Genomic DNA, 57671 nt, shown 5'->3' with positions numbered 1-57671 from the left:
ACGATGCCCGTGCCGTGGTCGATGCTGCAGCTGCGGCCGATGCGGGCGCCGGGGTGAATGTCGATGCCGGTGCGCTGGTGGGCGTATTCGCTGAGCAGGCGCGGCAACAGCGGTACCTGGCGCTGGTAGAGGGCATGGGCGAGGCGGTGCAGGCCGAGGGCGTAGAAGCCGGGGTAGGTGCAGATGACTTCGGCCAGATCCTGGGCGGCGGGGTCGGCGGCCATGATGGCGCGGGCGTCGAGCAGCAGCAGCTCGTGGAGCACCGGCAGCCGGTCGAAGAGGTCGGCGGCGAGGGCGGCGGGCGGCACCGGCAGGCCCGATACGGTGGTCAGCAGGCCTTCGAGCTGCTGCTGCCGGGCCTGCAGGCGGGCGGCCACGGCGGCGGGCTCGGGCAGGCGCTGCCCGGTGCGCTCGGGAAAGAGCAGGTCGAGCAGGTCTTCGGCCAGCTGGCAGAGCGCGGGGCCGGGCAGGGGCGGCGGGGCCGTGCGGTGAGCATCGGCCAGGGAGCGGAAAAATGCGTCGGTCATGGCGGGCGGCGGTGGGCGGGGCGCCCGGTGAGCGGAATTCAACCGGCAGCGGGGCCGAAATGTTGGCCCCAGCGGGGCACAACCGCCGCGAGGCTGGCTGCGTTAGGGCAAGGTACATCCGCAGTATTTACCTCCCAAAACACCCGTCCCATGGCCGACACGACCATCACCAAAGTAGACTCGCGCTTTTCGCCGCACGGCCCGGAAGGCCAGAAATACCTCGCCTCGGGCACGCAGGTGGCCATGCGCCTCTGGGAAAACGAGCAGCCCGGCGAGCAAAAGGAAGCCGTCAGCCGCGCCTACGAAACGGTGGGCTTCGTCATCAGCGGCCGGGCCGAGCTGCACCTGGAAGGCCAGATGGTGCTGCTGGAGCCCGGCAACTCCTGGGTGGTGCCCAAGGGCGCCAGCCACCGCTACCGGGTGCTGGAGCCCTTCACGGCCGTCGAAGCCACCACGCCCCCGGCCCACGCCCACCAGCGCGACGAATAGCAAGTCCAGTCGTTCCCATTAAGAAGCTGCCCGTCGAAAAAACAGGCAGCTTTTTCTTTGTTTATTAAAATCTGTAACTATATTAATATCAACTTATTAGAAATAAATTTTTAAAGCTTGGCCGCGCAAAAACGCCCTTTGCTGGACGCAGGGGCAACATCGGCGCGCCGGCCGCGGCGGCGGTCCGTTCCGGCACCAACCCGGAAATAGGCAGTTACGTTTTGGGAGGGCAAAACCTGACTTTTTCCCGCTATGAAACCAACCATACTTGCCTTGGGAACGGCGCTGCTGGCGGGCCTGACATCGACCAGCACGGTAGCCCAATCTTCGCTTTACGTCAACGACGCGGCCACCACCGGCGACGTGTATACCTCCGCCCCCGGCAGCGACGCTACCGGCACCGGCTCGGCGTCGGCACCGTTTGCCACCGTCAACCGGGCCGTGGCGGCGGCGGCCCCCGGCGCCACCATTTTCGTGGATGCGGGCCGCTACCAGCAGCTGGTCATCATCGATAAGCCGGTGAGCCTGCAGGGCGCGGGCGACTCGCTCCGCAGCCCGGCCTCGGCCACCATCTTCAGCGACGGGCCGCGCACAGCCGACAACGTGTACGACGTGGTGCCGGCCATTTCGGTAGCGGCCAGCGGCACTGCGGCCCAGCCCATCCGCATCAGCCGCCTAAGTTTGCGCCGCTACGATTACGGCATCTACGGCAGCCTGCCCGGCAGCCAGATCAGCAACGTGGTGTTTGAGGACCTGGACGTGTTCAAGTGCTACCGCCAGGGCATCGAGCTGGGCGGCAACGTGAGCAACCTGACCTTCCGGCGGGTGAGCATCCGGTTTACGCGCATTCAGAGCGCGACGGCCGGGGGCGGGGCACCCTCCGTCAGCGGCAATAACTACGGCCGGGGCCTGTTCTTCAACGGCGCCGACGCCGGAGCCGATAAGAACAACCTGCTCATCGAAAACTCGGCCTTCGAGCAGAACCGCCGCGCCGGCATCGACGTGAACGAGCGCGCCACTTCCGGCCTGATCGTGCGCGGCTGCCGCTTCTACGGCAACCTGGGCCCCGCCCTGGCCTTGCTGAAAGTGGCCGGCCAGCGCGACGCGGGCGGTACCTACACCAGCATCGGGGCGCTGATCGAGGACAACGTCATCGAGGACAACGCCGACAACGGGCTGGAGCTGAAATCGTGCACGGGAACCGGGCTGGACAGCGGCCCGGGCAGCTTCGTGGTGCGCCGCAACCGCATCACGCGGGGCCTGGCGCAGCCCACCAACCTGGTGGCCGACAACGCCGCCATTGCCGTGGTCGACCGGGACCGGCTGATTGCCGGGCGCCCCAGCTACAACGACGATCTGACCACCAGCGGCCTCTGGATTGAAAGCAACACCATTCGCGGCTACCGCTCCACGGCGTTTGCGCTGCTCAACCGCAGCGGCTTCGGCATCGTGCTGGAGGGCAGCAACCACCAGGTGCGCCACAACGTGGTGACGCGCTGTCAGCTGGGCATTCAGGTGCAGGACCGCCCCGCTACCACCTCCGAGCAGGCCACGCCCTACTTCGACATTCCGCGCAACCAGCTGCTGGTATCGAGCGGGGTGATGGTGCAGGAAAACCTGGTGGATACCTGCGACGTGGTCAGCATTCGGGCCATCAACCTGACCAACCCGGCCAACGCGGCCCTGAACTGGCTGGGCAGCAACGTGCTGGCCGATATCCGCGGCGCCAGCGGCACCGGCGGACTGGTGCGCACGCTCACCGGCAGCTTCACGGAAGTATCGTCGTTGGCCCCGACGGGCCGGCTGCAGTTCAGCCCCTTCCTGAACAGCAAAACCGACGTGTCGGTGGAAACGGGCTTTCAGCCGGACCTGAGCTACCTGCGCGTGGCCGCCAACGTGCCCGATGCCCTGCCCGCCGGCAACCTGCAGGAGGCCGCCGTGGCCATCCTCGACGGGGGCACCATTGAGGCCGAGGGCGGCACCTACAACGAATCGGTGGTGGTGACCAAGAACATTACGCTGCTGCAAACCAACGCCGCCCTGACCCTGCGCGACCTGACGCTGAACGGCAGCGGTAAGGCCCTCACGCTGGGCGCTCCGCTCACGCTCAGCGGCAGCCTCACGCTCACGGCCGGCTTCATCAACAGCTCGGCCACAAGCCTGCTCACCCTAGCCGCCGGCAGCAGCAGCACCGAGGGCAACGCGGGCAGCTACGTGCAAGGGCCGGTGAGCAAGGTGGGCAGCACGGCCTTCGTGTTTCCGCTGGGTCGCAACGGCGTGTGGGCCCGCCTGGGCATTTCGGCGCCCACGGCTAGCAGCACCTTCACGGCCGAGTACTTCGCACAGGCTTACGCTTCGCAGGCGGCCGAGCCGGGCTTGGCCACCATCAGCCGGGTGGAATACTGGAACCTGGAGCGCCCCGCCGGCAGCGGCGCGGTGGCCGTGCGCCTGTACTGGGAAGACGGCGGCCGCAGCGGCATCAATTCCTTGCCCGAGCTGCGCGTGGCCCGCTTCGACGGCAGCCAGTGGCTCAGCGAGGGCAACGGCGGCACCACGGGCAGCGCCGGCGCGGGCTCCGTGGCCTCGGCCGGCCCGGTAGGCGGCTTCGGGCCGTTCACCTTCGGCTCCACCTCCCCCATCAACCCCTTGCCGGTGGAGCTGACCTCGTTCCGGGCCGAAGCCGCCGGCGAAGGCCGCGCCCGCCTGTACTGGACCACCGCCCAAGAGAAGGACAACCGCGGCTTCGACGTGGAGCGCGCCCTCAACGGCCGCGAATGGCAGCGGGTGGGCTTCGTGGCCGGGCACGGCACCACCACCAGCGCCCAGCAGTACAGCTTCCTCGACGCCTCGGGCCTGAGCGAGGTGGTGTACTACCGCCTGCGCCAGGTCGACTTCGACGGCCAGGCAAAATACTCGTCGGTGGTGGCCGTGCAGCTGACCGGCGGCAAGGGCCAACTGGCCCTGTACCCGAACCCGACGCGCAACGAGCTGACCATTCAGCTGCCCGCTACCAGCGCCACGCAGGCCACGGTACAAGTGCTCGATGCCGTGGGCCGCACGGTGTGGACGACCACGGCGCCTGTCGTGGGCCAGCGCCTGGAGCTGCAGCTGGCCGGCCACGTGAAGCCCGGCCTGTACGTGGTGCGCGTGAGCGGCCGAGGCCTGCTGAGCAGCGCCCGGCAATTGCGGGTAGAATAGTCGCCGGACTCCCCAACAACGCCCAACGGCCCGCCGAAACGTGTTTCGGCGGGCCGTTGGCATTTACTGCTGGCCGCACTATCGGACGCCGGCGGCCGTGGGCAGCAGCTCCACCTTGTCGATTCGGTCCCCGATGTCGAGGCGGTGCACCACGTCCATGCCGCTTTCCACGACGGCGAAAATGGTGTAGCGGCCGTCGAGGTGGGGCGTGGGGCTGTGGGTGATAAACCACTGGCAGCTCTCGGTGTCCTTGCCGGCCGAGGCTAGGCCCACGGCGCCCGTGAGGTAGCCCCGGTCCGCAAATTCGGAGCGCAGGGTGTAGTCGGTGCCGCCCCACCCGTCGCCGCGGGGGCAGCCGCCCTGGGCCACGAAGTTGGGCACCACGCGGTGGAAGTTCTTGCCGTCGTAGAAGCCCTGGCGGATGAGCTGCACGAAGCTGGCCACCGAGCCGGGCGCCTCTTCCACCAGCAGGCGCAGCACCACCGGCCCGCGGGCCGTGCTCACGCGCACGCGCTGCCCGGCCGGAATCGTCTCCACCAGCGCCCAGTCGATGGGATGCTGGGCGGCGGCGCTGGGCGTGGGCGTCGGGGTGGTTTTGCCTTCGAGGTAATCGAGGGCCTGCTGCAGGGCCTGCCAGGCTTCCACGTCGCGGGGCAGGCGGATGCGCTGCTGGGCCGTGCGCAGCAGCGCCAGGTTGCGGAAGTCGCGGCGCAGGTTCAGCTTTTCCTCCTTCAGCGCCCCGGCCGCCGTCCCGATCAGGGCCACGTCGTCGCTGCTGATGGCGCGCTCCAGCGTCCGCACGAACAGCGGCTGCTGGCCCTCGGGAAAGTCGGGGCGGCTGCGCAGGGCCACCAGCGCCTCGATGCCGTAGGTGCTGACCACCGGCGGCTGGTTCGGGGCAAACGTGGCCTGCTCGACGAAGGCAAACGCGGCCGGATCTTCGCCGAGGGCTTTCAGCAGAAAGGCCCGCTCGTAGGCATCGGTGGCGGCGGTGTAGCGCTGCTGAATGGCGGTGCGGATGCCCTCCTTCTCGGCGGCCGAAGCATGGTGCAGCGCGGCGGCCAGTACCACGACGCGGGGCCGCCAGGCCGTCATGCGGGCGGCTTTGTCGAGGAACAGGCGGCCGGTTTCGCCGGTGGCATGGGCAAGGAAGAACTCGGCGGCGGTGACGGCCACCTGGTTCTGCGCATCGTCGAGGGCGGCCCAGGCGGCTTCCTTCACCGGGGCGTACATGGCGGCGTTCAGGGCGCGCAGGGCGGCCACGCGCACGCGGTAGTCGGCGTCGCGGCGCAGGATGCCGGCCAGCACGGGCGCCAGCGTCGCGGCCTTCACCTTGCCCAGGGCGCTGGTGGCAGCCGAGCGCACGGCGTAGCTCGGGTCGGTGGTGGCGGCGGCCGTAATGGGTTCCTGGTAGGCCGTCAGGTCGAGGCGCGGGGTGCGGGCCAGGGTGTGGGCGGCGGCCAGCCGAGCCGAAAACGGCTGCTGGCGGCTCAGCAAGCTGACAGTGCGGCGCACGGCGGCCTCGGAGGTCAGCCCGCGCAGACCGGCGCGGTACAGCCCCCAGGCCTGCCCGATGGTGAGCAGGGTATCAGCGGGCGTGGCGGTTCGGGGCAGCTGGAGCAGCAAGGGCAGCCCGCCCCGACCCACGCAGCGGCCCAGGGCTTCCAGCTCGTAGCGGCGGGCGCGGGCATCGGTTTCGGTGCCGAGCTGGCTGGCCAGGGGCGCGGCGGCGGCGCTGTCGGCCGCTTGGCCCAGGGCGAAGGCCGCAGCCTGGCGCACCTCCACGTTGGCATCGGAAAGGGCGCCGAGCAGGTCGGGCAGTGCGGCGCGGTCCTGCACCGAGGCAAAGGCCAGGGCCGCGGCCTGCCGGTAGCGGGCCTTGGGGTGGTGCAGGAAGGGGCGCAGCGCCTGGGTCTGGCGCTGGTCCTGGGCCGTGGCGATGCGGCGCAGGGTGCTGTCGGCGGCGAATTGGTTGAGCGGGGCGGCGGCTTGCGGGGTGCGGCCGGTGGAACAGGCCGCGAGCAGCAGGCCGAGGGCCGCGAGGGCGGTGGCGGGGCGAAGCGTCATCAAGCCGGAAATTAGGCAAACCGGGCGGGATGAAAGGCGCACTAGTGACTTCTTCTACCTTTTCGCTTTCAATCCTTGTGCCTGACAAGATTATCTATGCGCCAGTCAATCATCAATCGTATGATACTTTATTACTTAGTTTAAAAAATTTTAGACCTAGTAAACCCAGCACCACCAGAGCAAAACCAATAACCATAAAAGCACCATACAATCCAACCTCTGATGTATTGTATATTATTGATTCGGTCGGATCATGAGGATTGTAAACAACTTTAACCTTTCTCCCTACTTGGTTAGTATCACTCTTTATCAAAACTTTATTGCTTACTTGATACAAATTTCCGGCAACCTCGTACTCAGCAGTATATATAGTAGAAGATTCGTCCACCGTATTATTTTCAGATATAATATTTATTACACCATCAACTACAGTACCTGACTTCACCAATCTATTAATCATCAATTGAGCATCTATCGATGCTTTACAAAGCAGCAATCCTACCACTATCGGCACCACACATACTATTTTGAATAGCCAGTAATTAAATTTAGCTGCGTCCATCACAATCGAATTTTAACAAAAACAGCTTCTGATCATTGTCAACATACTGACTTGCCCTGCTACCACCCTAGTGGTCCGACATTACCCGCACCAACTCCGCATTCAGCGCCCGGAACAGCTCCTCATTTCCCTCCTGCCGGTACTCACCCAGCGCCTGCTCAAACGGCGCGAGGTCGTACAAAAACGCCTTCAGGTTGTCCGGAGTTAGCGCCGGGAAGTGGCGGCCGTAGCCCAGCCGCTCGATTTCGGCCGCGTTCAGCCACTGCTCGAACTGCGCCGGAATCGGAATGGCGCAGACGGGCTTGTGCAGGTACACGGCCTCGGAAATCAGCGAGAAGCCGCCGTTGGTCACCACGGCGCGGGCCGAGGCCAGGTCGTCGATAAAGCCCGCTTCGGAGAAGGAGCGCAGCTGCACGTTGCCGTGCTCCTCGTCGCGGTTGAAGCCGTAGACGCGGAACTGCTGCCCGGGCAGCTGCTGCAGCAGGCTCACCAGGTCGCGCTGGTTGGTGCTCGACTGGTACACCAGCACGTGCTGCCCGCGCGTAGGCTGCTGGGCCACGATTTCGGGGCGAATGATGGGCGGCACCAGCGTGGTGTCGGGCTTCGCCACGGGCGGGCGAAAGAAGGTGGTGACGAAGTAGTGCCGCGAGCGGGGCAGCTTGGCGCGCACGATGCCCCGGGCCAGCTCGAAGTTGCCGCGCTCTTCCCGCGGAATCGGCACGTCGAGCTGGGCGCGGCTGATAATCTGCATGTTGTCGATACTGATGACCGGCAGGCGCTGGGTTTTGGCGAAGAAGTAGCTGAACGACTCGAAGTCGGAAATGACCAGGTCGAAGCGGCAGCAGTCGGCCAGCAGGTCGCGGTAGCGGCGGAAGTTCAGCTGCAGATTGTCCGGCGCCGCGCGCAGCGTGAGGGCGGCCGTGCGGCTTTTCGACACGGTCAGCTCCTTATAGGCCAGGTGAAAGCCCTTGATTTCGCGCACCCGGCCGGGGAAGTTGTCGGCCAGCAGCTTGTAGGCCCGGCTGCTGCTGACCACCTGCACCTCGTGGCCGGCGTCGAGCAGGTGACGGATGACGACTTTGCTGCGGGTGGCGTGGCCGAGCCCTTCGCCGGGCACGCCGTAGAGGATGTTCATGCGGGCAATTATCAGGTAACGACGAGCAAGTAACAAGGAAATGGCGGAGCTGGCAGACGGTTCACCCCGCCGTCATTGCGAGCGAAGCGAAGCAATCTTTCCCCTCGCGGCACAAACGGGACAAGCAGCACCGCCCGAAACGGGCATCTGCAGTTTCGGCGGTGCCGTTTTCGGGCAGCAAGGATTGCCTCGGCGGTGCTACTGGAGGAAGGATTGCTTCGCTTTGCTCGCAATGACAGTGGGGTGAGCCGCTTCCCTCCTACTCCGTGCGCCGCAAACCCTCGCCCAGCGTACGGCCGCGCAGGCGCAGGCCGGCTTCGGCGCAGTGGGCGCAGGGCAAGGGTGCCCCCCAGCACTGAAACCCCTCGCGCGGCACGCGCACGAGGAGGCCGGGCGCGACAGGCACGGCCACGGTGGCGGGCACGGCGGGTAGTTCGGGCCACACCAGGCGCCGGGCAAAGCGTGCCGGGTTGTGGCGCAGCTGGTAAAGCGGGCCGCGCAGGTTATGCAGCACCCAAAGCAGCAGCAGCAGGCCCGGCAGGTAGCGCAGCCGGCCCGCCTGGGCCGGGCCGGGCCAGCGGGGCCCCAGCCAGGGCCACAGCGCTGCCACCAGCAGAAAGCCCGCCCCGAAGCGGTAATCGGGGGCGGCCACAAACCAGAACACGCTGCCCACCCAGGCCACCAGCCAGCCGCCGGCCCAGCCCTGCTCGGCGGCGGTGCGCGGCCGCCGCCAGCGCCACGCGGCCACCAGTGGCGAGGCCAGCGCGGCCACCACCACGGCGCCGGGGAAGCCCACCATCGGGGCCCACCAGTTCGGCCACCACTGCCACAGCGTCTGGTGGGGCGCGGCGTAGGGGCTTTCGGCCGAGTTGCGGGCCAGGTTCACAATCATATTATGCTCCATGCGGGCGTAGGCCAGCGGCAGCTTCCAGTCGACGTCGAATAAATCAATGGCTGGCAGCGGGTAGATCAGGTAGCCCGACAAAACTACGTTGCGCGTCAGCCAGGGCAGGGCCAGCAGCAGCCCCAGCGCCAGCGGCCCGCCCCAGCGGCGGCCGAAACGCAGCGACTCCGGGGCGGCCCGCGCGGCGTAGAGCGGCAGCAGTAGCACCGGTGCCGCCGAGAGCTTCAGCGTGACAGCCCAGGCGGCCAGCAAGGTCAGCAACAGGCGCTGGGCCTCGGTGGCGCGCAGCGGCGGGTGCTGGGCGAAGTAATAGAACAGCAGCACCAGCAGCGCGGCCGTGGTGCAGTCGGAAGTAACCGACGAGAGCCAGACCTGAAACGAGTACACCAGCAGCAGCAGCAGCAGCAGGGGCGCCCACACCCGGCGCGCATCGGGCTGCGGAGCGCGCAGGCCGGCCACCAGGGCCCGTACCGCCGCCACGGCCAGCAGGGCGTAGCTGTAGGCGCTGAGCGCGTAGGCCGGGCCGACGGGCGTCGTCGCCCGAAACAAAGCCAGCGGCAGGTACAGGCTGGAGTTGAAAGCCAAGCGGCCGTGCAGGTTGCCCAGGCCGGGCACGGCGGCAAATTGCTCGGTCCATTGCAGCGTTTGCAGCTGGTACAGGCCCACGTCGTAGTTGGTGGGCGCCTGCGCGGCGAAGGTCAGCAGCCAGCCGAGCAGCAGTAGGAGCAGCACCGCGCCCAGACGCTCAGCGGAACTCCAGCGGGCGGGCCACGACCGGCGCACAGCCTGCCACCAGGCGCGGCGGTTCAGCAGCAGCACGACGGCCAGGCCGAGGCCGAATAGTAGCTGTGCCCGCGCGTCAATCGGGGCGGCCAATGAGTAAAGCTGCAGGGCGGCCGTCAGCAGGGCCCCACCCGTCAGGCTCAGCCACTCGGGCGCGGGCAGCTGCCCGGCCCCGCGCACGCCCAAGCGGCCGGCCAGGCGCCACGCGCCCACGCCCAGCGCGGTGGTGCCAAGGGCCGCAACCAACCAAACGAGCACAACGAGTATCATTGGGCGCAAAGGTGCCGAAAACGGTGCCGCGGGCCAACGCACTACCAAGACCGGCCCGCTTTTTGGATATTCGCGCTTTGCTTCCCGCTGACTTTCTCCCCTTTCTATGCTCCTTTCTTCTCTCCGCCGCCTGCTGCCCTTCGCACTGCTGCTGGCCGTCGGGGCCTGCTCGGCTCCGCGCTCCATTATTTCGTCGGGCAAAGTCACGCCCAAAGGCCAGTTCAAGGCCGGCGGCAACCTGGGCTTCAACATCGGCACGGCCTCCATCGGCAAAATCACCGGAGCGGCCAAAGACGTGGTGCAGCAGGCCATCAACCGCGACACCATCCGCTACGAGCAGGGCCTCGACCGGGTGCAGGCCGCCGCGCTGGCCTACGTGCTCGACCCGACCGTGGCTACCTCCGACCTCTACGTGCGCTACGGCCTGCTCAACCGCGTCGACGTGGGCTACAAGTATTCGTTCGGGGCGCACAGCTTCGATGCCATGTACCAGTTTATGGGGCCGCTGGGCACGCCCGAGAAGCCCCAGGGCCAGTCGGGCGACATGTACGGCAGCGTGGGCCTGCAGTTTTCCACCCAGAAGGCCAAGCTGCCGAGCATTCCCTTTCTCGAAGACACCGAGAAGCTGCTGGGCTTCACCGCCCGCCGCGTCGATTTGCTGGTGCCGCTGGTGTTCAGCACCTCCTTCGGGCCCGAAGAGCAGATCGGCAACGTGTCGTACGGCCTGGTCTACAGCCGCACCTTCCTGAAATACGGCTTCCAGCCCGGCAAAATCTTCAACTACATTCCCGGCTCCAACCGCGTCACCGACCGCATTCCGAACCTGCTGGAGCGGCGCAGCTACGGGGCCATCGGCGGCTTCGTCAACCTGAAAGTGGGCTACCGCTACGCCTATTTCCTGCCGGCGCTGGCCATTTACTACCAGAACTTCGGCACCTACAAGATTCTCAACAACAAGGAAACCAAGCTCAAAGGCGTCACCATCCTGCCGACGTTGGGCCTGCAGTTTCGCATTCCGGCCGGCAAAAACCGGTAAGGGCCTCACCCCCCGGCCCCCTCTCCAAAAGAGAGGGGGAGCCTGACGTCAGCAGGTTGGGCGGACCGCTACAGGAAACATCCGCGGCCCAATAGGGACAAGTTTAAATGAAATGTAACGACAGCGGCCGCCATGAGCATCATGCTTATGGCGGCCGCTTTTTTATTGACGTCAAGCTCCCCCTCTCTTTTGGAGAGGGGGCCGGGGGGCGAGGCCCCTAGCGCATCTGCGGTTCGTTCTGGTAGTCTTCCGACAGCACGCGGTAGCGGTCGAAGATGGAGCGCACGGCGCGGCGCATGATGATGCTGGCCTGGGCGCCCTGCCGGGCCGTTACGTTGGAGGCGTAGCCCTGCCACACGGCGCGGCCGTTTTTGTGGTCGATAAGGGTGATGAGCAGCGTGCCGTCGTTGAGCAGGTAGCGCACCCGGTCGTAGCCCTGCCGCTCGTCGGTGGGCGTCTCGTCGTCTTCCACCGATTCCTTGCGCACCCACTGCATCAGGTCGGGCTGGTTGTAGCCGGTGAAGCGCATGGCCCCGTCGAACACGCGGTAGGAAATCAGCAAATCGGGGCGGCGCTGGTTGAGCTTGTAGCCCTGGGCGCGCAGGTGCGTCTGGATGGCGTCGCGCACGGTTTCATCGAGCATGGCGGCGCTGTCGCGGGCCGTGCCGTCGGCGCCCTGCAGGAAGGCGAAGGTGCGGTAGTGCCGGAAGTTGCCCGCGTAGCTGTAGTCGGATTCGATGCGCCCTTCGCGGGCGGTAAAGCAGCTGCTGAGCAGCAGGGCGAGAAATACAGTTGCAGCAGTACAAGTGGGTTTCATATGCGCAGCGCGGGCAATGAGGTGTTAGGGCTTAGAAGTTAGGCATATTTCTGTTTACGCAAAAAATATAGCGGTTGATTCTCAAAGTTTAAACCATCGGGCTTAGTGCCCGCTCCCGGAATTGCTATATTGCTAATCCGCCCCACGGCGGCGCTTTCCCTATGCTCCAGTTTTACCTCAACGACCAGCTCGTGCGCCCCACCCACCGGGCCGGCAGCACCCTGCTCGATTACATCCGCTACCAGCAGCACCTGACCGGCACCAAAATCGGCTGCCGCGAGGGCGACTGCGGCGCCTGCACCGTGCTGGTGGGCGAGCTGCGCCCCGACGCCAGCGGGCAGCCCGTCGTGCGCTACCAGTCCATGACCAGCTGCCTCACGCCCCTGGGCAACGCCCACGGCCGGCACATCGTCACGGTGGAGGGTATCAGCCAGCCGGCGGCGGCCCTGACGCCGGTGCAGCAGGCCATTGTGGCCGAGGGCGGCACCCAGTGCGGCTTCTGCACGCCGGGCTTCGTGATGTCGCTGACCGGGCACTGCCTGGGCGGCGCGGCCACTCCGGAAGACGCCCGCGCCAGCATCGACGGCAACATCTGCCGCTGCACGGGCTACAAGTCCCTGGAGCGGGCCGCCGACCGGCTTACGGCCCAGCTGCTGGAGCGCGACGCGGCCCCGGCGCGGCTGCAGTGGCTGGTGCAGCAGGGCTTCGTGCCGGCTTATTTCGAGCGGATGCCCGAACGCCTAGCCGAGCTGCGCGCCGCCACCGTGGCCGACGTAGCCGCCCGCACCGGCGGCCAGCTCGAGGCCGACGCGGCCCGCTACCTGCTCGGCGGCGGCACCGACCTGCTGGTGCAGCGCGCCGACGAGGTACTGGCCGCCGAAGTGCAATTACTCTACGGCCAGCAGGAGCGTTGCTTTATCCGCGAAGAAGCCGACGGCCGCCTCACGCTGGGCGCGGCCACCACGGTGGAAGACCTGCGCGCCTCCGAGCTGCTGCAGAGCCGGTTTCCGCGCCTGCGCCGGCACCTCAAGCTGGTGTCGAGCACGCCGATTCGCAACATGGCCACTGTGGCCGGCAACTTCGTCAACGCCTCCCCCATCGGCGACCTGACCATCTTCTTCCTGGCCCTCGACGCCGAGCTGACCCTGCAGAACGCCGCCGGCCAGGCACGCCGGCTGCCGCTGCGCGAGCTGTACCGCGGCTACAAGCAGCTCAACCGCCAGCCCGACGAGCAGCTGGTGGCCATCAGCTTCCGCCCGCCGACGGCCGAGGAGGTGTTCAACTTCGAGAAAGTCAGCAAGCGCACCCACCTCGACATTGCCAGCGTGAACTCGGCCGCCCGCCTGCGCGTGCTGCATGGCGTGATTCAGGACGCGCACCTCTCGGCCGGCGGCGTGGGCCCCACGCCGCTCTACCTGCGGCGCACCTCCGAGTGGCTGGCCGGTCAGCCGCTGACGCCCGCCACGCTGCGCGCCGCCAACGAGCTGGCCCAGCAGGAAATCAGCCCCATCAGCGACGCCCGCGGCACCTCGGAGTACAAGCGCCTGCTGCTGCGCCAGCTGCTGTACGCCCACTTCCTGGAGCATTTCCCGCAGCAGCTGACGCTGCAGGAGCTGGTTTAAATCTTCGTTTTTCGTTACTCGTTGTTCGTTTTTCGCCGCCATTGGCCCGTTGGGACCGTGCGGCTTTCGGTTGCCTGAGCGAAGCCCGGCACGGCTGCGCCAGCTCCGGGCCTGTAGCGTGGCTTCGGCCCCGGCCGAAAAGCCCAAAACGCACAACGAAACACGCCCCCTTCCCATGCACAACCTCGACGCTGCCGGCCACGTGCGCGGCGAATCCCAATACCTCGACGACATTCCGGTGCAGCGCGGCACGCTGCACGCGGCCGTGTTCGGCTCCCCGCTGGCCCACGGCGTGCTCGACGGGCTCAGTCTGCAGGCCGCCCGGCGCGCCCCCGGCGTGGTGCGCATCCTCACGGCCGAGGACATTCCCGGCGAAAACCAGATTGGCGGCATCGTGCCCGACGAGCCGCTGCTGGCCGAGGGCCACGTGCATTTTCAGGGTCAGCCGGTAGCCCTGGTGCTGGCCGAAACCGAGGCCCAGGCCCGCGCTGCCGTCCAGCTCATCGAGGCCGACATCACGCCGCTGCCCGTCATTACCGACCCGCGGGTGGCGCAGGCGCAGGGCGAGTTGATTGTGCCGCCGCGCACCTTCCGCCTCGGCGACCCGGCCACGGCCTGGGCCGACTGCGCCCACGTTATCGAGGGCACGGCCGACAGCGGCGGGCAGGAGCACCTTTACATCGAAACGCAGGGCGCCTACGCCTACCCCACCGACGGCGGCGGGGTGCGGGTGCACTCCTCCACCCAGGGCCCGACGGCCGTGCAGCGCCACACGGCGCGGGTGCTCGGCACCGGGATGCACAAGGTGGAAGTGGACGTGGTGCGCCTGGGCGGCGGCTTCGGCGGCAAGGAAGACCAGGCCACCACCTGGGGCGCCCTGGCCGCGCTGGCCGCCTACGTGCTGAAAAAGCCGGTGAAGCTGGTGCTGCCCCGCCACGACGACCTGCGCATGACCGGCAAGCGCCACCCCTACTCCTCCGACTTCAAGCTGGGCCTTTCGGCCGACCTGCAGCTGCTGGCCTACGAGGTGACCTTCTACCAAAACGCTGGCGCCGCGGCCGACCTCTCGCCGGCCGTGCTGGAGCGCACCCTGTTTCACGCCTGCAATACCTACTTCATTCCGAACGTGCGGGCCACGGCCTACAGCTGCCGCACCAACCTGCCGCCCAACACCGCTTTCCGGGGCTTCGGCGGGCCGCAGGGCATGTTCGTTATCGAGTCGGCCATTGCGCAGGCGGCCGAGCAGCTGGGTGTGCCGGCCTACGAAATTCAGCGGCGCAACCTGCTGCAGGACGGGCAGGTGTTTCCGTACGGGCAGCGCGTGGAGGCCTGCAACGCCGGGCTAAGCTGGCAGACGGCCGAACAGAAGTTTGACCTGGCGGGCTGGCAGGCCGAAGTCGACGCCTTTAACGCCCGGAATGCGACGAAAAAGCGCGGGCTGGCGGTGATGCCCATCTGCTTCGGCATCTCGTTCACCAAAACGGCCATGAACCAGGCCCGGGCGCTGGTGCACATCTACACCGATGGCTCGGTGGGCATCAGCACCGGCGCGGTGGAAATGGGCCAGGGCGTGAATACCAAGATGATTCAGGTGGCCGCCCGCACCCTGGGCATCAATGCCAGCCGCGTGCGGCTGGAAGCCACCAACACCACCCGCGTGGCCAACACCTCGCCCTCCGCGGCTTCGGCCACGGCCGACCTCAACGGCAAAGCCGTGGAAATGGCCTGCCGCGAGCTGCGCACCCGCCTGCTGCGCCACGCCGCCGAGGATCTGCAGATGAACTACGAGGGCCTGGACATTCACGATGAGCAGGTGCTGGCCGCCGGCACGCCCGCCGAAACCAACTGGGAAAAGCTGGTGTCGACGGCCTACTGGAAGCGGGTGAGCCTGACGGAAAACGCCCACTACGCCACGCCCGACCTGTGGTTTGACGCCAGCCAGGAAAAGGGCCACCCCTTCGCCTACCACGTCTACGGCACGGCCGTGGTGCAGGCCACCGTCGACGCCGTGCGCGGTACCTACGACGTGGACGCGGTGCGCCTGGTGCACGACTTCGGGCAGAGCTTCACGCCGGGCATCGACCGGGGGCAGATCGAGGGCGGCTTGGTGCAGGGGCTGGGCTGGATGACCATGGAGGAGCTGATTTACAACGCCGACGGCCGCCTGCTCAGCAATGCCCTGAGCACCTACAAAGTGCCCGACCTCTACAGCGTGCCGGCCGTGCTCGACGTGGAATTCCTGGAAACGCCCGGCCACCCCAACGCCATTCTGCGGGCCAAAGCCGTGGGCGAGCCGCCGCTGATGTACGGCCTGGGCGGCTACTTCGCCATTCGCAACGCCGTGCGCGCCTTCCGCCCCGACGTGCGCCCGGCCTTTTCGGCTCCCATCACCCCCGAGAAAGTGCTGACCAGCCTCTACGCCCCGGCGGGGGTGTCGGCCGCGGCCCCGGCTGCTCAACACGCCCCCACCGCCGCCTCGTAGCGCCGGCACTTAGCCGGCCCTGCGCCCACCGCCCGCCCGGCTAAGTGCCGGGCGGGCGGTGGGCGCTTGTTTTTGCCTGGCCGGCGCAAGCCGGCCGAGCCGCGGGGCCTTGCCAGGGTGAAATTGCCCGCGCCGATATCCTATTTTTTGCCCATAAAATGCTTCCTTGCAGTTGGATTCACCCACCACCTTGGACCTTTTTAACGCTTCGCCTTCCGTTCCACGCGACCTGCTGGTATGGCAGCACGCCATTGCGTGTCTGCGCGCCGGCATTCCGGTCAGTCTGCTGCTGGTGGTGAGCAGCAGCGGCTCCAGCCCGGGGCGGCAGGGCTTCAAGATGAGCGTGGCGCCGGGCAGCATGGTGGGCTCCATCGGGGGCGGCATCATGGAGCACAAGTTCGTGGAGCTGGCCCGCCACGGCCTGGCCGACGGCCGCCGGGAAGTGCTGCTGCGCGAGCAGGTTCACCGCGGCGAAGCCCCGCACAACCGCTCGGGCATGATCTGCTCGGGGCAGCAGACGCTGCTGCTGCTGCCGCTGCACGAAGACCACCTGCCCACCCTGCGCTTCGTGGCCGACGCCCTGCAGCACCACCACCCCGCCTGGTTGCGCTGTACGGCCCGCGGCGAGCTGCAGGCCGCCGCCGGCGCGCCGCCCCGCGCGCCCGGCCTGCACCGCCCCGCCGACGATGCCGCCGATGCTTGGCAGTACGTGGAAATGCTGGGCTTTCGCGACCAGCTCACCATCGTGGGCGGCGGCCACGTGGGACTGGCCCTCTCGCAAGTGGTGGCCCACCTCGACTTCCGCCTCACCGTGCTCGATGACCGCAGCGGCCTGAACACGCTGCAGCTCAACCCCTACGCCCACGACAAACGCACCGTCGATTACGGCGTCCTCGGGCAGGCCATTGCCGATGGCCCCCATCAGTACGTGGTGGTGATGACCTTCGGCTACCGCACCGATGGGGTGGCGCTGCGGCAGCTGCTCGGGCGGCCGTTTGCCTACCTCGGGGTGATGGGCAGCGCGGCCAAGATTACGACCATGCGCCGGGAGCTGCGGGCCGAGGGCTACCCGGAGGCGCAGCTGGCCCGGGTACACGCGCCCATCGGGCTGCCCATTCACAGCCGCACGCCCGAGGAAATAGCCATCAGCGTGGCCGCCGAGCTGATTCGGGTCCGTAACGCGCCCCGCGGCTAAACGCCCTCCTTGGCCGGGTGGTCAGCCTACGGGCGGCCTGCGGGGCCGAGAGGCACGCCCGGGACGGGTTTGCCAAACAGCTTATGCACTACCGCCGGCTGCTCAGCGTGCGCCCTGAATCATGGCGCATTCTTCCATCGTTAGGCCCGACATGCGCACCCAGTGCCGTAGGGATGCGTCGTCGATGGCGCTGATGGGGGCGTGGTAGTGGCGGTTGAGCTGCTCCGGCAGCTCGGGGCGGCCGGTTTGCTGCATCAGGTAGCCCAGGGCAGCGGGGCGGCCCTGCGGATCGAGCAGGCCGGGAGCCGCGGCGGGCACTACCACTTGCCCGGTGGTGCGGTACTTGTGCAATACTTTGAGGGCCTGGTAGCGGCGGCGGCGCAGGTGGCTGGGCAGCTGCCGGGTGCTTTTGCGCCGCAATACTTCCTCGGCGTAGGCCAGGCGGGCGGCTTCGCGGACGCTTTCATCGGCAACATCAGCGGCCTCGATGGTCTGGCTGGCGGCGGTAGCATAAGTGCCACCGCCCGGCTGGGCGGTGGCCGAATCGTGCTGGCAGCTCGTGCCGATCAGCACGACTAACAGGCTGGCAGTAATAAACAACTTCACGGTGGGTAAGAATAGTAGCGCTAAAGACAGCGGCCGGGCCACCGGCAATGATGCCCCGTGGCGGCTGCCTCTGCCCCCATGATCCTACTTTACCCCGGCAGGTTGTAATAGCCGGTAAATTTTCTACGGCTTTCCCGGTTTCCGCTGCCCCCTCAGGGCGTTACGTTCAGCACCAGGGTTTCGGCCTGGTACACTTCGCCGTTGGTCAGGTGGCAACGCACCCGGAACTGCTGCGGGTGCGCGCCGGCCGGGGCCTGCGCCAGCGTCAGGATCTTGTGGTTCAGCCACCCGGCCGCCTGCGGCGTGGCCAGCAGGCTGGTCAGGCTGACCGGGCGCCCGGAGCCATCGGAGGTCTGGATAAAGTCGTTCAGCGAGGTGCCGGCCGGGTGGGCCGCGTCGAAGTCGTAGAGGCTGCTCACGCGCAGCGAATCCACGGTTTCCGTGAATTGCGGATCGGCCGGCTCGCAGGCCACGGCGGCAAACCCGCCCGCTCGCTCAGGCACCGCGCTGTATGCCGGGCCCCGCAGCAGCAACTGCAGCTGCAGTTCGGCCGCCGCTACCGTTTCGCCGCTTCCCACGATTACCACGCTGCTTCCCGGCCGGGCACGGGTTGCCAGCAGGCGGGCCTCGTTCACGTCGATGTACTGCTGCTTGAAGGGGCCGCACTCGTCGCAGCCGGGCAGCCCAATCAGCAGCCCTGCGAGCAGCAACAGTGTTTTTCGCGTGGTATTCATCGGTGCGGGGTGGTCTTTTCAGGCTAGGAGTCCTGGCGGCCCGGGCAGGTTGCAGGGCCAGCCAGCTAAGGGCGTCCCCGGAATTTGCGGCTGCCGGGCGGGCCGTCTCGAAGCACGGCGCCCCGGCGGCGCTTACTGGTAGCCGGCCGCCTGCAGCCGAAACAGCTCGGCGTAGCGGCCGCCGCGGGCCAGCAGCTCCTCGTGCGAGCCCAGCTCCACGAATTGCCCGTGCTCGATGACGAGGATGCGGTCGGCCATGCGCACGGTGCTGAAACGGTGCGAGATGAGCACGGCGGTTTTGCCCTGGGTCAGGTCCTTGAAGCGCTGAAACACCTCGTACTCGGCGCGGGCGTCGAGGGCGGCGGTGGGCTCGTCGAGAATGAGCAGCTGCGCGTCGCGCATGTAGGCGCGGCCGAGGGCTATTTTCTGCCATTCGCCCCCCGAGAGGTCCACGCCGCCGTTGAAGCGCCGCCCGATCATCTGCTCGTAGCCCTGCGGGAGCTTGGCAATGACGGAGTCGGCCAGGCTTTGCTGGGCGGCCTGCTCGATGCGGGGCTGGTTGTTTTTCTCCTCGATGCGGCCCACAGCCAGGTTCTGACCGGCCGGCAGCTGAAAGCGCACGAAGTCCTGAAAAATCACCCCGATTTCCTGGCGGAGCTCGGCCGGGTCGTACTCGCGCAGGTCGTGGCCGTCGAGCAGGATGCGGCCCTCCGTGGGGTCGTAGAGGCGGGCCAGCAGCTTGACGAGGGTGGTTTTGCCGGCGCCGTTTTCGCCCACCAACGCCAGCTTTTCGCCGGCGCGCAGGTGGAAGCTCAGGTTGCGCAGGGCCCACTTTTGGGCGTTGCGGTACTTGAAGCCCACGTTGTCGAACGTAAATCCCTCGCGAATCGGGCGCGGGAAAGGCCGCACCGCCTGCCCCACCTCGGGGCGGCGGATGCGCGGCTGCAGGTGGAAAAAGTCGAAGAAGTCCTGCAGGTAGAGCGCGCCGTCGGCCACCGAGCTGAAGCGGCTCAGAATGCCTTCGAGCAGGCCGCGCATGCGGGCGAAGGAGCCGGCCAGAAACGTGAGCTGGCCGATGCTGATCTGCCCGCGCACGGCCTGGCTGATGATGTACACGTAGGCCGCGTAGTAGCCGGCGGCGCCCACGGCGGCGAAGAACGTGCCCCAGCCCGCCCGCCGAATTACCAGGCTGCGGTTCTGCTGGTAAAACTGGTCGGAAAGCAGCCGAAACCGGTCGATGAGGAAGTCCGACAGGCCAAAAATCTTCACCTCTTTGGCCGTTTCGTCGGAGGCACCGGTCTGGCGCAGGTAGTCCAGCTCGCGCCGCTCAGGCGTCCAGCCGTGCACCAGCGAGTAGCTGCGCTCATTAAAGTGCGACTCGCCCAGGAAGGCCGGCACCACGGCCACCAGCAGCAGCAAGAGCAGCCAGGGATTGAAGGCGGCCAGGCCCACGGCCAGGAAGGCCATGGTGATAAAGTCCTGCGCCTGCGAGAGCACCTGGGCCATGAGCACGGTGCGCGAGAGGGTCTGGCGGCGGGCGCGCTCCAGCTTGTCGTAGAAAGTGCTGTCCTCGAACTGGTCGAGGTCCAACTCGGCCGCGTGCTGCATCAGGCGGATGGACGTCTGGTTGGCAAACAGGTCGCCGAGCAGCGAATCGAGCAGGGCCACGCCGCGGCCGAGGGCATCGGAGAGAATGGCCAGGCCGAACTCCAGCGCCACCAGCTCCAGCACCGGCGTGAGCACCCGCGCGGCGGCGGGCTGCCGGCCCAGGCCCACCACGCTGTCGAGGATGAGCTGGCCGACGTAGAGCATGGCCACGGGCAGCATGGCGCGCAGCAGGCGCAGGGCCACGTTGCCGAGGGTGAGGCCGGGGGAGGTCTGCCAGATCAGGCGCAGAAACTCGGGCAGGTTGCGCAGGGCCGAAAACCGCTCCCGCACGCTCACGGCGGGCTTGCCGTCGGGGCGCGGGCGCTTGGCCGATACACGTTCGAAAAGCGTGGTCCAAAAGCTCATAGGTGCAGGGGCTTACGCACATGCCGCGCCAACGGCCGGGCCGCGCCGTTTTGGCAGGCAGCGCGCCGGCTGGGTTGGCCCGAGTACGGATGACAGGATTCTTCGAAGGATCGGGGGCGCCACGCTTGTCCGGCCAGGGTCCTGGGCAGACCTTATTTGACCCATACTTTAGCCGTGCTTGCGGCGGGCGGAATCTGGCGACTATAATTGAACATTCCCGGCGTAGGCCGGCGGGCTGTAGCGCGAAAGGCTACCTTTGCCCCGCCACCCGCGCAACCGCTTACCCATGTCTACTGCTGCTTCCCCGGGGAAGGTTTACACAACCGGTTTCTGGTTGATGTGCCTGTCGTCCTTCCTGTTCTTCCTGAGTTTCAACCTGCTTATTCCCGAGCTGCCGGCCCACCTCACCCGCATGGGCGGCGGCGAGTACAAGGGCTACATCATTGCCCTGTTCACCGTCACGGCGGCCATTTCGCGGCCTTTCAGCGGCAAGCTGGCCGACACGGTGGGGCGCATTCCGGTAATGGTCATCGGCACCCTGGTGTGCTTTGTGTGCGGCTTTCTGTACGCCTGGGCCACCACCGTGGCTTCGTTTCTGACGCTGCGCCTGCTGCACGGCTTCAGCACCGGCTTCAAGCCCACCGGCACGGCCGCCTTCATTGCCGACATCATCCCGGTGGAGCGCCGCGGCGAGGCCATGGGCCTGCTGGGCGTGTGCGGCACGCTGGGCATGGCCGTGGGCCCGGCCCTGTGCGGCCCCATCACCGAGTATTTCTCCATCAACACGCTGTTCTACGTCTCGTCGGGGCTGGCTTTGCTCTCGGTGCTGGTGCAGGGTACCATGACGGAAACCCTGGCCCAGGCCCAGCGGCAGAAGTTTCATTGGGGGCTGCTGCGCATCGAGTGGAACGAGGTGCTGGAGCCGCGGGTGCTGCGCCCGGCCCTGGTCACGCTGCTCTGCCTGTTCCCGTACGGGGCCATCATCACCATCGTGCCCGACCAAAGCGAGCTGCTGGGCCTGACGGGCCTCACCAAGGGCTCGTTCTTCATCTGCTACACCGTGTCCACCTTGGTGGTGCGCCTGGTGGCCGGCCGCGCCTCCGACGTGTACGGCCGGGTGCCGGTGCTCCGGCTTTCCACCTTGGCCCTGGTGCTGGCCCTGGCCGTGCTCACGCTGGCGCGCACGCCGCTGGTGTTTCTGGGCGGGGCGCTGCTGTTCGGGCTGGCGTCGGGGCTGAACTCGCCCACGCTCTACGCCTGGACGGTGGACCTGAGCCACCCCGAGCACCGGGGCCGGGCCGTGGGCACCATGTACATCGCGCTGGAGGTGGGCATCATGTTCGGGGCGCTGCTGGCCGGCTGGGTGTACTCCAACGACGCGGCCCGCCTGCCGTGGGTGTACGCCCTGAGCGCGGCCTGCGTGCTCGTAGCGCTGGTGTACCTGTACCGGCAGCCGGTGCAGCGGCCGGCGGCTTCCTGAGCGGATTAAAATTTTTCATGCTATCTTCAGAATATGCAGCCCGCTTGGTACTTTTAAGGTACCGAAAGTGGGCCCAGGCGGCTGTTAGCGCCTGAACGACCCGATTTAGTTGGTTTTATCGGCTTCTGACGATGAGCTTATTTCTACCCTGGCGCCGCGCCCTGCCGGCGGCGCTGCTGGCCCTGAGCGCCCTCGGGGCCCGCGCCCAAAACGAACCCGTCAAGTACGGCAAGGTCGACGCCAAGCTGTTTGACCCGGCGCAGTACCCGAGCGCCGCCGGGGCCCCGGCCGTGGTGCTCTGCGACTACGGCACTTCGCGCATCGAGGGCGCCGACGACGGCTTCCGGGTGGTGTTCGACCGCGTCACGCGCATTCTGGTACTGACCAAAGCCGGCTACGAGCAGGCCACGGTGCAGATTCCGCTCTACCACCGCGAGGCCGACGAGGAAAAGCTGCTGAACCTGCGCGGGGCCACTTACAACCTGGTGGGCGGCAAGCTGCAAAAGCAGGAGCTGGACCCCAAGTCGGTGTTCAGCGAAAAGCTCGACCAGTACCACAACCGGCGCAAGTTCACCCTGCCGGGCGTGCGCGAGGGCAGCATCGTGGAGTATGCCTACACCATCAAGTCCGACTTCGTCTTCAACCTGCAGGACTGGCAGTTTCAGCGCGACATTCCGGTGGAGTGGAGCGAGTACCGGGCCGTGATGCCGAGCTTCTACCAGTACAAGCAGATTCAACACGGCTTTCTGCCCTACAAGGCGCAGGAAACCGACGTGGTGCCCTACCACACCACCTACCACGCCTCCTCGAAGGACGGCTACGGCACCCACCTGACCGAAAGCGGCAACACCTCCACGCTCACCACCAAGGCCCTGCGCTGCCGCTGGGTGATGGAGCACGTGCCCGCCTTCCGCGAGGAGCCCTACATGACCACCGCCCGCGACTACCTGGCCGGCATCGACTTCGAGCTGGACCTGATCCAGTTCGACCCGGCCCAGCCCCACCCGGTGACGTCGACCTGGGAGAAAATCAGCGCTGAGCTGACCAAGGCCGAGGAATTCGGGGCCTGGATCAGCGGACGCACGCCCCTGACGGCCCAGGCCGAAGCCCTGGCCACCACCTACCGCGACCCGGCCACCCGGGCCGCCGCCGTGCAGGCGCTGGTGCAGCAGGCCGTGCGCTACAACGGCCAGGAGCGCCTCTACGCCACCCAGCCGCTGCGCCGGGTGCTGGAGCAGCAGCGCGGCAACGCGGCCGAGGTGAACCTGCTGCTGGTGCGCACCCTGCGCGACGCGGGCCTGCCCTGCTGGCCGGTGCTGGTGAGCACGCGCAGCCACGGCCAGGTATTCACCGAGCTGCCGCTCCTGAGCCAGTTCAACTACGTGGTGGCCGCCGTGCCGCTGGCCGAGGGCCCCGAGCTGCTGCTCGACGCCACCGAGTCCGCCGCCGCCGCGGGCACGCTGCCCGGCCGCTGCCTCAACGGGCAGGGCCGGCTGGTGGCCCCGGCCGGCCGCTGGCTGCCGCTCACGCCCCGCCAGAAGTTCACGCGCGTAACCACGGCCCGCTTCAGCCTCGACGAGCAGGGCCAGCTGCAGGGCAACCTGCACCGCGAATACGCCGGCTACGCGGGCCTGGCCGAGCGCAACCAGCTGGCCGAGCTGGGCGAAAAAGCCTACCTCGGCGCCCTGCAGAAGCAGTACACCGACTGCCAGCTGCGCCGCTCCGCCCTGAACCAGGTCGACTCGCTCAGCAAGCCGCTGGTGCTCGACGTGGACCTGACGCTGCCCGCCCTCGACGCCGGCCCGGCCCAGGTGTACCTGCCGCTGCTGCAGTTCTTCACCGACCGCCAGAACCCCTTCCAGCCCGACACCCGCATTTACCCGGTCGACTTCGGCACCCAGCACGAGGATGTGCTGTCGGTGGCGCTGACGCTGCCCAAGGGCTACGCGGTGGAAGAGCTGCCCAAGAACCTGGTGCTGAGCCTGCCCAACGGCGACGGGCGCTACTCCTTCGAGGCCGTGCTGCGCGACAACGTGCTCTACCTCAACAGCCGCCTGCAGCTGCGCAAAACCCAGTACCAGCCCAGTGAATACCCGGGCCTGCGCGAGCTGTTTACCCGCGCCCTGGCCAAGCACACCGAGCCGCTGGTGCTGCGCCGTACGCGCTGAGCCCGGGCCTTTCCCGCTTTCCTATGAAACAAGCGTTGCTCACGCTGCTGCTCGTCCTCGGCTGGGGCGCGTTGGCGCAGGGCCAGCCCGACCCCGTTAAGTTCGGGCAGGTGACGGCCGCCGATTTCGACGCCTCGGCCCTGAAAGGCGCCGCCGGGGCTCCGGCCGTGGTGCTCTGCGACTACGGCGTCACGCGCATCGAGGGCGCGCACGACGGCTTTCGGGTGGCGTTTGAGCGCGTCACGCGGGTGCTGATTCAAACCAAGGCCGGCTACAGCCAGGCCGAGGTGCAGGTGCCACTCTACCGCTTCGAGGGCCAGGAGGACGAGCTGCTGAACCTGCGCGGGGCCACCTACAACCTGGTGAACGGCCGCGTGGAAAAGCAGAAAATGGCCGGCAGCGCCGTTTTTCGGGAGCAAACCGGCCCGGACCAGATGAGCCGCAAGTTTACCCTGCCGGGCGTGCGCGAGGGCAGCATCGTGGAGTACGCCTACACGGTGAAATCGTGGCGGCTGTTCAAGCTGCACCCCTGGCAGTTTCAGCACCCCGACGTGCCGGTGGCCTGGAGCGAGTACCGCACCATCGTGCCCGGCTTCTACGTGTACAAGGAAATGCCGCGCGGCTACCTGCCCTACGCGCTGCGCACCCAGGCCGTGGTGCCCTACAGCACCATTTACCACGTGAGCCACCAGGACGACCGCGGCAACACGGCCGACGTGGCCCCCACCCAGCGCCTGGTGACCGATGCCATCAGCAGCCGCTGGGTGATGCGCGACGTGCCCGCCTTCCGCCCGGAAGCCTACATGACCACCCCGCGCGACTACCTGGCCGCCCTGGAATTCGAGCTGCACCAGACGGCCTTCGACCCGGCCCGGCCCAAGGCCGTGACGTCGACCTGGGAGAAAATCACCGACGAGCTGCTCAAGGAAGAAGCCTTCGGCGGCCTGCTGGAACGCCGCGACCTGGCCGGCGAATTTTCCAACGCCTCGCCCCTGACGCCCGCCGCCACCGCCCTGCGCACCAGCCACCCCGACCCGACGGCCCGCGCCGCCGCCGCCCTGGCCCTGGTGCGCGGCGCCCTGCGCTACGACGGCGAGGAGTGGCTGTACGCCCGCACGCCCCAGCTGCGCCAGCTGGTAGACAAGCAGCTGGGCAACGCGGCCGAAGTGAACCTGCTGCTGGTGCACACCCTGCGCGACGCGGGTCTGGCGGCCAACCCCGTGCTGCTGAGCACCCGCGGGCACGGCCGCGTGCAGCAGGAAATTCCGGTGCTCAGCCAGTTCAACTACGTGGTGGCCCACGTGGCCCTGCCCGCCGGCCAGGACCTGCTGCTCGACGCCACCGACCCGCTGGCCCCGGCCGGCACCCTGCCCGAGCGCTGCCTGAACGGCTACGGCCGCCTCATTGCCCCCGCTGGCCGCTGGCTGCCGCTCACCCCGGCCCAGCGCTACTCCTGCTTCACCAACGCCCGCCTGACCCTCACGCCCCAGGGCGAGGTACAGGGCTCGGTGCGCGTGGAGTACGGCGGCTACGCCGGCCTGAGCGCCCGTGCCCGCCTGGCCGCCCAGGGCGAGCAGAAATTCCTGGCCGAGTGGCAGCAGCAGCGCCCCGACTGGCAGCTGACCCGCCGCGCGGTGCAGCGCGCCGCCGACCCGGCCGCCCCGCTCCTGCTCGATGTGGACCTGCGCCTGCCCGGCGCGGGCGCGGCCCAGCCGCTGTACCTGCCCCTGATGCGGCTGCTGGCCACCAACGACAACCCCTTCCAGCCCGAAACCCGCCTGTACCCGGTGGACCTGGGCATGCCCCACGAGTACGCCACCACGGTGCTGCTGACCCTGCCCGCGGGCTACCGGCCCGAGGCGCTGCCCGGCCGCCTGCTGCTCGAGCTGCCGGGCGGGGCCGGCCGCTTCGCCTTCGATACCAGCCTGCAGGGCCAGGTGCTGCAGCTCACCAGCCGCCTGCAGCTGACCCGGGCCCGGTACGCCCCCGGCGAGTACGCGGCCCTGCGCGAGCTGGTGACGCGGGCCGTGGCCAAGCACCAGGAGCCGCTGGTGCTGCGCCGCACGCCCTGAATGCTTTCCCAATTGCTACTCCAATCCTCTTTCGCGCATGAAACACGTGTTACGCACCTTCCTGCTGGCCGCCGGCCTCGGGGCGCTGGCTTACCTGCCCGCGCACGGGCAAGCGGCCCCGCCCATCACCTTCGGCAAAATCGACCCCAAGGACTTCGACAAGGCCACGTTTGTGCGCGACTCGGCGGCTAATGCCGTGGTGCTCTGCGACTACGGCCGCTCCCGCTTCGACATGGGCATGAAGGGTGACTTCGTGACGGTGTTCGAACGCGTTGTGCGCATCAAAATCCTTAAGAAGGGCGGCTACCACTGGGCCGACGGCTCGGTGGTGCTCTACCACCGGGGCGCCGACACGGAAAAGCTCAGCAACCTGCGCGGCTTCACCTACAACGTCGGCGCCAACGGTGAAATCACCAAGGAAAAGCTGGAAACCAGCAGCGTGTTCACGGAACAGGTCGACGCCAACCTCACCCGGCGCAGGTTTACCCTGCCCAACGTGCACGAGGGCTCGGTGGTGGAATACGCCTACACCGTCACCTCGGACTACTGGTTCAACTTTCACAACTGGACCTTTCAGCACGACATTCCCACGCGCTGGAGCGAGTACCGCGCCAGCATTCCGGAATACTTTATCTACAAGCAGCTGTGGCAGGGCTACGAGCCGCTGGCCCAGCGGGATGTCACCGAGGGCAGCACCCAGTTTTTCATCCGTAGCAGCAACAAGGCGGTGGTGGCGCAGGTGAAAAACTACCGCTGGGCCACCAAGGACGTGCCGGCCCTGACCCCGGAGCCTTTCATGACCACCCCGCGCGACTACGTTACGCAGATCAACTTCGAGCTGGAGGGCCTGCACTGGCCGGGCGAAGCCTACCAGAACGTGAGTGGCACCTGGGAAAAGATGCAGACGGAACTGCTGGCCTACGACACGTTTGGCGGGCAGCTGGGCCGCGGCGGCTTCCTCAAGGCCCAGGTTACGGCCCTTATGGCCCAGTATCCCAACGCCGCCGAGCGCGCCGCCGCCGTGCACGCGCTGGTGCGCGACAATGTGAAGTCGACCGGCGAAGGGCTGCTGGGCGAGGCCGGCATCCGCAAAACCTGGGAGCAGCACCGCGGCAACGCCGCCGACGTGAACCTGCTGCTCATTGCCCTGCTGCGCGAGGCCGGCCTGCCGGCTTACCCGGTCATCCTCAGTACCCGGGAGCACGGCCGCGTCGATCCGAACTTCCCGCTGCTCTCGCGCTTCAACTACGTGGTGGCCGCCGTGCAGCTCAACGACAGCAGCCGGGTGCTGGCCGACGCCACCGAGCCGTTTGCGCCCTTCGGCATGCTGCCCGCCGCCTGCCTGAGCGGGCAGGGCCGCCTGATCCAGGGCGAGAAGAGCGGCGCCTGGGTTCAGCTCGACTCGCCTTTCCGCCACGTGCGCTACCGCTCGGCCCAGCTCACGCTGGATGAGCGCGGCAGCCTTACGGGCAAGCTGCGCGACGAGCACGGCGGCTACCTGGCCGCCAGCCACCGCGCCGAGCTGCGCCAGCAGGGCGAGAAGAAGTACGTGGAAAACCTGCTGAAAGAGCAGCAGGGCTGGAAAATCGACAAGTTTGCCTTCCAGAACGTGGACGCGCTCGGCAAGCCGCTGATGCTGGATTTGGACGTGCGTGTGCCCGGCGAAGCCGAGCAGCCCCTGAACACCATTTACCTGAGCGTGCTGCAGGCCCTCGACGAAGCCGCCAACCCCTTCCGCCTCACCGAGCGCCGCTTCCCGGTGGACTTCGGCGCCCGCCGCGAGGAAACCAGCCTGGTGACGCTGACGTTGCCCGCGGGTTACACCGTGGAGGAGCTGCCCAAAAACGCGGTGGTGGACCTGCCCAACGGCGGGGGCCGCTTCCTGTTCAGCGTGACGCCGGTGGGCAACAACCTGCAGATCGTGAGCCGCATGACCCTGAACCGCAGCATGTACCTGGCGGATGAGTACGCCGGCCTGCGCGAGTTCTACGAGCGGATGCTGGCCAAGCAGGCCGAAAAAATCGTGCTTAAGCGCAAGTCCTGATGAACTACTTCTCCTCCCTCCTGCGCGGCGCGCTGGGCGCCGGGCTGCTACTCGGCGCCGCCGGGGCCCGGGCCGGCGCCGACCCGCACTGGCCGGTGGCCGCCATTCCGGCCGCCCTGCGCGAAAACGCCCACGCCGTCATCCGCCAGCAGGACGACATCATCACGGTGAAGGGCGCCGGCCGCTTGGTGCACACCATTCACCTGGTGGCCACCGTGCTCGACGAGCAGGGCGAGCGGTACGGCGCGGCCGTGGTGGGCTACGACAAGCTGCACCAGATCAGCTACCTGCGCGGCTCGGTGTACGACGCCGACGGCCGCCTGATCCGCAGCCTGCGCGCCGCCGATACCAAGGACTACAGCGCCCACGACGGCTTCAGCCTCTTCACCGACAACCGGGTGCGCGTGAGCGACCTGCGCCAGGCGCGCTACCCCTACACGGCGGAGTTTGAGTACGAGCTGGTGTCGACCAATACGCTGGCCTTCCCGGCCTGGAGCCCCCAGGAAGACGAGCACGTGAGCGTGGAGCACGCCACCCTGCGCGTGGTGACGCCGCCCGAGCTGCCCCTGCGCTACCGCGAGGAGCGCCTGCCCGCCGGCAGCGCCGTGGCCCAGAGCCAGCAGGGCGCGCTGCGGGTGTACACTTGGCAGTTTCAGCTGCTGCCGGCCGTGGAGCGGGAACCCTACAGCCCCCCACTGGCCGAGCTGGTGCCCACCGTGTACACCGCCCCCACCGCCTTCGAGGTGCAGGGCTACCCGGGCGCCCTCACCAGCTGGCAGCAGCTGGGCCAGTGGGGCTTTCAGCTCACGCAAGACCGCATGACCCTCACGCCCGAAACCGAGGCCCGGGTGAAGGAGCTCGTCAAGGGCGTCGACGACCCGCGGGCCCGGGCCCGCAAAGTGTACGAGCTGCTGCAAAGCTCCACCCGCTACGTGTCGGTGCAGCTGGGCATCGGGGGCTACCAGCCCTTCCCGGCCAGCACCGTGGCCAGCACCGGCTACGGCGACTGTAAGGCCCTGTCGAACTACTGCCTGGCCCTGCTGAAGGCGGCCGGCGTGGAAAGCTACGCGGCCTGGATCAGCGCCGGGCGCCAGAAGGCGGCTGTGCGCACCAGCTTCCCCAACGACCAGTTCAACCACGTCATTCTGTGCGTGCCGCTCCAGGCCGATACCGTGTGGCTGGAATGCACCTCGCAGACGGAGGCCTTCGGCTACCTGGGCTCGTTTACCGGCAACCGCCACGCCCTGCTGCTCACGCCCCAGGGGGGCAAGCTGGTGCGCACGCCCGCCAATGCCGCCCTCGACAACCGCCAGTACCGCCGCGCCGAAGTGCAGATCGACGAGCAGGGCCACGGCCGCGCCACCGTGCGCACCACCAGCACCGGCGAGCAGCAGGACGAGCTAGCCCAGATCATGCACCAGCTGCCCGCCGACGAGCAGCGCAAGCAGGCTTACCAGCGCCTGGCCCTGCCGGCCGTCACCATCGAGCAGAGCAGCTGGCAGCAAAACCACCGCGGCGCCCAGCCCGTCGTGACGGAGCGCCTCACCCTGGCCCTGCCCAGCTACGCCTCGCGCACCGGCCGCCGCCTCTTCCTCACGCCCAACCTGCTGAACCGCCTGCCCCCGCCCGCCCCGCGCGTGGGCGCCCGGCAGGCCCCGCTGCAGCTCGCCACCCCCTTCGTCGACGCCGACACCATCCGCTTCCGCGTGCCGGCCGGCTACAAGCCCGAGGCCGTGCCCGCCCCGGTGCAGCTGCGCACCGCCTTCGGCAGCTACGAGGCCCAGACCCAGGTGTTGCCCGACGGCACCGTGCAGTACACCCGCCGCCTGCAGATGCCCGCCGGCCGCTTCGAAGCGAAGGAGTATGAAGCCTACGAAGACTTCCGCCAGCGCATCAGCAAAGCCGACCGCGCCCAGCTGGTGCTCGTGCACCCGGAGTCGTGAGTTTGGGAGGAGTTAGGAGTTAGGAGTTAGGAGTTAGGAGTTAGGGAAATACGGCCGCCGGACCAATCAGCCTGTCGTTCTTATCTGGCGTAGCCAAGAACTTGTCTTGCACTCCGCCTCAACGACGAAGCGCAGCCACCAACGCCCCGTCCGGGCATGGTAGCTGCGCTTTTTTTGTGACTGCAGAAAAAGCGTTTGCTCGTCGTAGGCAGCGGGGCAGGGCTTGAGGAAGGCCCTTGGTTACGCCGACCTGCGGTTGGCTACGCCAGATGAGGCTGACACGGCCCTAACCAACCCCTACACACAAATCAGCCGCCGCCACGCCCGGCCCGAAACAACCTTCCGCCGGCCCGTTGGTCTATTCTTTGCCAGGGTTCATCCAGTCTTCATGCCGCTCCGGTGGCGGCGTATTACCTTACCGCTATGTTTGCCTCTGCCCTCTGGCTGCCCCTGCTGCTTGCGCCCTTCACCGGTGGTTCGGCCGCGCCGCCGCCCGCCGATTACTGGACGGAGCTGTCGGCCGCGGCCGGGCGCAAGCTGGGGCCGCCGCGCATCCAGCCCCTGCGCTACCGCACCCTGCAGCTGAACCTGCCGGCCGCCCAGCGCTACCTCCGGGCCGTGCCCGCCGAGGGCGACGCCCCCACCCTGCTCACCCTGCCCCTGCCCGACGGCTCGAAGCACCAGTTTCGGGTGCGGCGCAGCAACGTGATGGCGCCCGAGCTGGCGGCCAAGTTCCCGGAGCTGCAAACCTTTGCCGGCCAGGACGCGGCCGACGCCACCGCCGCGCTGCGCCTGGAGCTGACGCCCACCGGCCTGCGCGCCCAGATTATCGGCTACGGCCGCACCCAGTTTATCGAGCCCTACCGCGCCGGCGACACCCAGCACTACATCTGCTTCGACAAGGCGGCCCTGCCCCCGGACAGCAAGCAGTGGTCGGAGCCCGGGCCCCTAAAGCGCTGACGGGGGCGAACATTCTGCCCCGAACCGCTTCCGGCAGCGGCCGAAATACTGTAACTTGGGGCTCCCAAAATCAGGTTTTTCCCTTTTCTCATAACACCCACTCTCTTTTCATTGCCTATGCGCCCATCTTCTACCCCGACCGGTACGCGGCGAAGCTCGCTGCTGGGGGGCTTGTTGCTGCTGGGTCTGGCCTCGCCGTTTGCTGCCTCCGCGCAGCGCGTGCTCTGGGCCGACGCCAAAGCCGAGCGCCTGCCCGCCGCCGCCCGTAGCACCACCCAAGCCCTCGACCGGTACCGGGTGGTCAGCGTACAGACCGCCAACCTGCGCGCCGCCCTGGCCAGCGCCCCCGCCGAGAAAGGCGCCGGCGCCCGCCAGTCGGCCACCGTGGTGTCCTTGCCCCTGCCCGACGGCACGGCCGGCCGCTTCCGCGTGGTCGAAACCCAGGTGATGCACCCGCAGCTGGCCGCCAAATTCCCGCAGATCAAGACCTACGCCGGGCAGGGCATCGACGACCCGAGCGCCGTGGCCTACTTCGACGTGACGCCGGCCGGCCTGCACACCATGATCCTGTCGCCGGGCAACACGGTGTACATGGACCCCACGGCCGACGGGGTAAACCACCTGGTGTTCTACAAGCGCGACATCAGCCAGAGCGCGCTGAGCCGGGGCGTCTGCGGCGTGGATGACGCGGCCGGGGCGGCCCAGCGCCTGGCCCCTACCGCCAACCCCGCCACCTCGTCGTCGCCGGCCGCCATCGGGGCGCACGGCACCCAGCGCCGCCTCTACCGCCTGGCCATGGCCTGCACCGGGGAGTACGCCGCCACCAAGGGCGGCACCGTGCTCGGCGCCATGTCGGGCATCACCACTTCCGTCAACCGCGTGAGCGGGGTGTACACCACGGAGCTGTCGGTGGCCTTCCAGCTGGTGCCCAACACTGACCAGCTGGTGTACCTGAACGCCAGCAACGACCCGTACACCAACAACGACGGGCCGACCATGCTGGGTGAAAACCAGACGACGGTGACCAACATCATCGGCTCGGCCAACTACGACATCGGCCACGTGTTCAGCACCGGCGGCGGCGGCATTGCCCGGCTGGGCAGCGTATGCGTAGCGGGCAACAAGGCGCAGGGCGTAACGGGCCTGCCCAACCCCGTGGGCGACGCCTTCGACATCGACTTCGTGGCCCACGAAATCGGCCACCAATTCGGCGGTTCGCACACCTTCAACTCCAACGCCGACGGTAACTGCACCAACGGCACGCGTTCTTCGACGGCGGCCTACGAGCCGGGCTCGGGCTCGACCATCATGGCTTACGCCAACATCTGCGCGCCCAGCAACATCCAGTCGGCCTCCGACGCCTACTTCCACGCCAAGAGCCTGGAGCAGATCATTGCCCACATCACCGGGACCGGCAACTGCGCCGCCCAGACGGCGACCAACAACACCCCGCCCACGGTTAGCGCCGGCACCCGCCGCATCATTCCCAAGGGCACGCCCTTCGAGCTGACCGGCTCGGGCAGCGACGCCGACGGCGACGCCATCACCTACTGCTGGGAGCAGTACGACCTGGGCCCGGGCGGCGCGCCCAACTCGCCCTCGGGCAGTGCGCCGATCTTCCGCTCGTTTATGCCCACGACCAGCCCCTCGCGCACCTTCCCGCGCCTGAGCAACCTGCTGGCCAACACCCAGGCCATGGGGGAAATTCTGCCCAGCTACGGTCGCCAGCTGCACTTCCGCCTTACCGTGCGCGACAACCGCGTGAACGGCGGCGGCACCAGCTACGACACCGTATCGGTGCCGGTGGTGAACACGGCCGGTCCCTTCCTGGTGACCCAGCCCAACGCCTCGGGCCTGGTATGGCGCGCCACGGTGCCCCAGCAGGTTTCGTGGGACGTGGCCAACACCACGGCGGCCCCCATCAACGCGGCCAACGTGGACATTCTGCTCTCGACCGACGGCGGCCAGACCTACCCGCACACCCTGCTGGCCGGCACGCCTAACGACGGCAGCGAAGCCGTGACCGTGCCCGCCACGGTGGCCTCGTCGACGCAGTGCCGCATCAAGGTGAAGGCCAGCGGCAACGTGTTCTTCGATATTTCGAACAGCAACTTCACCCTGCAGACGCCCACGGCCCCGAGCTTCTACCTGACCAGCGGCTGCGCCAACACCGCGCCCACGTTCTGCCCCGGTAGCTCGTCGACCTGCAGCGTGAGCGTGGGCCAGCTGCTCGGCTTCACCGGCCAGGTGACGCTGTCGGCCACGGGCCTGCCCACCGGCATGACGGCCAGCTTCGCAGCCAACCCGGTAGCGGCCGGCGCCACCTCGTCGGTGACGCTGACCTCGTCGGCCACCACGCCCTCGGGCACCTACACGGTGAACGTTATCGGCACCAGCGGCTCGCAGACCGAGACGCAGAGCATCAGCGTGACGATTCGCAACGCGGCCAACGTCGCCCCGACGCCGACCTCGCCGGCCGTCAACTCGATGCGCGCGCTGCCCATGCCGAACTTCCAGTGGACGCCCATCACGGTGGCCAGCTCCTACGACCTGCAGGTGGCCACCGACGCGGCCTTCACCAACCTGGTTATCAACGAAACCGGCCTGGTCAACAACATCTACACCGCTACTTCGGCCCTGACGCAGAACACCCAGTACTACTGGCGCGTGCGCGGCATTGCCGACTGCGGCACCGGGCCGTGGTCGACTTCCGGCGTCTTCGCCGTGGGCCGTCAGTTCTGCATCCCGACCGTGTTTAACGCCACCGACGTGCCCCAGAGCATCCCGTCCACGGGCTCGTCGCTGGTTCTCTCGTCGATCAGCGTGACGCAGGGCACCAACCCCGCTACCCAGCTGGTGGCCGGCGACGTTATCAGCGCCATTCGCGTGCGCAACGTGGCCATCAGCCACCCCAACACGGGTGAGCTGATCGTGTCGCTCAGCGGCCCCACCGGCCGCCGCATCACGCTGACCTCGGTGCCCTGCTACGGCGCGGCCAACCTGAACGCCAGCTTCGACGACGCGGCCGCGGCCCTGACCTGCCCGGCTAACACCGGCGCGGCCTACCAGCCGGCCAACCCGCTGTCGGGCTACCTGGGCACCAACCCCTTCGGCACCTGGACGCTGCTGGTATCGGACGTGGCGGCCGGCAACGGCGGTGACCTGACGGGCTGGGGCCTGGAAATCTGCACCACCCGCGACGCGCTGCTCACCAGCAAGAAGGAAAGCCAGCAACTGCAGGGCGTATCGGTGTACCCGAACCCGAGCAACGGCGACTTCTACCTGAACGTGGACAACGGCCTGAGCGGCCAGCTGAGCGTGTCGGTAACCGATGCCCTGGGCCGCGTGGTGCTGACCAAGGAACTGCGCAAAACGGCCGGTCAGCTGAACGAGCGGCTCGACATGAGCAAGCTCAGCCGCGGCATGTACCAGCTGCACCTGGCGCTGCCCGGCGGTGGCACGGCGGTGGAGAAGCTGATGAAGCTGTAATCCGCCCCGAAACTCTATCTTTAAAACCGGCCGGCTTCGTGTGAAGCCGGCCGGTTTTATTTTTAGCCCCGATGCGCACTTTCCGCCGCGTTGCACTGCTAGTACTCGCGGGCCAGCTGGCTCAACCGGCCGCGGCGCAGGGCCTCGTGAAGCTGCGCCGCGCCTGGCTTGACCCGGTCGACAGCGTGACGGTGATGCCGCCGTACGCGCTGGACCAGGACCTGACGGGCCTACTTATCTATTCCCAATACCCACGCAACGGCAACGTCGCCCCGCGCGGGTATTGGTTTAGCTGGCCCTTCACCAGCATCGATGGCCAGCTGGGGCTCTACATCACGCGGCGGCAGATTTACCTGCAGTCGGGCCACAACAACCCGAACCCCAACCACCTGTACTGGGTGCAGAACATTACGCCGGTGCAGTTCCAGGCCATTAATGCGGTGCTGGGCCGCCTGCTGGTGCCATTGCCATTCCAGACCGCAGCCGGGACTGATTGCGGCTACTTCCGCTGCCTCGGATTCCAGCCGAAGGAATCGGCCAACGTGAGCCTGGAAACGGAAGCCCAATGGGAAGCTTTCCGAAGCAAGGAAGCAGCCGACCTTGCCCAGCGCGTTCGGAGCTTACTGCAGGAGCTAAACTACCACCTGCCCTCGAATGGCCAGTTGAGCGTGCCACCCGCCGCGGGCTTGTTTGACCACGGCACGCACGTGGCCTGGAGCGTCGACGAGCTGCTGAGCGGCGGGTTCTTTTTCATGCCCAAAGGCCGGCCGGACGCCAACCTTTCCCGAAACTTCTCCCTGCGGGACGACGCCGTGTTTGTGCTTGGCAAGCAGCAATACCGCCTCGGCCAGGATTATGCTTTCGTGGGCTACGCCGAGCAGCGCGCCACCCGCGGGCTCACGCTGCACTGGCAGCGCAAGTCCGGCGTCAGTTCCCGACTTCCGGCCACGCTCACGCTGCAATGCCGGAAAGTCGACAAGCTGGTCGTCAAGCCCGCCGACACCGGGCCGCCCGCACTGGATCAGCAGTTGTGGTTTGCGCACCTGCCCCACGACGTGGACGCCTACGAGCTGGTGCTGGGCCTGGAAAGCGGCCGCACTCTGCACATCAGCTGCGCCGAAGCCCGGCTGACGGCCGCGCCGTAGCTACAGCGCCACCCGCAGCTGGGCTTTCACGTCGCTGCGTTCGTTGCCGCGGATTTCGTCGAGGCCGGAGCCGACGGTGTTTTGGTGGCGGTAGCGGGTGTTGGCGAAGCGCACCCAGAGGGTGAGGCGGCGGTTGATTTTGTACTCGGCCAGCAGGTAGTAGCGCGTGCCGCGGCCGTAGAGCACCGGGATGGAAAAGGCGTAGAGCACGTCCTGCTCGTACACGTACTGGCGGGTGTCGTAGTCGTCGGTGTCGAAGAGGGCGTAGCGGGCGGTGAGGCGCAGGCGTTGCCAGGGCTGCACCGTCACGTCCTGGGCCAGCAGGTAGCCGGTTTTCACGGGGCGGTCGGCTTCGCGGTAGCGCACGCCCTGCACGCGGGTGCGCAGGCTGAGCGCGGGCGTGGGGCTGGTGTCGTAGAACAAAAGCAGGGAGCGGCGCATCACGGGCACCGGCAGCGGCATCGGCCGGGTGCTGCTCGCGTCGTCGTATTCCTTCACGCGGGTGCGGATCTGGGCGTAGAGCTGGCTGGTTTTGGTCGGGGCGAAGCTCACGCGCAGCAGCCAGTCGTAGCCGCTGCCGGGGGCGCCGGCCTGGTAGCGCAGCCAGGGAAAGCGGAACTGGTCGTAGTAAGCCGACAGCTCCCAGCGGGCAATAGGGCGCAGCTTCAGGCCCAGGTACAGGCCGTTTTCGTTGATGTTGCGGGTGTTTTCGCCGAGCGCGTTGCCGTAGAGCGTGTGGAAATCCTTGTCGTAGCGGCGGAAGAGCACCGAGGCATCCACCGTCGGCCCCAGGCTGGCCAGCAAGCCGTTGACGGTGCCCAGGCCGCCGCTGCTGCTGCGGGCCGTTTCGCCGAACAAGCTCACGTTGCGCCAGCCGTAGCTGTAGTGCGTGCTCACCGCCAGGTTGTGGCGCCCGCTGAACTCGTAGAAGTTGTACGGCTCGTTGCGCTTCTGCAGGGGCTTGTCGAACAGGGTGTTAACGGCCGTCAGGCCCACGTTCAGCCGGCCGGTGCCGGGTGCGAAGCTCAGGTCGCCGCCCGTGACGGTTTCCTGCAGGGCCTGGCGGTTGGCCAGCTCCGAGGGCGTGCGGTGAAAGCCGGTGATGGGCAGCCCCGAAGCAAAGTCGCTGAAGTCATCGGCCTGGCGCAGCGAGTCGACCACCGCGCTGGTGCGCAGGGTCGCGTCGATGCGCTTGCGCGAGGCAAAGCCGGTCAGCTTGAGGGCGGGTGTAAGGGCCACGGTGGCGGCGGCGCCGCGAAAAAACGCCGTTTCCAGCACCGAGGAGTAGGGCCGCACGCCCACGTTGGAGCGGCGCAGAGTGGTGATGGTTTCGGCGCCCTTGCCCACCTGCAGGCCCGAGGACAGCAGCAGCCCCTGCCCGAACTGCAGCTGGTAGTCGCCGATGACCACGGACTTCAGCCGGCCGCGGTCGAACAGGGCGAAGTGCGCCGAGTAGTAGTCGAAGCCGTAGCGGCGGGTCTTGGTGTCCCAGGTGAACTGCTCGCCGGCGTCTTTTTCGGCCGCGAAGCCGATGGAGAAGTCGCGGGCGTGGCTGGTGCGGAAGCGCACGAGCATTTTGTCGGCCGAGCCGAGGTAGTGCGCGGGCAGCTCGCCGTTGCTGTTGGGCGCGACGGGGCCGTAGCCGCGGCGGTCCTGCAGCACCCGCTCGTAGCGCAAAAACAGCGCGTTGTTGTCTTCCTGCCAGATGCGCTTCCACAAGGGGCCGCGGGCCGCGTTGGTGTCGGTGTTGCCCACCGTCACGAAGGGCGCCACCCGGTAGATGGTGCGCAGGTCGAAGCCGCGGATGCTCTGCAGCTCGTACAGCGCCAGCAGCTGGCCGTAGAGCTGGCGGTGCTCCAGCAGGGCCGTAATCTGGGGCTCCGAGAGCAGCAGCAGGCTGCTGAGCTCCTCGCGGTTGGCCGTGTTCAGGTTCAGCGGCGTTTGCAGGTACTGCAGCAGGTTTTCGTAGAGGTCCTCGTAGTTTTCCTGGTCGCTCTGGGGCTCGGCAAACAGCTCCTGCACCAGCTTGTCGAGGTCAGGGCGCGGGCGCTGGTAGTCCTGCACCTGGGCCTGGGCAGTACCGGCCAGCAGCAGGGCGGCCGTCAGCAGTCCGGCGGCGCGGGCTCCTCCCCCACCGCTCAGCCGCCGCGTAGCAAAGTCGAAGCGGGGCATCATGGCTGGGTCGGGGGCTGCGGTTGGGCTTTGGGCTCGAAGCGCAGGCCGGCGCTCAGGTGCTGGCTCAGGCCGAGCACGTTGTGGTAGCCGGCGGCATAGTCGAGGCGCAGGCGGCCCAGGCGCAGGCCCAGCCCGCCGGTGGCCTGCTCGGCCAGGGTGGCAAAGCCGGCGCGCACCGTCAGTGCGTCGATGAGCTGATACTCCAGCCCGGCTTTGAAGTCGGCCGACTGCTCGATGTCCTTTTCGGTTTCCACCACCAGCAGCACCTTGGCGCTGGGGCGGTAGCTCAGTCCCGCTTTGAGCACGGTGGGCACCCGCTCGTCCTGGTACTGGGCCAGCTTGGCCTGGTTGAGGTTGTAGAGGTAGGCCCCAAAGGTCAGCTTCTGCGGAATCACCTCGGCCTGCCCGCCCAGCGACATGGCCACCGCCCGGCGGCTGCCCAGTCCCTCGATGCTCACCTGCAGCACGTCGGCGCGGGCACCGATGCTTACCAGGCCCAGCCGGTAGCCGTAGCCCAGGCCCACGCGCTGCTCGCTGTAGAGCTTGCCCCCGAAGCGCTGCAGCTCCACGCCCACCACGCCGTTGCGGGCCGCCTTGGCGCCCTCGGGCTGGGGGCCCAGCGGCACGGCGGCGGCCAGGGCGGCGGTGCTCAGCTCGCGGATGAAAAACTGGTTGCCGGCGTATACGCCCACTTCGGCGCGGGTGAGCTGGCCCAGCCCGGCCACGTTGTTGCCGATGGCCCACACGTCGGAGAGCGTGGTGGCGGCGGTGCCGAGGCCAGCGGCCCGGGCGCCGCGCACGCCGGGGCCGTTGCCCTGGGCGTGGGCGGCCGAAGCAGCTAACATAAAGAAACCAAGGGCAGCGTAGAGTTTGGGCATAGGCGCGGGCTAATCGGTGCAAGATAATTGGCCCGCAACGGATTAGCTACTGCCCGCAGCCGGGAAAATCTTGCCGTCGAATTTCCGAGTCAGTACCGCAAAAAAGCCCCGGCACCAAGCGGTACCGGGGCTTTTGGATCGGCCAGGAGCTGGTGGCGGGCTTACTGGCCCACCGAGGCGGCTTCCTTGCCTTTCTTCTTGGTTTTCACCTTCATCTTTACCGGCTGCGCATCCGAGTTGCCCGGGGCGGTGGCCATGCTGGCGTTGGGGTTCGGGCCGTTGTTGACGATGGTCATTTCGTCGACGATGTGCTTGGCGCCGCCGAGCTTCTCGATGCACCAGAGCACGTAGCGGATGTCGGCGTTGATGCAGCGCTTCAGCTCCGGGTCGTAGGCCAGGTCGCCGGTCATGGCTTCCCAGTTGCCGTCGAAGGCCAGGCCGATCAGCTCGCCGCGGCCGTTGATGACCGGGGAGCCGCTGTTGCCGCCCGTAATGTCGTTGTCGGTGATAAAGCCCACGTGCAGCGTGCCGTCCTTGTCGGCGAAGCGGCCGTAGTCCTTGCCGGTGAGCAGCTGCTCCTCCTTCGGCGGCACCACAAACTCGGGGTTCGAGTTGTCCTGCTTTTCCAGAATGCCCTGGCCGGTGGTGAAAAAGCTGTAGTTCACCGCGTCGCGGCCCTTGTAGGGGCGCACGGTGCCGTAGCTCAGGCGCAGGGTGGAGTTGGCGTCGGGCGAGTACACTTTCTGGGTGTTTTTCTCGCGCAGCGCGGCCACGTACAAGCGGTTGGCGCGCACCAGACTGGCCTGCTGGGCCTGCATTTTCGGCAGGATGTTCTGCACGTAGTTCTGGTACACCGACTGGTAGGTCTTAAAGCCCGGGTCGGCTTCCAGTTTGGCCACGGTGGGCGCGGCCAGGAAGGCCTCAACTTTTGCTTTCGAGGTCAGGAAGGAATTGGCGTACACGTAGTCGGCGTACTTCGGCATCGAGCCGCCGTACTGTTTCTGCACCAGCTGAAACACGTCGGGCTGCTGCTCCTTGGGCACGTCCTGCATGTAGAGGCCCAGCAGCGCGGCGAAGATTTTCTTGTCCGTGGCGGCGCTGTAGTCCTTGAAGTATTCCTCCACCGGCTCCTTCAGGTCCTCGGCGGCCTTCTTGGCGGCGGCCGGGTCGGCGGGCATTTTGCCGTCCCCTTTCAGGGCATTGTAGAGCGGCAGCATGCGGGCGGCCAGCGTCACGATTTCGGTGCCGAAGGCGGCCTCGTTCACGTACTGGCTGCTCAGGTTGTACTCGCGCAGGCCGGCGTAGGCCTGGTTGATGTCGCTGAGCACGGTGCCGTACTGCGCGGTGCGGGTGGCATCAGCCCCGATCCACTGCTGCAGAGCGGCTTCTTCGGCCTTTTTCTGGTCTACCGTCCGGAGGCGCTTCATGCCCTCGTTCTGGCCGATGAAGTACTTCCAGTAGTTGGCAATGTTGGCGTACTTCGAGGCGTACTGCAGGCGCAGGGCCGGGTCGCGGTCCATGTCCTCTTTCCAGAGCTTGAGGCGGGTGTCGCGCAGCTTGATGCGGGCCGGGTTGCTCTGCTCCAGCGTCATCTGCAGGCCGGCGGCGGGCAGAAAGCGCTGCGTGCGGCCCGGGAAGCCGAACACCATCGAGAAGTCGCCCTCGCTCACGCCTTGCAGGCTTACGGGCAGGTGCTTTTTGGGCATGTAGGGCTGGTTGCCGTCCTGAAAGCCGGCGGTGGGCTTGTTGTTTTTGTCGGCGTACACCCGGAACATCGAAAAGTCGCCGGTGTGGCGGGGCCACATCCAGTTGTCGGTGTCGCCGCCGAACTTGCCCACGGCCTCGGGCGGGGCGCCCACCAGGCGCACGTCGCCGAAGCGCTGGTACACGAAGAGGTAGTACTCGTTGCCGCCGAAAAAGTCGCGCACGTAGGCCACGTACTGGCCGTTTTCCTTGGCCGCGGCGGCCAGCTCGCGCTGCCGCTGCTGAATGGTGGCCATGCGCGTAGCCTCGGGCGTCTGGGGCGTGATGCCTTCGAGCATCTTGGGCGTCACGTCCTCCATGCGCACCAGGATGTCGACGAACAGGCCGGGGTTCTTCAGCTCGTCGGTTTTGGTGGCGGCGAAGAAGCCGTTCTGCAGGATGTTGTTCTGGGTGGTGCTGTGGCTCTGAATGGCGTCGTAGCCGCAGTGGTGGTTGGTGAGCAGCAGGCCCTGGCCCGACACGAACTCGCCGGTGCAGAAGCCGCCGAGCTGCACGATGGCGTCCTTGAGCGAGGCGTTGTTGACGTCGTAGATTTCCTCGGCCGTGAGCTTGAGGCCTTTTTTCTGCATGTCGGCCTGGTTGAGCCGCTTCACGAGCAGCGGCAACCACATGCCTTCGTCGGCGCGGGCCACCACCGGCAGCAGCAGCGCCAGCAGCAGGCCTTTCAGCCAGTTGGGGTTGAACATCGATTGGGGAAATAAGTGAGTGAAACGGCGCAACTTGCCAAGGGCAACGCCGAACCAAACTTACAAAGGCCGGCGTTGTTTGCCTAACGCCCGTTCGGTTTTCCGCCGCGCGGGCGGCTTGTCGCCCCATCCGCTTTGCCGTGTCCGCGCTGTTCAAGTACTTCTTCCTGGCCCTGGTGTGGGTGTACCGGCACCTGATTTCGCCGCTCAAGCCGGCCACCTGCCGCTACCAGCCCACCTGCTCGGCCTACGCCACCGAGGCCCTGCGCCGCCACGGCCCCTGGCGCGGCGGCTGGCTGGCCCTGCGCCGCATCGGCCGCTGCCACCCCTGGGGCGGCTTCGGCTACGACCCGGTGCCGGAGAAGTAGCGGTACGCGAGCGGCGCCCGCATCCGAAACGGCCTCCGGAGCCTCCGCAGGGCCGAACATTGCTCTTGGGAACGTTCCTAACGCACTTGAGCAGGTTCCTAACCCTCACGGGAATGTCACGAAGGCTCGCGGCAACGTGTCTGCCGTTCGCGGCCGGGTGCCGGACGCTCGCGCGATGCTTTGCGGAGGCGCACGAGAACGTGCCGAACGGTCCCGGACCGGTTGCAGAAGCCCGCTGCACCGCAATTCGCGCCGCAATACGGCCCCGGTTGCCGCTTTTTCCGTATACCGTTGACCCCGGCTGTTTCGGCAGCGGGGCTTTTTTCACGGAAGTATTGGCTGATATGAATCGAATCGTTGCGGGCCTGCTGGGCCTGACTCTGCTGACTTCGGCCGCCTGCTCCGAAGCCCAAGACGGCAAGGGCAAGAAAGGCGGCGGCAAAAAGGGTGGGAAGAAAACTTCGGTAATGAACCCCATTGCCGGCCTGACCAAAGTGGGCCACATGGGCGGCGAGGTCAAGGAAAGCTCCGGCTTGGCCCTGGGCCCCGAGGCCGGCACCTTCTACACCCACGGCGACGACGGGGCCGAGCCCACGCTCTACCTCGTGCGCGAAGACGGCGGCCTGGTGAAGTCGCTGCCCGTGCCCGGCGTGCGGCAGGTCGACTGGGAATCGGTGACGGCCGACCCGCAGGGCGTGCTCTACATCGGCGACTGCGGCAACAACAACAACGACCGCCGCGACCTGACCATCTACCGCTTCGACCCGCGCCAGCCCAATGCCGCGCCGCGCAGCATCCGCTTCACCTACCCCGACCAAAAGGAATTTCCGCCCGGCAAGAAGGAGCGCAACTTCGACTGCGAGGCCTCGCTCTGGTACAACGGCGGCATTTACCTCTTCACCAAGGACCGCGGCCAGGGCAGCACCTGCAAGGTGTACCGCCTGCAGGCCGACGGCCCGGCCAAGCAAACGGCGCAGCTGCTGGGCAAAATTGCCGTGGCCGGCGAAGTCACCGACGCCGCGCTGAGCCCCGACGGCCGCACGCTGGCCCTGCTGGGCCGCGAGGAGTTGTTCCTCTGCTCCGTGTCGGGCGGCAACTTCACCCAGACCACCCCGCGCGCCGTGCGCCTGCCCGGCGCGGGCCAGACCGAAGGCGCCGTGTTTCAGGACAACAAAACACTGATGATCAGCACCGAGCAGGGTAACCTGTACCGCTACCAGATCGGTCAGTAAGAAGCTGTATAACAGAACGGTCATTCTGAGCACAGCGAACCGAAGGAAGGCGAGGCCAAGCACCTTACTCGCACCCTGCACCAACCCCGAAGCGCAGCTACCAACGCCCTTTTGTCCGGGCACGGCGGCTGCGCTTCTGCATTCAGCAAGCCGCTGTATTTCGTTGACAGTTAACTGTAGCGCGGGCTGAAGCCCGCGTCCGCCCGAACAAAACCGCTCTGGTGGACGCGGGCTGAAGCCCGCGCTACGCTCGCCAGCCGGCCTTTGCGCGCGGCGAATGGTACCGTAGCCCGATTTCGTTGGGACCGGCGCCGTTCGCCGCTTACTTTTGCTAATCCCTTGACCCCGCCGCCCCCGGGCGGTTCTTTTCCCTTCTTTTCAATATGAGCAGCACTGCCGTTTCCACTTTGCGCGCCGGCGTCCTCTTCGGCGACGAGGTACAACAACTGTTTGACTACGCCAAGGAGCAAGGCTTCGCCCTGCCCGCCGTCAACGTCACCGGCACCGACACGGTGAACGGCGTGCTCGAAGCCGCCCGCGACCTGAACTCGCCCGTCATCATTCAGTTCTCGAACGGTGGGGCCCAGTTCTTCGCCGGCAAAGGCGTGCCAAACGACAAGCAGCAGGCCAGCATTGCCGGCGCCATTTCGGGCGCCCAGCACGTGCACCTGATGGCTGAGCTGTACGGCGTGCCCGTCATCCTGCACACCGACCACGCCGCCAAAAAGCTCCTGCCCTGGATCGACGGCCTGCTCGAAGCCGGCGAGAAGCACTTCGCCCAGTACGGCCGCCCGCTCTACAGCTCGCACATGATTGACCTCTCCGAGGAGCCCATCGAGGAGAACATCGACATCTGCAAGGAGTACCTGGCGCGCATGGACAAAATCGGCATGACGCTGGAAATCGAGCTGGGCGTGACCGGCGGCGAGGAAGACGGCGTGGACAACTCCGACGTTGACTCGGCCCGCCTCTACACCCAGCCCTCGGAAGTGGCCTACGCCTACGAGGAGCTGCTGAAAATCAGCCCGCGCTTCACCATCGCGGCCGCGTTCGGCAACGTGCACGGCGTGTACAAGCCCGGCAACGTGAAGCTGCAGCCCGTCATCCTGAAAAACTCGCAGGAGTACGTGCGCGAGAAGTACAACCTGGAGGCCGAGCGCCCGATCAACTTCGTGTTCCACGGCGGCTCGGGCTCGTCGCAGGAGGAAATCCGCGAGGCCATCAGCTACGGCGCCATCAAAATGAACATCGACACCGACCTGCAGTGGGCGTTCTGGGACGGCATCAAGAACTTCTACAAGAAGAACGAAGGCTTCCTGCAGGGCCAGATCGGCAACCCTACCGGCGAAGACTCGCCCAACAAGAAGTACTACGACCCGCGCGTGTGGCTGCGCGAAGGCGAAAAGACCTTCGTGACGCGCCTGAAGCAGGCCTTCGAAGACCTGAACGCCGTGAACCGTCGGCCTTCGGCCGAGTAGTCAACGCAAAAAGAACGTCATGCAGAGGCGCAGCCGAAGCATCTCGCCGGATAGTAATTTTCTCGTTGAACGATGACTTTACTATCTGGCGTCAGCACGCGAGATGCTTCGCTGCGCTCTGCATGACGTTCTGTAATGGTCCATAAAAAAAGCCCGCTGGAGCAATCCAGCGGGCTTTTTTGTGGCCTAATAATTAGCGTTTCATCTGCACCGGCAGCGGCTGCTTGGGCGTGGCTTCCAGGCCCAGGTCGCGGGGGGCGTCCTCGGGGCGGCCCGGGCGGCGGCCGGCGGTCAGCAGCACCCAGATGCCCACGAACACCAGCGGAATGCTGAGCACCTGGCCCATGTTCAGCGGGGCCAGCGCCCAGGTGCTTTCGAAGCCCTCCTGGTTTTCCTTCAGGAACTCGACCAGGAAGCGGAAGGAGAAGAGCAGCGTGACGAACAGGCCGAACAGGTAGCCGCGGGGCGTATTGGCCTTCCAGCGGTTCCAGAGGCTATAGAGGAGCACGAAGAGGAACACGCAAAACAGCGCCTCGTAGATCTGCGTGGGGTGGTGCAGCTCGTTGGGCACGTTGGTCATTTCGTGGTGAATCTCGTTGTAGCGCACGAATTTGAACGCCCACGGCACGTCGGTCTGCTTGCCGATAATTTCCGAGTTCATCAGGTTGCCCAGGCGGATGCACATACCCCCGGTGGCCACCACGATAACGATGCGGTCCAAGACCCAGAGGTAGTCGAACTTATTGTTGCGCGCAAACAGCCAGGTGGCCAGCAAAATGCCCAGCGTGGCGCCGTGACTGGCCAGCCCGCCCTCCCAGATCTTGAAGATGTCGATGAAGTGCTCCGACGTCAGGTAATAATCGGGGTCGTAGAAGAGCACGTGGCCCAGGCGGGCGCCCAGCACCGTGCCGATGAGCATGTACACGGTAATCACATCTACCCAGCGCGGCGACACTTTCTCCGACTTGTAGATGTGGGTGAGAATAAACGAGCCGATGATGAAGCCGGCCGCGAACAGCAGGCCGTACCAGCGCAGCGTCAGCGGGCCGAGTTGGGCCAGGATGGGCGAAACGTCCCAGGTGATGTAAGCGAGCATAGAAGCGAGGGCGCTAGGAGAGGAATCAAAGGTACTCAGACATTCGGCTTGCCGAATGCCCAGGGGTGGCGGGCTCGTTCTCGGGCGGAATCAGCCCGGCAGACGTGAGCGGCATAGGTGGTTCAGCCCTGGGGCACCGCCGACGGCAGCGGGCTGCCAGGGGCTTCATTTTGCGGCGCAGCACCGGCTGCCGAAGGGAGGGCGGCACTGTCGCCGCTGAGCGCCATGCCTAGCAAGCCCAGCATGACGGCATAAGCGGGCCGGCGCAGCCAGGCCGGCAACCAAGGCTGGGCAGCCGCGTCGTCGAGCCGGGCCCGCACCCGGCCGTAGAAGAACGGGCGGGGCTGGGCGGACGGTTGGGCGCGCCACTGCCGCAGCAGGTCTTCCCATTCCTCATCGGCGCCGGGGCGAAGAGACGAATTAGACATGGCGGAACGAGGGTTGAAGGTGTTTGCGGAGCGTCTGGCGGGCGCGGAACAGCAAGGATTCCACGGCCGGAACGGTGGTCTGCAGGACGGCGGCTATTTCCTCGTAGCTGAGTTCCTGCTCGTGGCGCAGCGTAAAGGCCACCTGCTGCTGGTCGGGCAGGCGGGCAATGTGGTCGAGCAGCAACTGCAGCTGCTGCTTCCCTTCCAGCCGGGCCTGCGGGTGCGCGTGGTCGGGCAGCTCGTGCAGCACGTGGTTGTCGAAGCCCAGCAGGCTGGTGAAGTAGGCAAAGCGTTTTTTGGCCCGGGCCCGCCGGCGGTGCTTCAGGGCCCGCGAGGTGGCCAGCCGGTACAGCCAGGTGCTCAAGGCCGCGTCGCCCCGGAAGCGCCCGATGGTTTGGTACACCTCCACGAACACCTCCTGCGCCACGTCCTCCGCTTCTTCCGCCGACCGCAGCAAGGCCAGCACCGTGCGGTACACGCGGTTCTGGTAGCGTTCCACCAAGGTGCGAAACGCCGCCTCGCTGCCCTGCTGCAGCTGCGCCAGCAGCTCGGCCTCGGCAGCCGCCACCGCGGGGCGGGCGGCCTGCGGCTCCGGAACAGCGGATAAGGGCAGTGAACACACCAAGGGAATCGGGAGCTGAGAGGAAAGCGGAGCAGGCACGCAGTCGGCAGGCTTCGGCGCACTTACCGGGCTTGCCATGGCTTAGGCTCCATCCGTGCCCAAAACTTGCGCCGCCGGCTCGGTCATTTTACAAACCATTGGCTGACAGCACAATTATTTACAAAACGACCGAACCGGCGCCGCTAGGCGGAGTGGACCGCCAACAACACGAACGTCCTGCGAAGCTGGTCGAAGCCACTCTGCCAACCGGTTTCGGGCGACTAAAGCAGCAGGGATGCTTGGCTACGCCTTCCTGCGGTTCGGCAAGCGGACGCTGGATGAGCAGAACGGCCTGGCAAGGCTCATAAAGCCTTGTCTGCTCACGGTCTACGGCCCCTAAATGGAGCGTGTCCGCTTACAGCGCGTTCAGCTCGGCCGCGAAGCCCCCGCTCAGGATGGGGAAGCGCAGCCAGGAGCGCGGGTCCAGGTTGTAGTCGTCGAGGTGGAAGGAGGGCGCGTACCGCTCGCGCTTCCACTGGTTGCGGCTCCAGAGCGAGTAGAAGCGCCGCACGTACACTTTCAGCTGCTCCGCGTCGGCGTCTTCCAGCTCGCCTTCCAGCCGGGCCAGCACCTGCCGGGGGCTCAGCCGCTCGTAAAAGGCCAGCCGCTCGATGCGGTTGAGCAGCGGGTAGGGCATCAGGTCCCGCTCGTCGGTCTGCTTGTCTTCCAGGGGCCGCAGCTCGGCCGTAGGCTGCAGGTTGTTGACGCGGTGCAGGCCGGGGTAGTTCAGCTCCGTCTCGGCCCATACCAACCACTGCTTCACGAAAGCTTTGTCGACGCCGGCAATGGGCGAGATGCTGCCGGCCGTGTCGCCGTCCATGGTGCAGTAGCCCACGGCGGCTTCGCTCCGGTTGGAGGTGGTGATGAGCAGGCAGTTGAGCACGTTGGCCAGCATCCAGATACTGGGGGCGCGCACCCGGGCCTGAATGTTCTGCAGCGTCAGGTCGTCGGTCTGCCAGCTCAGCGGCCGGCCCAGTGCGTGCTCGATCTTGCCGGTGTAGCCCTTCACCTCCTGGTCAATGTCCCAGCTAAAGAACACCGCGCCGGTATCATCGGCCAGCTCCTGGGCCGAGAGGTAGGTGTCGTCGGAGGAGTTGACGGTGCCCTGGTAGGCGCAGGTGAGCAGGCGGCGGGTAAGCTGCTGGTTGAGGGTGCGCTGCTCGTTGCCGGTGGTCTGGGCGCCGGGGTGCGAGGCGCCCTGCACGCGGCCGGCGTCGGTTTCCCTGGCTGGTTCCTGCACCGGGCCACCGGGTAGCTGCCGGTACTCCACCGCAAAGCGGATTTCATCCTCGGTGTAGGCCCCGGCCTTGCGCATGAAGCCCTCCACGCCCAGCTCAGCCACGCCCAGGCGCACCAGCTCGGCCACGCCCACGGCGCACATGCAGGAGTCGGCCCCGCCGCTCAGGCTGAGCACGAAGCCCTTGCTGCGGGCCTTGCGCAGGTAGTCGAACAGGGCCAGGCTCAGGGCCTGGTTCAGCTCGCGGTACTCGTCGGGCGTGGGCAGCGGGGCAATATCCTGGGTGACGGGCGGCTCCTGCTGGAAATCCACGTCGGCAAATTCCAGGTCCACGTCCTTGTAGCTCAGCAGCTGGTTGCGTTTGAGCAGCTCCCCGTTGCGGGCAATGAGGATTTCGCCGTCGTAGGTGATGCGGCCGGCCTCGTTGCCGAGCAGGTTGGCGTACAGATACGTCACCTGGTAGTCGCGGGAGGCCTTGAGCACCAGCTGGTAGCGCACGTCGGTCTTGCTCATGGCGAAGTGCGAGGCCGAGGGGTTTACGATAAGCTGCACGCCGCGCTGCTTGAGGCGGCCGGCGGGCCGGTCCTGGGCCGGGCGCCAAGCATCCTCGCAGATTTCAAAGCCGAAGGTGACGCCCTGGTGCTCAAAGGTCAGGTCGCCGATGGTGTAGGTTTCGCCCGCGAAGTCGAAGGTTTCGATGGTGCCGGCGCGCCAGGAGGTGAAAAAGCGCGGCTCGTAGTGCACTCCGTCGTTGGCCAGCCACTGCTTGGCCGCGAAGCCCAGAATCTGCCGGTTGCGGATAACGCAGGCCGTGTTGTAGGTGCGGCCCTGCAGGCGCACGGGCAGGCCCACGCACACCGCCATGTTGGGGTCGGTGCAGCACTGGCGCACCGTCTGCAGGTGTTCCAGGGCGGTTTCGCTCAGCCAGTCGTGCAAGAACAGATCCTCGCAGCCGTAGCCCGTCAGGCACAGCTCGGGCAGGCACAGCAGCTCCACCTGGGCGTCTTTGGCCTGCTGAATGGCCTCGCGGATGGTGCGCAGGTTGTTTTCCCAATCAATCGGAGTCTGGTTCAGGGCGGCGCCGGCAAGTCGCATAAGCAGGGGGCAGGGTGGTTGGTAAATCGTCCTGCAAGTAACTCGAAACGGCGGATTCGGGTTGTGCCCCGCTACCGTCTCCCCTATTCGCCGGCGTGCCGCCGGCAGGCGCCGCCTACACCCCCAGCGCCACCAACGCCCGCTCGGCCGCCTGCTGCTCGGCCTGCTTCTTCGACAGGCCCATGCCCGTGGCCACGGCTTCCTCGTCAATCATCACCGTGGCCGAAAACTCCATCACGCCGCCGGTGCGCTGCTCCCCGTTCAGCTCGTAGCGCACGGCCTTGCCGTGGCGCTGCGCCCACTCGATGAGCTTGCTCTTGAAGTTGGCCGTGGTCGAAGTCAGCGCCTTCACGTCCACGTAGGGCCGAATCAGGCGCTTGAGCACGAACTGCCGGGCCTGCTCGTAGCCGTGGTCGAGGTACACCGCGCCCACCAGCGCCTCCAGCGCGTTGCCGTTGACGGAGCGCGAGCGGGCCGAGCGGCTCTGGCCGGGGTCGAGCTGCACCAGCGCGTCGAGCCCCAGCTTCAGGGCCAGTTGGTTCATGCTTTCCCGGTTCACGATGCGCGAGCGGATTTCCGTCAGGAAGCCCTCCGGCTCGTAGGGGTACTTCAGGAACAGGTACTCAGCCACCACCGCGCCGAGCACGGCGTCGCCTAAGAACTCCAGCCGCTCGTTCGACAGGTGGCGCGTCTGGCCCTGCTGCCGCACCAGGGAGGCGTGCGTGAAGGCCAGTCGGTACAGGCGCACGTTATCGGGCGTCTTGCCCGTCACGGAGGCAATAGCCTGCCGGAACTGCCGGTCGTGGCCGAGCAGCCGGCGAAAAATTCCGAACAGCGGAAGCGTACGTCCGCTACGGGTTGGCATAAGCGAAAGGGTTGGTACTGAGTAAAGCGGGCGGCGGAACCCGCCCCGGTGTGGACCGGCGGCTTAAAGAACGTCATGCTGAGCCCGTCGAAGCATCTCTACCGCTGCGTTGAAGCAAATCAAACTGGCAGAGATGCTTCGACGGGCTCAGCATGACAGGGGTTTTCGGATGTGCCCACCGGGCTCAGCATGATGGGTTTAGGTCATCAGCCGGCCCGGTGTCCAGCCTTTAGTCGCGCAGCTTGCCGAACACCACCGAAGTGTTGTGCCCGCCGAAGCCGAAGGTATTGCTCAGGGCCACGTTCACCTCGCGCTTCTGGGCCTGGTTGAACGTGAAGTTCAGCCGGGCGTCCAGCTCCGGGTCGTCGGTGAAGTGGTTGATGGTCGGGGGCACCACGCCGTGCTGAATGGCCAGGATGCTGGCCAGTGCCTCGATGCCGCCCGCGCCGCCCAGCAGGTGACCGGTCATGCTCTTGGTCGAGCTGATGTTGAGGCGGTAGGCCTCGTCGCCGAACACTTTCTGGATGGCCTTCACCTCGGCCCCGTCGCCCAGCGGGGTGCTGGTGCCGTGGGTGTTGATGTAGTCCACGTCGGCCGCCGTGATGCCCGCGTCGCGCAGCGCGTTCTGCATTACCAGCACCACGCCGTTGCCGTCGGGGTCGGGCGCAGTGATGTGGTAGGCGTCGGACGACAAACCGCCGCCGAGCAGCTCGGCGTAAATCTTGGCGCCGCGGGCCTTGGCGTGCTCGTACTCTTCCAGGATCAGCGCGCCGGCGCCCTCCCCCAGCACAAAGCCGTCCCGCTCCTTGTCGTAGGGCCGCGAAGCCAGCTCGGGCGCGTCGTTCCGCTCGCTCATGGCCTTGATGGCGTTGAAGCCCCCCACGCCCGCTTCCGTAATGGCCGCCTCCGAGCCGCCGGTCACAATCACATCGGCCATGTTCAGGCGGATGTAGTTGAAGGCGGCGATGATGGAGTCGGACGACGAGGCGCAGGCCGAGGTCGTGACGAAGTTCGGCCCGCGGAAGCCGTGCTTGATGCTGATGTTGCCCGACGAGGAGTCGGCAATCATCTTCGGAATGAAGAACGGGTTGAAGCGCGGCGTGCCGTCGCCCCGCCCGAAGGCAATGCACTCCTCCTGAAAGGTGCGCAGCCCGCCGATGCCCGAGCCCCAGATAACGCCCACGCGGTCCTTGTCGACGCCTTCCAGCAGGCCGGCGTCGGCAATGGCCTGGTCGCTGGCAATGACGGCGAACTGCGTGAACAGGTCCATCTTGCGGCCTTCCTTGCGTTCGAAGTAGTCGTCGGGATTGTAGCCCTTCACTTCGCAGGCAAAGCGGGTTTTGAACTTGCTGGCGTCGAAACGGGTGATGGGGGCGGCCCCACTCACGCCGCGTGACAAACCGTCCCAGTATTCGGCAACCGTTTTGCCGAGCGGGGTGATGGCTCCGAGACCAGTAACAACAACTCTCCGTAGCGCCATAAAAGAGGTGCGAAGGGGTAAAAACGGGGAAAAAGAAAACGGCCGGCACGAGCCGGCCGGCAAAGCGGTTCTGCTTTAGCTAAGTAAAGATGCCTTATTTGGCGTGCTCTTCGAGGTAAGCAATGGCTTGGCCCACGGTGCCGATGTTCTCAGCCTGGTCGTCGGGGATGCTCACGTTGAACTCTTTTTCGAACTCCATAATCAGCTCAACCGTGTCCAGCGAGTCAGCGCCGAGGTCGTTGGTGAAGCTGGCCTCCGGGGTCACTTCCGACGGCTCTACGCCCAGCTTGTCAACGATGATGCTTTTTACTTTTTCTGCGATTTCAGACATTTCCGTGGGGTTTAAAGAAAACTCGGGCACAAATAACACCATCTTCCTCAACATTATCAAACCGGACGGTTGCATTTGCCCCGGCGCGGGCGCTGGTCTTGCCCCCGCAAGTGCGTAGTTTTACGCCCGTTGGACCTGATTCTGTGCTGCGCTATGAAAACCCTGACCCTCGATTGCGACTACGATTGTGACTTCGACCTGTTCGGCGTAGTGTCGTCGAGCCGGGACCATAAGCTGGCCTGGACGCTGAATCGGGCCCTGCGCCTGCGTTTGGTGAAGCAGCAGGACTTGATTTACGACTTGCTCACCCGCGGCCGCCTCGTCATCAGTAATTACCTGCACGCCACCGAAACGGCCACGCTGCGCCTGCTGCGCAACCGCTCGGTGGACCCGTCGCCCCTGAAAAAACCGTTTCTGGCGCCCGATATTAAGGAGTATGACTACCTGATTCAGGTGCAAAACGGCACCGGCGCGCTCGACGCCGACCAACTCTTGGAGCAGCTTACGGCCCTGCCCGAGGTGCAGTACGCCTGCCGCTTCGACCCAAATACGCTTAAGTTCAAAGAAAACTTGCTCTTTTAGGGCCGCAAACCCTCCGTGGCTTCGGCCGCGGCGTAGCCGAAGGACCTTATCACGCTCGAACGACGCTTCCCACCGTCATTTCGCGCGCAGCCGGAGTCTCTCGCGTACCTGCTTCAGTATCAGCTCAAGCCGGCTTCTCCCCCACGGAGCCGGCTTGAGCCGGGAAGCGCATGTACCGCCGAAACCCCGCCTGCTCCGCATTGACGGCTGGAACTGCCCGTTCCGCGTAATAAGGTCCTTCGGCTGCGCCTCGCCCAACCACATAAAAAAACTCCGCAACTAATTTTGTTGCTTCCCGCTCTGCAGCACAATTCCCCATTGAATACATGGAAAATCGTCCCTCCTTCAACAAAACCAAAATTGTCGCCACCGTCGGGCCGGCTTCCAACACGTACGAAAAGCTGGGTATGCTCATCCGCGAAGGCGTGGATGTGTTTCGCCTCAATTTCTCCCACGGCGCCCACGAAGAACACCTGAACGTGATTAACCTGGTGCGCCGCCTCAACAAGGACATGCGCACCCACGTGGGCCTGCTGCAGGACTTGCAGGGCCCCAAAATCCGCCTCGGCGAGGTGGAAGGCGGCTCGTTTGAAATCAAGGCCGGGGAGCAGATTACGCTGGTGTGCGGCGAAAAAGAAATCAGCCGGCCCGGCCGCATCAGCACCATTTACCTGGGCCTGGCGCGCGACGTGAAAGCCGGCGACATGATTCTGATCGACGACGGCAAGATCGAGCTGCGCGTCATCAGCACCGACCGCGAGAAGGAAGTGCTCTGCGAGGTGATTTACGGCGGGCTGGTGAAGCCGCGCAAGGGCATCAACCTGCCCGACTCCGATGTGTCGGCCCCGTCGATGACCGAAAAGGACATCGAAGACCTGCGGTTCGGCCTCGAAAACGACGTAGACTGGATTGCGCTGTCGTTTGCCCGCCGCGGCGAGGACATTCGCTTCATCAAGCAGATCATTGCCGAAAGCGGCAAGCACGCCAAGGTGGTGGCCAAAATCGAGACGCCGGAAGGGCTGAAAAACCTCGACGACATCATTGCCCTCACCGACGCCATCATGGTGGCCCGCGGCGACCTGGGCGTGGAAGTGAAGATGGAAGAGGTGCCGATGGCCCAGAAGATGATCATCGAGAAGTGCAACAAGGCCGGCAAGCCGGTGATTGTGGCCACGCAGATGATGGAGAGCATGATTACGGCCCCGCGCCCGACGCGCGCCGAAACCAGCGACGTGGCCAACGCCGTCATCGACGGAGCCGACGCGGTGATGCTCTCGGCCGAAACCGCCGTGGGCGCCTACCCCGCCGAAGTGATTCGCTCGATGGTGGGCACGATTCAGAGCGTGGAGTCGCGCCGCGAGTCGCTCTACCACCGCTGGCACGCCATCACGCCGGAGTCGCCCACCTTCATGGTCGACAGCGTGCTGTCGGCGGCCTGCCACATGGCCAAGAACACCGGCGCCAAGGCCATTACCGGCATGACGCACCGCGGCTACACGGCCTTCCAGATTGCCAAGTACCGCCCCAAGGCCAACATCTTCATCTTCACCGACAACCGCAACCTGCTCACCACACTAAGCCTGATCTGGGGCGTGCGCGGCTTCTACTACGACCGGATGGTGAGCACCGACAGCTCGGTGTCGGACATCAAGTACATCCTCTCCACTACCGGCAACCTGGACAAGGGCGACGTGTTCATTAACACCGCCTCCATGCCCATCGGCGAGAAGGGCAAGACCAACATGATCAAGCTGAGCGTGGCCTAAGCCGCTCGACTTGCCAAGCAAAAAGCCCGCGCTGCCGTTGCAGCGCGGGCTTTTTGCTTGGCGAATCTGCGCAATCTGCGTGGCTTGGAACGCATTTCATCAGTTGATAATAAGCGCATCCTATGGTCGCGCCAAAACGCACGAAGGCCCCGCGCCGGTAGCGCGGGGCCTTCATCAAGAACTCGACTAAACTCTCGGCTGCTTAGGCGGCCAGCGAGTTTACGTACTTGGTCAGGCTGGACTTGTTGTTGGCAGCCTTGTTCTTGTGGATGATGTTCTTCTTGGCCAGACGGTCAAGCATCGAAGATACTTTCTTCAGCAGCTCCTGGGCTTCCGAAGCGTCGGTAGTGGCGCGCAGCTTCTTAACGGCCGTGCGGGTCGATTTGTGCTGGTAACGGTTCAACACGCGCTTGGCTTCGTTCGAGCGGATGCGCTTCAGAGCCGACTTATGATTTGCCATGTTTTGAAAAGCGGGAAAACAGAGGTTCTGTCGAGGTTCCTAGTCAATTGGGTTGGCAAAGGTAGTGACTCACTCCGAAAATAGCAAACCCGTTGACGAAGAATTGCCTTGCCGGCGTCGGCCGCCCTAATCCACCTGCTTTTCCAGGGCGTTGGCCTCGGCGAGGTGGGTGCGCAGCGTGGGCAGCATTTTGGCGGCGAAGGCCTGCACCGCCGCGTTTTCGGCCTTCTTCTCCTTGGCCTCGAACATGACAATGTCCAGCTTGTGCGCCGTTTCCATCACGTCCAAGTACCGCTCGTCGAAGGCGCGGCCCGCTTTGTCCTTGAGCCGGTCGATGAGCTGCTGGTGCATGGGCATGATGGCCACCGAGGGCTTCACGTCGAGCTGGGCGTTGACGGCGCTCAGCTCCTGCCCGGCGGCCGTGTGCTGATCCACCATCATTTGCCCGAATTGCTTCACGGCGTCGGTGCTGCCCTGCTGGGCGGCCAGCGTGCCGAGCTGCACTTCCATCTCGTTGCTGCTGGCCACGGTGAGCAGAAACTCGGCGTCGGAGAAGCCGCGCAGCGCGTCGGCGGTGGTCGGGTTCATGGTTTCGGGCGTGCCCGGGTCGTAGGCGCCGAGCACCTCGGAGCTGCCGGGCGGGCGGCTGACGGCCGCTTCGGCCCGGGCCGCGGAGGCCTGTTCGGTTTCGGGATTGGTGCTGGTGCAGGCGGCGCTCAGCAGCAGGCTGGCGGTCAGGAGTCCGAGGGAGGCCCTTTTCATGGGTGCAATGGCGTTGGTCAGCTGGTACATACGCCGTTCCGGCCGGGCTTGTTAGCAGCTAAGGGGGCGGGCCCTGCCCTTTTGCCTCGCAATGCCGCCCGGCCCGGCAACTTTGCCGGGCCCGGGCGGGTTTTAGCCGTGAGTGCGTACCCGCCGGCAAGTAGTATGCATGCCGAAAATAGTGCGTATCTTCCCTAAGCTTCGTTCCGCTTCCGCTTAACCCTTTCGCCGCTATGCCGCTCGTCACCGACTCCCGCTACCGGCCGCCCTTCTACCTCTTCAACGGCCACCTGCAAACCATCGTGCCCAGCCTGCTGCGCGAGGTGCCCGAGGTGCAGTACCAGCGCCAGCGCGTGGAAACCACCGATGGCGACTTTCTCGACCTCGACTGGGCCCGCACCGAGCACCTGACCGATACGCTGGGCATCATCTCGCACGGCCTCGAAGGCGACGCCGGCCGGCCTTACGTGCGCGGCATGGCCCGGGCGCTCAACCAGGCCGGCATCGACGCGCTGGCCTGGAACTACCGCAGCTGCAGCGGCGAGCCCAACCGCCTGCTGCGCGCCTACCACCTCGGCGACACCGACGACCTGCACTTCGTGGTGCAGGAGGCCCTGCGCACCGGCCGTTACCGCCGCATCTTTCTGACGGGCTTCTCGGCCGGCGGCAACATGACCCTGAAATACCTCGGCGAAGATGCCCAGCGCGTACCTGCGGAGGTAGAGCGCGCCGCCGTGTTTTCGGTGCCCACGGACCTGAAAGCCGGTTCCATGCACATTTCGCGGCTGGAAAACCGCATCTACCTGAACCGCTTTCTGAAGACGCTGCGCGAGAAAATCCGGCGGAAAGCGGAGTTGCTGCCCGGGCAGCTGAGCGTGGAGGGCCTGGAGGAGCTTAGCGACTTTCCGCAGTTCGACGACCGGTACACGGCCCCGCTGCACGGCTTCAAGTCGGCCGACGAATACTACGAGCGCAGCAGCTCCGGCCGTTACCTGGCCGGTATCGGCGTGCCAACGCTCATCGTCAACGCCCAGAACGACCCGTTTCTGCCGCCGGCCTGCTTTCCGCGCGCCGCGGCCGAAAGCAGCTCCTACGTGTTTCTGGAAACGCCCGAGGAAGGCGGCCACGTGGGCTTTGCCGAAGGCCTGCCCTCCGACGGGCAGTACTACTCGGAGCGGCGGGCGGTGGAGTTTCTGACGGCCGAGGTACCGGCCTGAGGCCGCGTCGTTAGCGTCGTAGCGCGAAGCTCCGCTTCGCGTATCCAGAACGGCCCCGTGGTCTATCCGTCAACGACAACCGGCCGGAATACGCGAAGCGGACGGCGCTAACGGCGCGTTTTACACGTTGCCCGTGCGCTTGCCGCGGGCCAGGGCGTTGTTGGCGGGCACGAAGACGACTTTTTTCGTCTCGAAGAATTCCTCGCGGAAAAAGTCGCTGAGGTCGGTGACGGTGGCGACGAGGCCGGATTCGGCAATTTCCTCGCTCAGGTCGCCGCCCTTGAGGTAGTACAGGCCGTGGGTGGGGCTGGCCGTGGCGGTGGCGGTGTAGCGCTGGGTAATCCAGGGGTGAAAGTTGGCCAGGCGCGTCACGGCGCGGCTCACCACGAAGTCGAATTTCTGTCGCACCTGCTCGGCCCGGATCTGTTCGGCCGTCACGTTGTGCAGCTTCAGGGCGTGGGCCATGTCCTGCACGGCCTTGATTTTCTTACCGATGCTGTCGATAAGGTGAAACTCGACCTCCGGGAACAGGATGGCCAGTGGCAGGCCGGGCAGGCCGCCGCCAGTGCCCACGTCGAGCACCGAGCTGCCACTGGGGAACTGCACCACCTTGGCAATGGCGGCGGAGTGCAGGAAGTGGCGCTCGGCCAGGTTATCCACGTCGGTGCGGGCAATGAGGTTGACGCGCTCATTCCAGCCGCGGAATTCGTGGTCGAGCTGCTCAAACTGCTCGCGCTGCCGCGGCGTGAGGTCGGGGAAGTAGCGGAAGAGGATTTCCATCGTGCGGGCAAAGGTACTGTAGCGCGAAGTTTCACTTCGCGTATTGTTGAACGACGCCGCCCGGACGTCAACAACGATACGGGAAGTGAAACTTCGCGCTACAAACAACGACGCCCCGCCGGGGTGGGCGGGGCGTCGGCAATCAGCCATTTAGCGGTTTGGCCATTCAGCCAGTTACTAGATGATTTCCTTTTTGTTTTTCACCATGTCATAGAGCAGCTCCCGGGCGCGGTGCAGCTGGGCTTTAACGGTGCCGAGGGGAGCTTTCAGCTCCTGGGCAATTTCCTCGTAGCTCAGCTCATCGAAGTAGCGCAGGGTGACGAGGCGCTGGTACTTATCGGGCAGCCGCGATACCACGTGCTGCATGATTTCGATTTTCTGGTTTTTGATGGCCGACTCGGCCGGGTTCAGGTTGTTGTCGCGGAAATCAATGGTGATTTCGTCGCCGTTGTCAATCTTGATGGCCGAGTCGATGGACATCGTCTTGATTTTATTCTTGCGAATAAAGTCAATGCAGTTGTTGGTGGCAATGCGGAACAGCCAGGTACTGAAGGCGTACTCGGGGTTGAACTTGTGCAGGTTGCGGAAA

Annotated in this window: 43 protein-coding genes (2 of these 43 cut by a window edge); 20 read left to right on the top strand and 23 right to left on the bottom strand. The window is 66.3% G+C overall.

Annotated elements, in window-relative coordinates:
* On the bottom strand, nucleotides 1-527 hold the 5' portion of the coding sequence (gene epsC, locus DLM85_RS13635) for a serine O-acetyltransferase EpsC (RefSeq protein ID WP_111478669.1). The gene continues 304 nt to the left of window position 1, outside the view; 527 of the gene's 831 nt are visible here — the first part of the coding sequence; it begins with the start codon at nucleotides 525-527; its stop codon lies beyond the left edge, outside the window.
* A 150-nt stretch (nucleotides 528-677) separates the two neighbouring features.
* On the opposite strand from epsC, the gene DLM85_RS13630 reads away from it, so the two are divergent.
* Complete coding sequence (locus DLM85_RS13630; RefSeq protein ID WP_111478668.1) at nucleotides 678-1016, top strand: cupin domain-containing protein; 339 nt, start codon at nucleotides 678-680, stop codon at nucleotides 1014-1016.
* 252 nt (nucleotides 1017-1268) lie between these two features.
* On the top strand, nucleotides 1269-4214 hold the full coding sequence (locus DLM85_RS13625; protein ID WP_111478667.1) for a right-handed parallel beta-helix repeat-containing protein: 2946 nt from the start codon (nucleotides 1269-1271) through the stop codon (nucleotides 4212-4214).
* A 78-nt stretch (nucleotides 4215-4292) separates the two neighbouring features.
* Here the strand turns inward: DLM85_RS13625 and DLM85_RS13620 are convergent, their stop codons facing one another.
* From DLM85_RS13620 to DLM85_RS13605, 4 genes are all read right to left on the bottom strand, one after another.
* Nucleotides 4293-6281: a peptidylprolyl isomerase gene (locus DLM85_RS13620; protein WP_111478666.1), complete on the bottom strand. Its 1989-nt coding sequence runs from the start codon at nucleotides 6279-6281 to the stop codon at nucleotides 4293-4295.
* A 112-nt stretch (nucleotides 6282-6393) separates the two neighbouring features.
* Nucleotides 6394-6843 (bottom strand): DUF3592 domain-containing protein, encoded by a 450-nt coding sequence (locus tag DLM85_RS13615; protein ID WP_111478665.1) that lies wholly within the window; start codon nucleotides 6841-6843, stop codon nucleotides 6394-6396.
* A gap of 67 nt (nucleotides 6844-6910) precedes the next feature.
* The gene (locus DLM85_RS13610) at nucleotides 6911-7978 is read right to left on the bottom strand and encodes an MJ1255/VC2487 family glycosyltransferase (RefSeq protein WP_111478664.1); all 1068 of its coding nucleotides are present in this window, start codon (nucleotides 7976-7978) and stop codon (nucleotides 6911-6913) included.
* A 259-nt stretch (nucleotides 7979-8237) separates the two neighbouring features.
* Nucleotides 8238-9923 carry an LIC_10190 family membrane protein gene (locus tag DLM85_RS13605; RefSeq protein WP_133257052.1) on the bottom strand — a complete coding sequence of 562 codons (1686 nt, stop codon included), beginning with the start codon at nucleotides 9921-9923 and terminating at the stop codon, nucleotides 8238-8240.
* Nucleotides 9924-10041: 118 nt separating this feature from the next.
* Between DLM85_RS13605 and DLM85_RS13600 the strand changes: the two genes are divergently transcribed.
* Nucleotides 10042-10971, top strand: a complete 930-nt coding sequence (locus tag DLM85_RS13600) for a hypothetical protein (RefSeq protein ID WP_111478662.1) — start codon at nucleotides 10042-10044, stop codon at nucleotides 10969-10971.
* A 217-nt stretch (nucleotides 10972-11188) separates the two neighbouring features.
* Here DLM85_RS13600 and DLM85_RS13595 read toward each other — a convergent pair whose 3' ends face one another.
* Nucleotides 11189-11788, bottom strand: coding sequence for a DUF4136 domain-containing protein (locus tag DLM85_RS13595; RefSeq protein ID WP_111478661.1), 600 nt, complete (start codon nucleotides 11786-11788; stop codon nucleotides 11189-11191).
* 161 nt (nucleotides 11789-11949) lie between these two features.
* Between DLM85_RS13595 and DLM85_RS13590 the strand changes: the two genes are divergently transcribed.
* The 3 genes from DLM85_RS13590 (at nucleotide 11950) to DLM85_RS13580 (ending at nucleotide 17087) form a co-directional block, all read left to right on the top strand.
* Nucleotides 11950-13410 (top strand): FAD binding domain-containing protein, encoded by a 1461-nt coding sequence (locus DLM85_RS13590; protein ID WP_111478660.1) that lies wholly within the window; start codon nucleotides 11950-11952, stop codon nucleotides 13408-13410.
* A gap of 175 nt (nucleotides 13411-13585) precedes the next feature.
* Entirely contained in the window at nucleotides 13586-15892 is a 2307-nt protein-coding gene (locus DLM85_RS13585; protein ID WP_111479105.1) for a xanthine dehydrogenase molybdopterin binding subunit, read from the top strand.
* Between the two features lie 190 nt (nucleotides 15893-16082).
* Nucleotides 16083-17087: an XdhC family protein gene (locus DLM85_RS13580; RefSeq protein WP_165822137.1), complete on the top strand. Its 1005-nt coding sequence runs from the start codon at nucleotides 16083-16085 to the stop codon at nucleotides 17085-17087.
* Nucleotides 17088-17189: 102 nt separating this feature from the next.
* On the opposite strand, the gene DLM85_RS13575 is transcribed toward DLM85_RS13580, so the two are convergent.
* The 3 genes from DLM85_RS13575 to DLM85_RS13565 all read right to left on the bottom strand — a co-directional run bounded on the left by DLM85_RS13575 (nucleotide 17190) and on the right by DLM85_RS13565 (nucleotide 20440).
* Nucleotides 17190-17693, bottom strand: a complete 504-nt coding sequence (locus tag DLM85_RS13575) for a hypothetical protein (protein ID WP_133257051.1) — start codon at nucleotides 17691-17693, stop codon at nucleotides 17190-17192.
* 152 nt (nucleotides 17694-17845) lie between these two features.
* On the bottom strand, nucleotides 17846-18427 hold the full coding sequence (locus DLM85_RS13570; protein WP_111478657.1) for a hypothetical protein: 582 nt from the start codon (nucleotides 18425-18427) through the stop codon (nucleotides 17846-17848).
* 132 nt (nucleotides 18428-18559) lie between these two features.
* Entirely contained in the window at nucleotides 18560-20440 is a 1881-nt protein-coding gene (locus DLM85_RS13565) for an ABC transporter ATP-binding protein (RefSeq protein ID WP_111478656.1), read from the bottom strand.
* Nucleotides 20441-20777: 337 nt separating this feature from the next.
* Here DLM85_RS13565 and DLM85_RS13560 point away from each other — a divergent pair, with 337 nt between their 5' ends.
* The 8 genes from DLM85_RS13560 to DLM85_RS13525 all read left to right on the top strand — a co-directional run bounded on the left by DLM85_RS13560 (nucleotide 20778) and on the right by DLM85_RS13525 (nucleotide 35741).
* Nucleotides 20778-21920, top strand: a complete 1143-nt coding sequence (locus DLM85_RS13560; protein ID WP_243635957.1) for an MFS transporter — start codon at nucleotides 20778-20780, stop codon at nucleotides 21918-21920.
* Nucleotides 21921-22051: 131 nt separating this feature from the next.
* On the top strand, nucleotides 22052-24088 hold the full coding sequence (locus DLM85_RS13555; RefSeq protein ID WP_111478654.1) for a transglutaminase domain-containing protein: 2037 nt from the start codon (nucleotides 22052-22054) through the stop codon (nucleotides 24086-24088).
* Between the two features lie 23 nt (nucleotides 24089-24111).
* Complete coding sequence (locus DLM85_RS13550) at nucleotides 24112-26160, top strand: hypothetical protein (RefSeq protein WP_133257050.1); 2049 nt, start codon at nucleotides 24112-24114, stop codon at nucleotides 26158-26160.
* Nucleotides 26161-26197: 37 nt separating this feature from the next.
* Entirely contained in the window at nucleotides 26198-28204 is a 2007-nt protein-coding gene (locus DLM85_RS13545) for a transglutaminase domain-containing protein (RefSeq protein ID WP_111478652.1), read from the top strand.
* Nucleotides 28204-30147, top strand: a complete 1944-nt coding sequence (locus DLM85_RS13540; protein ID WP_111478651.1) for a DUF3857 domain-containing protein — start codon at nucleotides 28204-28206, stop codon at nucleotides 30145-30147. Before DLM85_RS13545 ends, DLM85_RS13540 begins: the two co-directional genes overlap by 1 nt.
* Nucleotides 30148-30570: 423 nt before the next feature.
* Entirely contained in the window at nucleotides 30571-31107 is a 537-nt protein-coding gene (locus tag DLM85_RS13535) for a hypothetical protein (protein ID WP_111478650.1), read from the top strand.
* A 117-nt stretch (nucleotides 31108-31224) separates the two neighbouring features.
* On the top strand, nucleotides 31225-34596 hold the full coding sequence (locus DLM85_RS13530; RefSeq protein ID WP_111478649.1) for a reprolysin-like metallopeptidase: 3372 nt from the start codon (nucleotides 31225-31227) through the stop codon (nucleotides 34594-34596).
* 71 nt (nucleotides 34597-34667) lie between these two features.
* Nucleotides 34668-35741: a hypothetical protein gene (locus tag DLM85_RS13525; protein WP_111478648.1), complete on the top strand. Its 1074-nt coding sequence runs from the start codon at nucleotides 34668-34670 to the stop codon at nucleotides 35739-35741.
* Here DLM85_RS13525 and DLM85_RS13520 read toward each other — a convergent pair whose 3' ends face one another.
* From DLM85_RS13520 to DLM85_RS13510, 3 genes are all read right to left on the bottom strand, one after another.
* Nucleotides 35742-37916: a helix-hairpin-helix domain-containing protein gene (locus tag DLM85_RS13520; RefSeq protein WP_243635956.1), complete on the bottom strand. Its 2175-nt coding sequence runs from the start codon at nucleotides 37914-37916 to the stop codon at nucleotides 35742-35744.
* Nucleotides 37913-38794, bottom strand: coding sequence for a hypothetical protein (locus DLM85_RS13515; protein WP_111478647.1), 882 nt, complete (start codon nucleotides 38792-38794; stop codon nucleotides 37913-37915). Before DLM85_RS13515 ends, DLM85_RS13520 begins: the two co-directional genes overlap by 4 nt.
* 161 nt (nucleotides 38795-38955) lie before the next feature.
* Nucleotides 38956-41244 (bottom strand): S46 family peptidase, encoded by a 2289-nt coding sequence (locus tag DLM85_RS13510; RefSeq protein WP_111478646.1) that lies wholly within the window; start codon nucleotides 41242-41244, stop codon nucleotides 38956-38958.
* Between the two features lie 140 nt (nucleotides 41245-41384).
* Here DLM85_RS13510 and yidD point away from each other — a divergent pair, with 140 nt between their 5' ends.
* From yidD to fbaA, 3 genes are all read left to right on the top strand, one after another.
* Complete coding sequence (gene yidD, locus DLM85_RS13505) at nucleotides 41385-41612, top strand: membrane protein insertion efficiency factor YidD (RefSeq protein WP_111478645.1); 228 nt, start codon at nucleotides 41385-41387, stop codon at nucleotides 41610-41612.
* Between the two features lie 344 nt (nucleotides 41613-41956).
* Complete coding sequence (locus DLM85_RS13500) at nucleotides 41957-42844, top strand: SdiA-regulated/phytase-like domain-containing protein (RefSeq protein ID WP_111478644.1); 888 nt, start codon at nucleotides 41957-41959, stop codon at nucleotides 42842-42844.
* A 383-nt stretch (nucleotides 42845-43227) separates the two neighbouring features.
* Nucleotides 43228-44322, top strand: a complete 1095-nt coding sequence (gene fbaA, locus DLM85_RS13495) for a class II fructose-bisphosphate aldolase (RefSeq protein ID WP_111478643.1) — start codon at nucleotides 43228-43230, stop codon at nucleotides 44320-44322.
* Between the two features lie 193 nt (nucleotides 44323-44515).
* Here fbaA and lgt read toward each other — a convergent pair whose 3' ends face one another.
* From lgt to DLM85_RS13460, 7 genes are all read right to left on the bottom strand, one after another.
* Nucleotides 44516-45418: a prolipoprotein diacylglyceryl transferase gene (gene lgt, locus DLM85_RS13490; protein WP_111478642.1), complete on the bottom strand. Its 903-nt coding sequence runs from the start codon at nucleotides 45416-45418 to the stop codon at nucleotides 44516-44518.
* A gap of 122 nt (nucleotides 45419-45540) precedes the next feature.
* The gene (locus tag DLM85_RS13485) at nucleotides 45541-45846 is read right to left on the bottom strand and encodes a hypothetical protein (RefSeq protein WP_111478641.1); all 306 of its coding nucleotides are present in this window, start codon (nucleotides 45844-45846) and stop codon (nucleotides 45541-45543) included.
* Nucleotides 45839-46468, bottom strand: a complete 630-nt coding sequence (locus tag DLM85_RS13480) for an RNA polymerase sigma factor (RefSeq protein WP_243635983.1) — start codon at nucleotides 46466-46468, stop codon at nucleotides 45839-45841. Before DLM85_RS13480 ends, DLM85_RS13485 begins: the two co-directional genes overlap by 8 nt.
* A gap of 394 nt (nucleotides 46469-46862) precedes the next feature.
* Nucleotides 46863-48839, bottom strand: a complete 1977-nt coding sequence (nadE, locus tag DLM85_RS13475; RefSeq protein ID WP_111478639.1) for an NAD(+) synthase — start codon at nucleotides 48837-48839, stop codon at nucleotides 46863-46865.
* A gap of 115 nt (nucleotides 48840-48954) precedes the next feature.
* Entirely contained in the window at nucleotides 48955-49704 is a 750-nt protein-coding gene (gene rnc / locus DLM85_RS13470; RefSeq protein ID WP_111478638.1) for a ribonuclease III, read from the bottom strand.
* A gap of 229 nt (nucleotides 49705-49933) precedes the next feature.
* Entirely contained in the window at nucleotides 49934-51184 is a 1251-nt protein-coding gene (fabF, locus tag DLM85_RS13465) for a beta-ketoacyl-ACP synthase II (RefSeq protein ID WP_111478637.1), read from the bottom strand.
* A gap of 94 nt (nucleotides 51185-51278) precedes the next feature.
* Nucleotides 51279-51515: an acyl carrier protein gene (locus DLM85_RS13460; RefSeq protein WP_059067513.1), complete on the bottom strand. Its 237-nt coding sequence runs from the start codon at nucleotides 51513-51515 to the stop codon at nucleotides 51279-51281.
* A gap of 153 nt (nucleotides 51516-51668) precedes the next feature.
* Here DLM85_RS13460 and DLM85_RS13455 point away from each other — a divergent pair, with 153 nt between their 5' ends.
* Both DLM85_RS13455 and pyk read left to right on the top strand, forming a co-directional pair.
* Nucleotides 51669-52097 (top strand): IPExxxVDY family protein, encoded by a 429-nt coding sequence (locus DLM85_RS13455; RefSeq protein ID WP_111478636.1) that lies wholly within the window; start codon nucleotides 51669-51671, stop codon nucleotides 52095-52097.
* Nucleotides 52098-52423: 326 nt separating this feature from the next.
* On the top strand, nucleotides 52424-53863 hold the full coding sequence (pyk, locus tag DLM85_RS13445; RefSeq protein ID WP_111478634.1) for a pyruvate kinase: 1440 nt from the start codon (nucleotides 52424-52426) through the stop codon (nucleotides 53861-53863).
* Nucleotides 53864-54065: 202 nt separating this feature from the next.
* Here the strand turns inward: pyk and rpsT are convergent, their stop codons facing one another.
* Together rpsT and DLM85_RS26220 are read right to left on the bottom strand one after the other, a co-directional pair.
* On the bottom strand, nucleotides 54066-54323 hold the full coding sequence (gene rpsT / locus DLM85_RS13440; RefSeq protein WP_111478633.1) for a 30S ribosomal protein S20: 258 nt from the start codon (nucleotides 54321-54323) through the stop codon (nucleotides 54066-54068).
* A gap of 126 nt (nucleotides 54324-54449) precedes the next feature.
* Entirely contained in the window at nucleotides 54450-55085 is a 636-nt protein-coding gene (locus tag DLM85_RS26220) for a DUF4142 domain-containing protein (protein ID WP_133257049.1), read from the bottom strand.
* A gap of 233 nt (nucleotides 55086-55318) precedes the next feature.
* On the opposite strand from DLM85_RS26220, the gene DLM85_RS13430 reads away from it, so the two are divergent.
* Nucleotides 55319-56302: a YheT family hydrolase gene (locus tag DLM85_RS13430; protein ID WP_111478631.1), complete on the top strand. Its 984-nt coding sequence runs from the start codon at nucleotides 55319-55321 to the stop codon at nucleotides 56300-56302.
* A gap of 120 nt (nucleotides 56303-56422) precedes the next feature.
* On the opposite strand, the gene rsmG is transcribed toward DLM85_RS13430, so the two are convergent.
* Together rsmG and DLM85_RS13420 are read right to left on the bottom strand one after the other, a co-directional pair.
* Complete coding sequence (rsmG, locus tag DLM85_RS13425) at nucleotides 56423-57082, bottom strand: 16S rRNA (guanine(527)-N(7))-methyltransferase RsmG (RefSeq protein WP_111478630.1); 660 nt, start codon at nucleotides 57080-57082, stop codon at nucleotides 56423-56425.
* A 177-nt stretch (nucleotides 57083-57259) separates the two neighbouring features.
* Nucleotides 57260-57671, bottom strand: the 3' portion of a protein-coding gene (locus DLM85_RS13420) for an RNA polymerase sigma factor (protein WP_078013685.1). 212 nt of this gene lie beyond the right edge of the window; 412 of the gene's 624 nt are visible here — the last part of the coding sequence; its start codon lies beyond the right edge, outside the window; the stop codon is at nucleotides 57260-57262.

It is taken from the genome of Hymenobacter edaphi (assembly GCF_003258365.1).
GTDB lineage: Bacteria > Bacteroidota > Bacteroidia > Cytophagales > Hymenobacteraceae > Solirubrum > Solirubrum edaphi.
Note: the sequence above shows the minus strand (reverse complement) of the source record. Positions and strands in the feature narration are given on the sequence as shown.

Excerpts from the sequence above, each read along its gene's own strand:
- nadE (WP_111478639.1), bottom strand. The coding sequence starts at position 48,839 with ATGCGACTTGCCGGCGCCGCCCTGAACCAGACTCCGATTGATTGGGAA.
- DLM85_RS13455 (WP_111478636.1), top strand. The coding sequence starts at position 51,669 with ATGAAAACCCTGACCCTCGATTGCGACTACGATTGTGACTTCGACCTG.
- DLM85_RS13460 (WP_059067513.1), bottom strand. The coding sequence starts at position 51,515 with ATGTCTGAAATCGCAGAAAAAGTAAAAAGCATCATCGTTGACAAGCTG.
- DLM85_RS13535 (WP_111478650.1), top strand. The coding sequence starts at position 30,571 with ATGTTTGCCTCTGCCCTCTGGCTGCCCCTGCTGCTTGCGCCCTTCACC.
- DLM85_RS13610 (WP_111478664.1), bottom strand. The coding sequence starts at position 7,978 with ATGAACATCCTCTACGGCGTGCCCGGCGAAGGGCTCGGCCACGCCACC.
- DLM85_RS13510 (WP_111478646.1), bottom strand. The coding sequence starts at position 41,244 with ATGTTCAACCCCAACTGGCTGAAAGGCCTGCTGCTGGCGCTGCTGCTG.
- DLM85_RS13485 (WP_111478641.1), bottom strand. The coding sequence starts at position 45,846 with ATGTCTAATTCGTCTCTTCGCCCCGGCGCCGATGAGGAATGGGAAGAC.
- pyk (WP_111478634.1), top strand. The coding sequence starts at position 52,424 with ATGGAAAATCGTCCCTCCTTCAACAAAACCAAAATTGTCGCCACCGTC.
- DLM85_RS13600 (WP_111478662.1), top strand. The coding sequence starts at position 10,042 with ATGCTCCTTTCTTCTCTCCGCCGCCTGCTGCCCTTCGCACTGCTGCTG.
- DLM85_RS13540 (WP_111478651.1), top strand. The coding sequence starts at position 28,204 with ATGAACTACTTCTCCTCCCTCCTGCGCGGCGCGCTGGGCGCCGGGCTG.
- DLM85_RS13515 (WP_111478647.1), bottom strand. The coding sequence starts at position 38,794 with ATGCCCAAACTCTACGCTGCCCTTGGTTTCTTTATGTTAGCTGCTTCG.
- fabF (WP_111478637.1), bottom strand. The coding sequence starts at position 51,184 with ATGGCGCTACGGAGAGTTGTTGTTACTGGTCTCGGAGCCATCACCCCG.
- DLM85_RS13520 (WP_243635956.1), bottom strand. The coding sequence starts at position 37,916 with ATGATGCCCCGCTTCGACTTTGCTACGCGGCGGCTGAGCGGTGGGGGA.
- fbaA (WP_111478643.1), top strand. The coding sequence starts at position 43,228 with ATGAGCAGCACTGCCGTTTCCACTTTGCGCGCCGGCGTCCTCTTCGGC.
- DLM85_RS13570 (WP_111478657.1), bottom strand. The coding sequence starts at position 18,427 with ATGAATACCACGCGAAAAACACTGTTGCTGCTCGCAGGGCTGCTGATT.
- DLM85_RS13615 (WP_111478665.1), bottom strand. The coding sequence starts at position 6,843 with ATGGACGCAGCTAAATTTAATTACTGGCTATTCAAAATAGTATGTGTG.
- DLM85_RS13550 (WP_133257050.1), top strand. The coding sequence starts at position 24,112 with ATGAAACAAGCGTTGCTCACGCTGCTGCTCGTCCTCGGCTGGGGCGCG.
- rnc (WP_111478638.1), bottom strand. The coding sequence starts at position 49,704 with ATGCCAACCCGTAGCGGACGTACGCTTCCGCTGTTCGGAATTTTTCGC.
- rsmG (WP_111478630.1), bottom strand. The coding sequence starts at position 57,082 with ATGGAAATCCTCTTCCGCTACTTCCCCGACCTCACGCCGCGGCAGCGC.
- lgt (WP_111478642.1), bottom strand. The coding sequence starts at position 45,418 with ATGCTCGCTTACATCACCTGGGACGTTTCGCCCATCCTGGCCCAACTC.
- DLM85_RS13585 (WP_111479105.1), top strand. The coding sequence starts at position 13,586 with ATGCACAACCTCGACGCTGCCGGCCACGTGCGCGGCGAATCCCAATAC.
- DLM85_RS13625 (WP_111478667.1), top strand. The coding sequence starts at position 1,269 with ATGAAACCAACCATACTTGCCTTGGGAACGGCGCTGCTGGCGGGCCTG.
- rpsT (WP_111478633.1), bottom strand. The coding sequence starts at position 54,323 with ATGGCAAATCATAAGTCGGCTCTGAAGCGCATCCGCTCGAACGAAGCC.
- DLM85_RS13620 (WP_111478666.1), bottom strand. The coding sequence starts at position 6,281 with ATGACGCTTCGCCCCGCCACCGCCCTCGCGGCCCTCGGCCTGCTGCTC.
- DLM85_RS13525 (WP_111478648.1), top strand. The coding sequence starts at position 34,668 with ATGCGCACTTTCCGCCGCGTTGCACTGCTAGTACTCGCGGGCCAGCTG.
- DLM85_RS13545 (WP_111478652.1), top strand. The coding sequence starts at position 26,198 with ATGAAACACGTGTTACGCACCTTCCTGCTGGCCGCCGGCCTCGGGGCG.
- DLM85_RS26220 (WP_133257049.1), bottom strand. The coding sequence starts at position 55,085 with ATGAAAAGGGCCTCCCTCGGACTCCTGACCGCCAGCCTGCTGCTGAGC.
- DLM85_RS13555 (WP_111478654.1), top strand. The coding sequence starts at position 22,052 with ATGAGCTTATTTCTACCCTGGCGCCGCGCCCTGCCGGCGGCGCTGCTG.
- DLM85_RS13595 (WP_111478661.1), bottom strand. The coding sequence starts at position 11,788 with ATGAAACCCACTTGTACTGCTGCAACTGTATTTCTCGCCCTGCTGCTC.
- DLM85_RS13590 (WP_111478660.1), top strand. The coding sequence starts at position 11,950 with ATGCTCCAGTTTTACCTCAACGACCAGCTCGTGCGCCCCACCCACCGG.
- DLM85_RS13630 (WP_111478668.1), top strand. The coding sequence starts at position 678 with ATGGCCGACACGACCATCACCAAAGTAGACTCGCGCTTTTCGCCGCAC.
- DLM85_RS13430 (WP_111478631.1), top strand. The coding sequence starts at position 55,319 with ATGCCGCTCGTCACCGACTCCCGCTACCGGCCGCCCTTCTACCTCTTC.
- DLM85_RS13530 (WP_111478649.1), top strand. The coding sequence starts at position 31,225 with ATGCGCCCATCTTCTACCCCGACCGGTACGCGGCGAAGCTCGCTGCTG.
- DLM85_RS13565 (WP_111478656.1), bottom strand. The coding sequence starts at position 20,440 with ATGAGCTTTTGGACCACGCTTTTCGAACGTGTATCGGCCAAGCGCCCG.
- DLM85_RS13500 (WP_111478644.1), top strand. The coding sequence starts at position 41,957 with ATGAATCGAATCGTTGCGGGCCTGCTGGGCCTGACTCTGCTGACTTCG.
- DLM85_RS13560 (WP_243635957.1), top strand. The coding sequence starts at position 20,778 with ATGTGCCTGTCGTCCTTCCTGTTCTTCCTGAGTTTCAACCTGCTTATT.